The sequence below is a fragment of the Flavobacterium sp. FG68 genome (genome assembly GCF_057808895.1).
The window spans coordinates 1-56,506 of the sequence record NZ_JBMDIY010000036.1 but is presented as its reverse complement, the minus strand read 5'-3'; the positions used below and the strand labels follow the sequence as shown (position 1 = coordinate 56,506).

Here is a 56,506-nt window from a genome sequence, read left to right as displayed (position 1 = left end):
TTTTACATCAAATTGATTAATACCTTTTTGGCTTCGTGGAATCTGGTTTTGAATGTGGCCAAAACTTACCTGAGCATTAACAGCAAACGTGCTGACTAATGTTATACATAGGATATAAATTTTTTTCATGGCGTTTATAAATTAAAGTTTAAATTGAATTTTATGGTTAAATCCTGTCCTGTTCTAATAGTTCCAAGCATGGCAGTTGGCGCTTTCATTCCAAACTCCGCAAAAGTGATTTTGTTAGACCCCTGCATATTTAAACCATCTTTTGTAACAGTTGTTTTTACAGTCGTTTTATAAACTTTACTGACTCCTGCTATGGTGTAAGTTCCTGTCAATTCCCAAGTGGTTTCATTTACTTTTTCGGCAGATTTTAAAACATATTTGATGTTTTTGTTTTTATCTGTTTTTAAAGCTTCGTAAGCCACTTTATCCATGCTTTTTTTCTCGCTTTTCACACTTTCTGCCAATAGAGTAACCGATAGGGATTCTATTTCAGTTAGCTTTGAATTAGCTATTGAAAAGTTGGCTGTTCCGGTTCCAGAAGCTGATTTCATTTCCCAATCGTGCAGCGTTGAAGTTCCTGCAACTGAAAAGGAAGCTTTGTCATCTAAAGAATATGATTTTTGTGCTGTAGCAATTGAAGTAATTCCGAAAAGGGCAATTACAAATGCGAATAATTTTATTTTATTGGTTTTCATTTTTTGTCATGTTTTTATTGTGAAAAATAAGTTAACAAATCGTCCGATTTCTTTTAGTACTAAGAATGCTGTTTTAACTTGTATCAAAGATCTGCCTATATTTCACGGAGATACATGATAAAAATCATTGTTAAAATTTTATTAAAATGGTATTTAAAAACTACAACGTTTTCATTTTTTTGCAAAGCATATTTATAACCCAAAAATGTGATTCAGGATTTTATCAAACACTAATTTTTTAAAAATGTAATTGTGGTTTACAGATCAGAAATCTGATTTATCTGGCTTAACATGATATTGAAAATCACAGTTAAATCTTTACCTGTTTTAACAACACCAAGAGCCGCTTTTGGAGGCGTCATTTCAAAATCTCCAAAAGTAACTTGGTTAGAACCCTGTAGAATAAAAGTTTCATTATCAGCCGTTATTTTTACCTGAGTTTTGTATTCTTTGCTTACACCGGCAATAGTATAAGTCCCGGTTAGAATCCAGGTTGATTCATTTATTTTTTCAGCAGATTTTAAAGCGTATTCAATAGTTTTATGTGTTTCAGTATCTAAGGCTTCATAAGCAACCTGATCCATACTTGATTTGCTGCTTTTTAAACTTTCTGCTAATAAGGTAATTGTAAGGCTGTTTATCGCTGTAAGTTTAGAATCTTTTACCGTTAAGTTGGCGATACCAGTTCCTTCTGTAGATCTCATGGTCCAATCGTGAACTGTAGAAGTTCCCGCAACTTCAAAAGTTGATTTAGTATCTACAACCGTATAAGTTCTTTGCGCGTTTAGCTGTATTGATATTGTTGTGAAAATTGCTGTTAATAGGATTGATTTAATTGTTTTCATCTTGATAGGTATTTGTTAATTTTAATCAGGAGAGTTCTGTAAGTGGTTGTGAACTGACCTTATTTCTTAGATCAAAATTATCAAGCAGACAGTCGAAATTAAATGATAAAAATCATAGCCAAACTTTAATTAAATCATTATAGTAAGGGTTTAAGAGCTAAATTGAGTTGGGATTTTGCATAAAATTCAAGAAAGTATAAACGAAGAATGCATCTAAAAATCGAAAAAAAGGACAAAAGTGATTAACTTTGCAGCATGCAAATCGAGAAAAAAGACATAAGAGCCTTATCAAAAGATCAGTTACGAGATTTTTTTGTCGCAAATAATGACAAAGCTTTCCGTGGAAATCAAGTGTATGAATGGCTTTGGAGCAAAGGAGCACACAGTTTTGAGGATATGACGAATGTTGCCAAAACAACACGTTCTATGCTCGAAGAAAATTTTGTTATCAATCATATTAAGGTTGATACCATGCAGAGAAGCAGCGACGGAACAGTAAAAAATGCGGTCCGCCTGCACGACGGATTAGTAGTAGAATCTGTTTTAATTCCAACAGAAACCAGAACAACAGCTTGTGTTTCAAGTCAGGTTGGGTGTAGTTTAGATTGTAATTTCTGTGCAACTGCACGTTTAAAAAGAATGCGAAACCTGGAGCCAGGAGAAATCTACGATCAGATTTTAGCAATTGATAAAGAAAGCCGTTTGTATCACAATCATCCGCTTTCGAATATTGTTTTTATGGGAATGGGCGAACCTTTAATGAATTATAATAATGTCATTAAGGCGATCGATATGGTTACATCTCCGGAAGGATTAGGAATGTCTCCAAAGCGTATTATGCTTTCGACATCAGGAATTCCGAAGATGATCAAGAAAATGGCCGATGACGATGTAAAGTTCAAACTGGCAGTTTCACTTCATTCGGCAATTGATGAAATTCGCGCTAAGATTATGCCTTTCAGCAAAAACTTTCCTTTGAAAGATTTACGAGAAGCATTAGAATATTGGTACAGAAAAACCAAAAGCAAAATTTCATACGAATATGTAGTTTGGAAAGGAATCAACGATGATAAAGCTTCGGTTGATGCCTTGGTAAAATTCTGTAAATATGTGCCATGTAAAGTCAATTTAATTGAATATAATCCAATTGACGACGGAGAATTTCAACAAGCTTCAGAAGAATCTATTTTGGCGTATATAAAAGCATTAGAAAATATTGGAGTTGTTGTAAAAGTACGTCGCAGCCGTGGAAAAGATATTGATGCTGCCTGTGGACAATTAGCAAATAAAGAAGCGGATGCCGTATAGTCCCTACGGGACAAAAGCGATATCGCGTAAATGTTGCCTACCGATATATAATCTCTCCGAGATATACTCCGTTAAGAGTTGCAAATAGGTAGCTAGTCCCTACGGGACAAAAGCAATATCGGGCAATGTTTTGTCTGCCGATATTTAATCTCTCCGAGATATTCCAATAGAGTTGGTAAAGATATACTCCGTTAGGAGTTACAGATCGGTAGAAAAATTATGATTAAAATGTAGAGAATGTCCCGTAGGGACTACATGTAAATGTAAAGTTTATGATGTTAAAAAAAGCATTAAAAACGAGGGTGAATCTTGTTTTTAATGCTTTTTTTGTGGGCAAAAAGGGATCTTATTTTTTCAAATCAATTTCTTCTGTTACGCCGTCTTTTGTTACAGAAGCCAGAGTATCGCAATCTCCATTGCCATAATCAATGGTAGCCAAAGCTCCATTTTTAGTAATTTCAACAACTCCTTTTACAGCAAATGGTTTTCTGCATGAAGCTTTAAATTCCAGAGGAGTCGTAATTTCTGCAGCGTAAGTATCTCCGTTTGGTAAAGTTGTGGTACCGCTTCCGGTCACGACAAAAACATTATCTTCCCAATTGAACCAAGTGTTATAACCCGCGGTCATTTCTTTTACTAAAGAACCTTTTCTGATATAAACCTTTCCGTCATCAAAAGTAATAGTCAAATCAATTGCCGCGGTCAAAACCGGATGCGCTTCTGCCATTAAATCAGTTGATTTTACAGTTCTAATAATGCTTTTGCTTCCCTGAAGTAGTTTACCATTATGATAAAATCCTTCAAACGTATAACTGATCGTTTGTGTAGAAGCAGAAAAATCATTAGAAAACGAAACCACCATTTTTCCTTTTACCGTATTTCCGTTATCAAGCGTACAGCCGTCAACGCCAAAGTCTATTGTTTTTGTAAAAGTATTATTCGTTAAAACTGTTGTAATAACAGCACATTCAGGTAAAAAGTGTTTTATGTTTCCAGAAGGTTTGCTGTTAATGTTTACCTGAGAGATAAACTGATCTTCAGCAATATTCGTAACATCTTCAATAGAGGCGTCTATTTTAGAATTTGCAATTATCTCGTCGTTAGTAATAGCCTTGCTAGTTCCGTCATTTGTGTTTTCATCAGAATTACAACTTGTAAATAATGATAAAGCGATACAGGTTCCAATTAATAAAAATTTTGTTTTCATAATAAATAGTTTTTTTGGTTTTACTTTTCAATGAATTCAAATTAGTTATTAGATTGAGGTGTTTTTGGATTGCTTTTTTTAAATTAGTGCATATTTATAGATATACTAACATAAAATAGACAACGTTTTTTTATTTAAAATAGTATATTTGAAATCGAAATGAATATTACTTCACAAATAAAACAGCCTATTATTACCGAGATGGAACTTTTTGAAAAAAAGTTTCACGAATCGATGACTTCAAAGGTTGCGTTACTAAACAGAATCACCTATTATATTGTAAACCGAAAAGGAAAACAAATGCGTCCGATGTTTGTTTTTCTGACTGCAAAAATGGTTTCCGGCGGAATCGTAAACGAAAGAACCTATCGAGGCGCTTCGGTTATTGAATTAATTCATACGGCAACTTTGGTTCATGATGATGTGGTGGACGACAGTAATCGCCGCCGCGGATTTTTCTCTATAAATGCACTTTGGAAAAATAAAATAGCCGTTTTAGTTGGAGATTATTTACTTTCAAAAGGATTACTGCTTTCTATCGATAACGGAGATTTTGATTTACTTCGAATCATTTCTGTAGCCGTTCGCGAAATGAGCGAAGGTGAATTACTTCAAATAGAAAAAGCCCGCAGACTCGATATCACCGAAGATGTTTATTACGAAATTATCCGAAAAAAGACTGCAACACTTATTGCGGCTTGTTGTGCACTTGGTGCAAAATCGGTAATTGAAGATGATATTCAGGTGGAGAATATGCGAAAGTTTGGAGAGCTTATTGGAATGGCATTTCAAATTAAAGACGACTTATTCGATTACAGTGAAGAAGCCATCGGAAAACCAACCGGAATCGATATTAAAGAGCAAAAAATGACTTTGCCTTTAATTCATGTTTTAAATACTTGTACTCCGCAAGAAAAAAAGTGGTTGATAAACTCCATCAAGAACCACAACAAAGACAAAAAACGCGTAAAAGAAGTTATTGCCTTTGTAAAAGATAATAATGGTTTGGCTTACGCCGAAAACAAAATGGTACAATTTCAGCAGGAAGCACTTTCCCTTTTAGACAATTACCCGGATTCTGAATTCAAAGCGGCACTTACCTTAATGGTAAATTACGTTATTGAGAGAAAGAAATAGTTTCTTTAATTAGATAATCAGAAAATTTATCAATTAGATAATTGGTTTACTTTGTTGTAAATCAGTTGTGTATTTCTGCGTGTTTGGAATTTGGAATTTAAAAATTGATTTTTTTTTACCTCCCATGCAACCATTTCAAATCCACATGCGTCTATGCTAATAGAAGTCTGTTTCTAAAACCAAAAACCGAAAAGCTTATTAATGAAAATTATTCATTTACATCAAGAAGAAACTAAAATCATAAAACTTGCTGTCGAAAATAATCGACAAGCACAGCAGCAGATTTACAGTAAGTTTTCTTCGAAAATGTTAAGTGTCTGCCGACAATATATAAAAGATATTCAACTGGCAGAAGATGTAATGATAACAGCTTTCATGAAAGTATTTACGAATCTAAAAAACTTTGAACATAAAGGAAGTTTTGAAGGTTGGATTCGCCGAATTATGGTTAACGAATGTATTTCTTATTTAAGAGTTCAGAAAAAAGTAAAATTTGCCGAAGATGAATTTTTTGTCGAAGAAAGTTTCAACGAAATCGACAGTCAGTTTACAGTTGATCAAATTCAGTTTTTAATTGATGCTCTGCCGGATGGTTATAAAATGATTTTCAATTTATATGCCATCGAAGGATATAAACATAATGAAATTGCCAAGATGTTAGGAATTAATGAAGGAACATCGAAATCGCAATTATCGCACGCCAGGAAAATGCTGCAAACACAAATTACTATTCTAAAAAAACAAGATAATGGAACCGAATAATTTTGAAAAGGATTTCCGTGAAAAACTAAATCAACGCAAAATTGAGCCAAGCGAAAAAGCCTGGGACCGATTAGATGCGATGTTGAGTGTTGCAGAAGAAACTAAAAAACCAAAGAAATATAGAAAATGGTTGTATATCGCTGCCAGTATTGTTGGGTTTTTGCTGGTTGGGACTTTCTTTTTCAATCAAAAGAAAGACACAATTGAAACACCTAAAACTGTTGTAATCGAAGAAAATACTAAAAAAGATTCTGCGATTAAACCAATTATAAACAAAGTTGAATCCGTTCAAACTGAAACTGTAATTGCCGAAAAATCTCCAACAGAAACTCTAACACAAAAAGCAAATAAACAAGAAAATAACTTTAATCAAACACCAAATAAAACCATTAAAAATGAATCAAATCAAATAGCGGAGTCTTCAGTCATCATCAAAGACAATCAAGAAAAACAATCAAATACAAACTCGGTCGTAGTTACCGAAAATCCTAAAAAAGAGAATACAGATCAATTACTAGAAACGGCAGAAAAAACCGTTTTAGCTCAAAGTTCAGTAAAAAAATCAAAAGTAAAAATCAATGCTTCTGATTTACTGAATCAGGTCGATGGCGAATTAGAACTTTCGTTTAGAGAAAAAGTAATTACAAAAGTCAATAAAAACTACCAAACAGTAAAAGTGGCTTTAGCAAATAGAAATCAACAGGAGAAAGAATAAAGAGTATAGAATAAAGAGCATAGAATAAAGAATAAAGAAGCAAGAATAAAGAAGCAAGAATAAAGATTTTCAGTTCCGGAGGAACGATTCATATTGTAGCGTCGGGTTTCAACCCGATGGAGAATAAAAATCAAATCATTAACAATCAACAATTAATAATCATCATCAATCAATCATGAAAAATTTTACCATTTACCTCGTAATCCTCGTTTTCTTATTCGTAAGCAAAGTTCTGGGACAAGAAACCTTTGAATCAAGAGCAAAGCAAATTGCCAATAAAATTGAAAAGATTACCAAAGAAGAAAAAGAAACTTTAAAACAAGAAATTGAAGCAGTAAATGTTCAATTATCAGAAGGAAAAATTACGCAAGAGCAAGCTGATAAGCGCAAAAGAGAATTAGCAGAAGCCCGTGCCGTAATTATAGAAGAAAAAGTGACTTTGGCACAAAACGAACTAAACGATTTGGTTCAGCAAAAAGTCGATGGAAAAATCAAAGAAGATTCTTCTAAAGTCTACATGATTCGATGGAAGTCTAACAGACATGACAAAGATTCTATTCACGGTGAAAAAAGAACAACATCACAGTTTGTATTTGCAATGGGTTTAAACAACACCATGGTCGACGGAAAGCTACAGGATTCAAATTATCGTTTTATGGGTTCACATTTTTACGAATGGGGTTTTACGTATAACTCAAGATTAATGAAAAATGATAATCTGCTTCATGCAAAATACGGACTTTCGTTAATGTATAATAATATTCGTCCAACAGATAACAGAAGCTTTGTGGTAGACGGAGATCAAACCAATTTGGTAGAAAATCCGGTTCATTTAACAGAATCTCGTTTTAGAAACGTGTATTTAGTGGCTCCGGTTCACTTAGAATTTGATTTTACAAAAGCAGGTGAAAACAACGGAAAAAAATATTTCAAAACCCACAAAAGTTTCCGTTTTGGAGTAGGAGGTTACGCCGGAATCAACGTAAAATCAAAACAAATTTTAAAATTTGAAGAAGACGATTTGAAGTATAAAACAACAATTAAAGGCGATTATAATGTAAATAATTTTATTTATGGTTTGAGTTCTTACATTGGTTACAGAGAATTGAGTTTGTATTTTAAATATGATTTAAATCCCATATTTCAGGATAATTTAACCAAAGAAAATAATGTTTCTTTAGGATTGCGTCTTGATTTGAATTGAGAATAAAGTTTGAGTTTAGTTAGTAGAAAAAGTGCTTCGAAGAGGCACTTTTTTTATTTTAAATTCTAAAAATTCAAGATTGATTTATGTACTTTTACAAGCTATAATTTTTAAAAAATAAATTACGTTTTGATTTCACAAAGTACAATAGATTCTGTTTTTGAAACTGCTCGCGTTGAGGAGGTTATTGGTGATTTTGTCAATTTAAAGCGAGCAGGAAGTAACTATAAAGGTTTGAGTCCGTTTTCAGACGAGCGCTCGCCTTCGTTTATGGTTTCGCCTGCAAAAGGAATCTGGAAAGATTTTAGTTCCGGAAAAGGCGGAAATTCAGTTGCTTTTTTGATGGAACACTCGCATTTTACCTATCCTGAAGCCATTCGGTATTTAGCCAAAAAATATAATATTGAAATCGAAGAAACCGAACAAACAGATGCTGAAAAGGCAATGACGGATGTTCGTGAAAGTATGTATCTGGTTTCAGAATTTGCTGCAAAGTATTTTGAAGATGTTATGGTTAATACCGAAGAAGGAAAAGCCATTGGTTTATCTTATTTTAAAGAAAGAGGATTTACTGCCGAAACAATCAAAAAATTTAATTTAGGATATTCACCGGAAACCTGGGATGCATTGACTAAAGAAGCACTAGGAAAAGGCTATAAATTAGAATTTCTGGAAAGTACAGGTTTGACAATTGCCAGAGAAGACCGTCCTTTTGACCGTTTTAAAGGTCGTGTAATGTTCCCGATTCACAGTATGTCGGGGCGTGTTTTAGGTTTTGGAGGACGTATTTTAACCAACGATAAAAAAGCAGCAAAATACCTGAATTCGCCCGAAAGTGATATTTACCATAAAAGTAAAGTCCTATACGGAATTTATCAGGCAAAGCAGTCAATTGCAAAACTAAATAATTGTTATTTGGTAGAAGGTTATACGGATGTTATTCAGTTTAATCAAGCAGGAATTGAAAATGTTGTAGCTTCTTCAGGAACAGCTTTAACGCCAGATCAAATCCGATTAGTGAATCGTTTGACGAAAAATATTACGGTACTTTTTGACGGCGATGCTGCCGGATTACGAGCTTCTATTCGAGGAATCGATTTGATTTTGGAAGAAGGCATGAATGTCAGGGTTTGTACTTTTCCTGATGGAGATGATCCTGATAGTTTTGCCCGCAAAAACTCCCACGACGCTTTAGTTGCTTATTTAGAAGAAAACAGTAAAGATTTTATACAGTTTAAAGCTTCCATCCTGATGAATGAAGCGAAAAACGACCCAATCAAAAAAGCAGACTTGATTCGTGATATGGTCACTAGTATTTCTAAAATACCAGACCGTATTCAGCGTGAAGTATACATTCAGGAATGTGCCCGAATCATGGATATCTCGGAGCAGGTTTTGGTAAGTACGCTGGCGCAGTTAATTCAAAAAGATCTTGCAGACGCTAATAAAAAACAAAAGCAGGAACAAAAACCTTTTGATGTTGTTAGAAATCAGCCTTCAAAAAATGCCAATTATTCTGGAGGAGATCCAGAAGATCCAAGAAACGGACCGCCGGATGATTATCCGGGCGATTTTGGGTATCCGGCAGAACAGGAGAAAGTAGATATTTTATACGGTTTTGAAAGAAAAATTATTGAAATATTATTGCTTTACGGAAGTGTAGAAGAAGATTTTGAAGATGTTTTCCTGAAAGCAGATGAAGAAGGAAATGTTAAAGAAATTAGTGAAAAAAGAAGGTATAGAGTTTACGAAAAAGTTTATTTGAGTCTTCAGGAAGATGAGGTAGAACTTTCAAACACATTATTTCAAAATATTTACACTAATATTATTGAATTCTATAATCAAAATGAGGCTTTTAGTCTTGATAAATATTTGATGCACTTACAACCTGATTTTGCGCAGGAAGTGACCAATATTTTAATGGAAGATGAAAAAGTAAACATTCACAATTGGGAAGGACAGAATATTTTTCCGAAACATAAAAACGAAACCATCGAACAAAACGTTTCAGAAACTATATTTTCTATGAGATGGTTTTTGGTTTCAAAACTTATTCATGAATTAAAAAATTCACTTATTTCTGATCCGCAGGAAGATAATTCAGAATTGTTGATGATGGTAGTAGATTATTCTAAATTATTGAATAATTTTTCTAAAAAGCTGGGAAGGGTAGTAGTTCCATACCATGGTGGATAAAAATCAAAAAGCTCTATAGTGATAAACAATATAGAGCTTTTTTTATGGTCGATGATTCTGGCCTAAGCGAATCAGGATACCATCAAATTAAATAATTTCTAAAGTCTTAGCCTTGTTTACTAAGTCTACTAAATTAGTAACGTTTAATTTAGTTAATAATCTTAGTTTGTAAGTACTGATCGTTTTCTCGTTCAGATTTAAGATTTTAGAAATCTCATTGTTTTTCTTACCATCACTTAAATAACGTAAAACCTCGATTTCACGGTTAGAAAGTTTTCTGTACAAACGTTCGCTCTTGCTTTGTTTAGCAATAAGGGCCATGTTTTTGCGAACTGTTTCGTTGATGATAATTTTTCCTTCATGTACTTTAATAATAGAAAGACCTAAAGTTTCAAGTTTTTCTGTTTTGTGTACATACCCGGATACTCCTGCTTTAATAGCATTTGGAGCATACATTTGCTCAGCTAGGTCACTGAAAATTACAATTTTTGTCTTCGGGAAATTTTTCAAGATTGATTTAACTTCGAAGATACTTGAAAGTCCTTCTAATTCTAGATCTAAGATTAGGATGTCGATTTCCTTCGTTTGAAGAATATCTCTAACCATTGAAAAATTGCCTACGTTGGCAACAATTGAAATTTGATCGTGGTCTTTGAAATAAGACTTAACGCCAAAGTGAGTCACAGGATGATTGTCTGCAAGACATACTTTAATCATAATTTTACCTTTTTAGAATTGTTATCATGTTTTTGGAATTGTAAAATTAATAAATAAATTCTGTAATTAATTGTTGACAAATGTTAAAAATTTTATTTTAACGTTTTTGGGATCAAACAAACTGGTATTGCATCCATTTTATGCTTGTTGCTGGTGTTTAATCTTTTATAAATTTCAAAGACAGATTTTTCTCTCCCATTGAAGTCATCTGCCGATTTTCCTGACTCCGCGGCGATCATCGCCCATTCCAGTTCATCATAACTTGCTCCTAATTGATCTTCATCTGTTCTGTTATCTCCAAAAAGTCCATCAGTTGGAGCAGCTGTTAAAATTGAATTTGGAATAGTTAAAAATTCACCTAAAGCATAAACATCTGACTTCATTAAGTCAGCAATTGGGCTTAGGTCAACACCACCGTCACCATACTTTGTGTAGAATCCTACACCAAAATCTTCTACCTTATTCCCTGTTCCGGCCACTAAAAGCCCGTGAATACCAGCTAAATAGTATAAAGAAGTCATTCTTAAACGCGCTCTTGTGTTGGCTAATGATAAATTAACTTTTGTTGAATCTTTTGAAGTTGGTACAGACGCCTTAAACGCCTCAAAAGTGTCAGTTAAATCTGTTTTTACACTCGAAACGTTTGGAAAACGTTTTTTTAACTGATCAATATGTTCTCTTCCTCTTGATACCTGACTTTCAGCCTGATGAATCGGCATTTCTACGCATAAAACTTGCAAACCGGTCTGCGCACATAGCGTAGAGGTCACTGCAGAGTCAACTCCGCCTGAGATTCCGATTACAAATCCGTTGACTTTTGCATTAGCAGCATAATTTTTTAACCATTCAACAATATGGGTATTTACTTTTTCTGTTTGAATTGTGCTTTTTTTAGCCATAATAGTTCAAGTTTTAAGATGGAGGGATGTATATTTGCAGAATTATTTTTTAAGTAGAAAAGTACTTAAAATCCAGCAACACAAATCTAAATAAAATAAAATGAAAATTTATCGCTTTGTAGTGGTTCTGTGCTTGTTTTTTTTGTCTTGTGACCAAAAAACAAAGGTTGAAAAAGAGGTCGAAGAAATTCCGGTAGATATAAAAGTAGAACGTTTTGATAAAGCGTTTTTTGAAACTAAACCAGAGGATCTTGCCAAACTAAAAAAACAATATCCATACTTTTTTCCCGGGAACGATGATAACGTCTGGCTTCAAAAAATGAAAGAGCCAATTTGGAGAGAAGTTTACGAAGAGGTACAAAAAAAATACAGCAATTTTGAACCTGTCCGCGAAGAATTCAATGAGCTTTTTAAACATGTAAAATATTATTTCCCTAAAACCAAAACGCCAAAAGTTGTTACTGTAATAGGTGAAATGGATTATAATGCAAAAGCAATTTATGCAGACAGCTTAGTTGTGGTTGCTTTAGAACTTTATTTAGGTAAGGATCATAAATTTTATGAGTTTCCGGCCTATTTAAAATACAATTTTGAAGAAAAGCAAATTATGCCCGATGTAGTTTCGAGTTTTACCTACCGAAACATTCCGGCTTATCCTGATAAAAATTTAGTTTCTCAAATGATTTTTGAAGGGAAACAATTGTATGCAAAAGATTTGCTTCTGCCTAATTATACAGATGCAGAAAAAATGGGTTACACAGCCGAACAAATAAAATGGTGTGAAGAAAATGAAAGCTATATGTGGCGTTATTTTCTTGAAAGCGAAATGTTGTACAGTTTAGATCCTAAATTAACAACACGATTTATAGCACCGGCTCCATTTTCTAAATTCTATTTAGAAATTGACAATGATTCTCCGGGAAGAGTCGGAGCGTGGATAGGCTGGCAGATTGTTCGTTCCTATATGAAAAACAACAATGTGTCGCTATCAGAATTATTAAAAGTGAATGCAAAAGAAATTTTCGAAAAGTCAAAATATAAACCTAAGAAATAATGTCAAATACAATACAATCAGAAATTAAATTCAACGTCGAGTTAGACGAAAACCGTGTTCCGGAAAAATTAACCTGGAGCGCACAAGACGGCGGTGTTCAAGCCGAAGAAGCAAAAGCAATAATGTTGTCAATTTGGGACAGTAAAGCAAAAGAAACAATGCGTATTGACCTATGGACAAAAGATATGCCGGTAGATGAAATGAAAATTTTCTTTCACCAGACTTTAGTAGCAATGGCAGATACTTTTAAACGCGCCACAGACGACGAAAAAATGTCAGATACAATGAAAGATTTCTGTGATTACTTTGCAGAGAAACTGGAATTGACAAAGTAGTTTTAAATTCCAATAAAAAAATCCCAAATCCCAAATTCCAATTTTACAGGTTAGAGTTTGGGATTTTTTATATTTTAAAATTTAATCTTTTTATTGGGATTTGGAATTTAAAAAATTGGAATTTAATTTTTTAAATCGAATCTAAAAATCCACTATTGCTTTTAAAGACCTCCTGATTTACTTCATCTATATAAGTCAAAAGTTCTTCTTTCCCAATAGATTCTGTAGATGAGGTAACGAAATAATGCGGCATTTCGGCCCAATTGTTAGCATACATTTGTTTTTTGTAAGCCGCAATATGTGAATCAATTTTTACTTTACTGATTTTATCGGCTTTGGTGAAAATAATGCAAAACGGAATTTCGCTTTCTCCCATGTAAGACATAAATTCAATGTCAATTTTTTGAGCTTCATGACGAATATCAATCAAAACAAATGCACAGACTAACTGCTCTCTGTTTTCAAAATAATCCGTAATAAACTGCTGGAAAATTGATTTTGTTTTTTTTGAAACTTTAGCATAACCATAACCCGGTAAATCGACTAAAAACCAATTGTTATTGATTTTAAAGTGATTTATCAGCTGTGTTTTTCCTGGTCGTCCAGATGTCTTTGCTAAATTTTTATGATTGGTAATCATGTTAATCAAAGATGATTTACCAACGTTTGATCTGCCTATAAATGCATATTCCGGCAGAAAATCTTTCGGGCATTTTGATGCATCAGAATTACTGATGATAAATTCGGCGGTATTAATTTTCATATTCTTGTTTTTTAAAACCTCCTTAAAATCGAAAGTTAGAGGCTATAATTTCTGCTCAGTAAGCCATTTTTCAAGAATTTCATTAAATTCCTGAGGATGTTCCATCATAGCTGCGTGTCCACATTTGTCAATCCAATATAAAGTTGAATTTGGCAATAATTTATCAAATTCTTCGGCAACATTTGGCGGCGTTACAGAGTCATTTTTACCCCAAATAATACAGGTTTCAACTGTCATTTTTGGTAAATCTTTAGCCATATTATGACGAATAGCGCTCTTTGCAATCGTTAAAGTTTTAATCAGTTTGATACGATCGTTAGCCGTTGCATATACTTCATCAATAAGTTCAGGAGTAGCAATTTTTGGGTCATAAAATACATCTTCAGCTTTCTTCTTGATGTATTCATAATCACCTCTTCTAGGATAACTGTCTCCCATTGCACTTTCGTAAAGTCCAGAACTTCCGGTAATTACAAGTCCGGCTACTTTTTCAGGATATAATTTTGTGTGGTAGAGTGCAATATGACCTCCCAATGAATTTCCTAATAAAATAACCTTGTCAAAACCTTTAAAAGTGATGAAATCCTTAACGTATTTAGCAAAGCTTTTTACATTCGTTTTTAAAATGCTTTGTGTGTATATTGGCAAATCAGGGATAACAACTTTGTATCCTTTTGTTGGGAAATATTCTGCTACACCATCAAAGTTACTAAGGCCTCCCATTAACCCGTGTAAAATTACAATAGGGGTTCCTTCGCCAGCTTCAAAATAGCTGTATTTGCCTTCTTTTTTGTAGTTTTTGTCCATCTAGTTTAATGCCAATTTCAATTTCGACAAATATAGGGTTTAATAAATAAAAATGAATTTTTGCTGCCATTTTTTAACTACATAATTTTAGTCGAATATATAAGTGTTTAAAAATCAGCTTTTAGACTGTGTTTCGTGATATTACGGAATTGTTAAAATCATTGCATTATAATTACTTTTTTAAGAGAAAGACTATTTATTTTTTTTAATTGTTAAAAGATTCAATTCTTAAACTGATTAATATCTAAAGTGTTGATTTGATAATAATTAAGTGAAGTGGTAGAAATGTGGTTAAACTTATTAACAAAGTGGTATTTAGTGGTAATATGTGGTAATTTTTTTTATATTTTTGCTGTATAACATGTTAAGTGGATTTTCTTGAACACAATTGTAGGAACATATGAGTGTAAAGTCGATGCTAAAGGGAGGTTAATGATACCTGCACCTTTAAAAAAGCAATTGGCTTCTTCTCTTCAGGACGGTTTTGTCTTGAAGCGCTCTGTTTTTCAGCAATGTTTGGAGTTGTATCCAATGGATGAGTGGAATTTGATGATGGCGAAAATTAACAAGTTGAATCGTTTCGTGAAAAAGAACAATGATTTCATTCGCAGATTTACTGCCGGTGTAAAAGTGGTAGAGATTGATGCATTAGGAAGATTGTTAGTCCCAAAAGATTTGGTGACTTTTTCTGGTATTGCTAAAGATGTTGTTTTTTCATCTGCGGTTAATATTGTGGAGATTTGGGATAAAGATTTATACGAAAAATCAATAAGCGGCGAAGATATGGATTTTGCAGATTTAGCCGAAGAAGTAATGGGAAATATTAATGACGACGACAATGGAATATCATAATCCGGTTTTACTTCATCCAACAGTTGATGGTTTAAATATTAAGCCAGACGGCATTTACGTAGATGTAACGTTTGGGGGCGGAGGTCACTCAAAAGAAATTTTGAGACGTTTAGGGCCAAACGGAAAGCTATTCGCCTTTGATCAGGATGAAGATGCTTTAGCAAATGCCCTGCCGGACGAAAGATTTACTTTAATTAATGAGAATTTCAGATTTATAAAAAGATTTCTTCGTTTTCATGGTGTTAAAAGTGTAGATGGAATTTTAGCAGATTTAGGAGTTTCATCACATCAGTTTGATGTTCCGGAAAGAGGTTTTTCAACCCGATTTGATGCCGAACTGGATATGCGGATGAGTCAGAAAAATGATTTAAATGCTTACCGAGTGGTTAACGAATATGAAGAACAGGATTTACGTCGTGTTTTTTTTGATTATGGGGAGTTGAAAAACGCACCGGTTTTAGCAAGAACTATTGTAGAAGCAAGAAGAGATTATCCAATCAAAACGACAGACGAATTAAAAGATGTTTTGAAGAAATTTTTACCTGAGAAAGTTCGAAACAAAATATTGGCTCAGATTTATCAGGCTATTCGAATTGAAGTAAATCAGGAAATGGACGTTCTAAAAGAATTTATTGAGCAATCGTTAGAGATTTTGAATCCGGGTGGGAGACTTTCAGTAATCTCATACCATTCTTTAGAAGACAGACTGGTAAAAAGATTTATTAAAAACGGAATGTTTGAAGGAGAACCGGAAAGAGATTTTTTCGGAAATTTTTCAGTACCGTTTAAAACAATAGGAAAACTGATTGTTCCGGATGATGAAGAAATCAAAATCAACAACAGAGCAAGAAGTGCAAAATTGAGAATTGCTGAAAAGATATAATATATATAGGTAGAAAAAATGAAAGGTGGAGTATTCAGCATATTAAAAGCAAGGTTTCTGATAAACGATGACGCAGTAAAAAACTGGAGGTTCATAGTTTTTATAATTCTGCTGGCCATTTTGATGATTGCAAATACACAGCGATACGAACAAAAGGTTTTTGAAATCGCAAAACTAAATAATGAAGTAAAAGAATTGAGATCTGAATTTGTAGATCGACGTTCAGAACTGATGAAGTTAAAAATGGAATCGACGATATCAGATAAAATGCTTGAAAAGCAAATTTATCCATCAACAGTTCCTCCAACAAAAATAGAAGTTAAAAAAGAAGAAGAAAAAAGTTTCTTTAAAAGAATATGGCAGTAGACGATAAACATATATCCTACAGAATTTACCTCGTAGCAGTTTTCATCTTTTTGATGGCAATTGCTATTGTTGTTAAATTAACCAATATTCAATGGGTTGAAGGAGATTATTACAGAAAACTGGCTAAACAGCGTACGGTTAGAAATTTTGTAATTCCGGCAAACAAAGGAAATATTTATTCTGCTGACGGAAGTTTACTGGCAACATCAATCCCGAATTATGAAATTCGTTTTGATGCCAAAGCGCCAAAAACAGAAACTTTTGAAAAACATGTAAAAGCATTATCAGATTCTTTAGAAACGATCCTGGATAGGCCATCAGGGTATTATGAAAAAGAATTAAGAAAAGCGAGAGCAAACAAAAACCGTTATTATTTAATTGCCCGCAATTTAAGTTATACCGAATATGTGAAAATTAAAGGTTTTCCATTATTCAATTTAGGCGCTTTTAAAGGCGGAATTATTGTTGAACAGGAAACTGTTAGAAAACATCCGATAGGAAAAATTGCAGAAAGAACAATTGGTTACGATCGTATTGATCCTGCAACCGGAGTTGAAGTTGGAAAAGGGATCGAATGGGCTTTTAAAAGTTATTTGAACGGAAAAGACGGGAAAATCCTAAAACAAAAAATTGCAAAAGGCCAATGGAAACCAATTCGTGATTTAAACGAAGTAGACCCAATTGATGGTTACGATGTGATTTCGACAATAGATGTTTTTATTCAGGATATTGCGCATCACGCATTACTAAAACAACTGGAAGATTATGAAGCAGATCATGGTTGTGTGGTAGTGATGGAAACAGAAACCGGACACGTAAAAGCAATTTCAAATTTAGGAAGAGCAGAAGACGGATCGTATTACGAAACAACAAATTACGCAATTGCAGAATCTCATGAACCGGGATCGACTTTTAAATTAGTTGATTTAATGGCAATTTTAGAAGATAAAGTAGCCGATACAAGTACAGTTTTTGATAGTCACGGAGGTCAGGTTAAATATTACGGACGAGCTGTTAATGATTCGCATAAAGGGGGTTATGGAAAAGTTTCATTAGCACGCGGATTTGAACTTTCGTCAAATACAGTTATGGTTCAGGCGGTTTATGAAAATTACAAAAGTAATCCGTCTAAGTTTGTGAATCATATCAATAGTTACGGATTAAATAAGACATTAGGATTGCATTTTAAAGGAGAAGGAAGACCATATATTCCACAGCCAGGTGACAAACATTGGTCAGGAACTACGCTTCCGTGGATGGCTTTTGGATATAATGTTTCGGTTACGCCAATGCAGACTTTGGCATATTATAATTCAGTTGCCAATAATGGTGTAATGGTAAAACCGCAATTTGTTTCTGAAATTAAAGAATGGAACAAAACCATCAAAAAGTTTGATGTTGAAGTAATAAACCCAAGAGTTTGTTCGCCTGAGACTATTAAAAAACTGAAAGCAGTATTGCTGAATGTGGTTAAAAAAGGAACAGGTTCTAAGTTGTATTCGAAAGATTTTTCGATGGCAGGAAAAACAGGAACGGCTCAGATGAATTATGGAGGAAAAGAAGGAAAATCAGCATTGTATTATGCCTCTTCTTTCGTTGGATATTTTCCGGCAGATCATCCTAAATATTCTTGTATTGTAGTAGTTCATAAACCAAATACATCAAAAAATAATTATTACGGAGCAGATGTTGCAGGGCCGGTTTTTAAAAGAATTGCCCAAAAAATATTTACAGACGCGCCATCAACAAATAAAATTAAACAACTTGATTCTAAAATTGCAAAACAAGAAAGCAGTTACGAGAAGTACGATGTAGAATCAAGAAAAAAATCAAATGCAATTCCTAATTTAAAAGGAATGCCGGGAATGGATGCAGTTGCTTTGCTTGAAAATCTTAACGTAAAAGTTAAAGTAAAAGTAATAGGAGTAGGAAAGGTGAAAAAGCAGTCTATTCAGGCAGGAGAAACTATAAATAAAAATACAACTATAGTATTAGAATTATCGTGAAAATACTAAAAGACATATTATACAAAGTAGCTATCGAATCTGTTGCAGGTTCGACAGAAGTCGGCATCCAGAAAATTGAATTTGATTCCCGAAAAGTAGAATCAAATGATGTTTTTGTTGCCATTCGCGGTTCATTATCTGACGGGCACGATTATATCGAAAAAGCGGTTCAGTTAGGTGCAAAAGCTATTATTTGTGACACACTTCCTCAAAATATTGAGAAAGAAGTAACCTATATTCAGGTAAAAGACACTAATGCAGCATTGGCTTTTATTGCAGCTAATTATTTTGAAGATCCATCTTCAAAACTAAAATTAGTCGGCGTAACAGGAACAAACGGAAAAACAACAATTGCATCATTATTATTTCAATTGTTTCAAAAAGCAGGATTTAAAGTTGGTTTATTATCAACCGTAAAAATCATGGTTGATGATACGGAATATCCTGCAACGCATACAACACCAGATTCAATTACAATCAATCATTATTTAAATGAAATGATCGAAGCTGGAGTAACGCATTGTTTTATGGAAGTAAGTTCACACGGAATCCATCAAAAACGTACAGAAGCTTTGCATTTTGTGGGTGGGATTTTTACGAACCTTTCGCACGATCATTTAGATTATCACGCAACATTTGCTGAATACAGAGATGTAAAAAAATCATTTTTTGATTCACTGCCAAAAACAGCTTTCGCATTATCAAACATTGATGATAAAAACGGAACTGTAATGCTGCAAAATACGGTTGCGAGAAAGTTTACATACGCCCTAAAATCATATGCTGATTTTAAAGCAACAATTTTAGAAAGCCAATTATCTGGTTTATTATTAAAAGTAAACGACAATGAAGTTTGGGTAAAACTAATAGGAACTTTTAATGCATACAATGTTCTGGCGATTTACGGAACTGCAGTTGAGTTAGGTTTGGATAGTTTGGAAGCATTGCGTTTACTGTCTGATTTAGAAAGTGTTTCAGGTCGTTTTCAATACATTGTTACCGATTCAAAAATTACAGCAATTGTAGATTACGCACACACGCCGGATGCTTTAGAAAATGTTCTAAAAACGGTTGATGACATCCGTACAAAAAACGAACAATTGATTACAGTTGTAGGCTGCGGCGGAAACAGAGATAAAACAAAAAGACCAATTATGGCAAAAATTGCGACAGATCTTAGTGATAAAGCAATTTTAACATCAGACAATCCAAGAAACGAAGATCCTGAAGTGATTTTGAATGAAATGGAACAAGGTGTAGAAGCTCATAATTATAAAAAAATATTGAGAATTACGGATAGAAAACAAGCCATTAAAACCGCTTGTCAATTGGCACAGCCAAATGATATTATTCTGATTGCCGGAAAAGGGCATGAAACCTATCAGGAAATAAATGGTGTTCGCCATCATTTTGACGATATGGAAACTGTAAAAGAAATTTTAGACCAACTAGGAAAATAACAAAATGAAAATTCCAAATTCCAAAATCCAATATAACGTTGGAATTTGGGATTTAAAAATTGGAATTTCATTCAAAATTGGAATTTAAAAAATAGAAAAATATGCTGTACTATTTATTTGAATATTTTGACAAAACATTAGATTTACCAGGAACAGGAGTATTCCAGTACATCACTTTTAGATCGGCTTTAGCATTTATGCTTTCATTGCTTTTGTCAACTATTTATGGTAAAAGGGTGATTAACTTTTTGCGCCGCCAGCAAGTTGGGGAAACAGTTCGTGAACTTGGTTTAGCAGGTCAAAACGAGAAAGCTGGTACGCCAACAATGGGAGGATTAATCATCATTTTTGCCACATTAATTCCGGTTTTTCTATTTGCAAGGCTTCATAATATCTATATCGTATTGCTTATTGTAACTACATTATGGATGGGAACTATTGGTTTTGTTGACGATTATATCAAAATATTCAAAAAAGACAAACAAGGGCTAAAAGGAATTTTCAAAGTAATTGGTCAGGTTGGTCTTGGGATAATAGTTGGAGCAGTTCTATATTTTAATCCAGCCGTGACAGTAAGAACAGATACAGGTCGTACAGATGTTTTTAAATCAAATGTGAGTACAACGGTAGTTTTGCCTGCACCAGTTGAAGAAAAATCGACAGCAACCACAATTCCTTTCGTAAAAAATAATGAATTTGATTATGCCGAAGTCCTGTCATTTATGGGAGACGGGTATGAAAAATGGGCTTGGCTGGTATTTATTCCGGTTGTAATTTTTATTATCACAGCAGTTTCAAACGGAGCAAATTTAACAGATGGAATCGATGGTCTCGCAGCCGGAACTTCCGCAGTCTCGGTACTCGCACTAGGAATATTTACATTCGTTTCAGGAAATATCATTTTCTCCAACTATCTAAATATAATGTACATACCCAATTCGGGAGAAATGACCGTCTTTATATCTGCTTTTGTTGGAGCTTTAATTGGATTTCTTTGGTACAATTCATTTCCGGCATCCGTATTTATGGGAGATACAGGAAGTTTGACCATTGGAGGAATCATTGCCGTTTTAGCTATTGCAGTTCGTAAAGAAATATTGATTGTTTTATTCTGCGGAATTTTCCTTGCCGAAAGTGCTTCAGTAATTATTCAGGTGACTTATTTTAAATATACGAAGAAACGCTTTGGCGAAGGCCGAAGAATTTTCCTGATGTCGCCATTGCACCATCATTATCAGAAAAAAGGATATCACGAAAGTAAAATTGTGACCCGTTTCTGGATTGTTGCTGTAATGTTAGCCATATTATCAATCGTTACTTTAAAATTAAGATAAATGAGATTAGTGGTATTAGGAGGAGGAGAAAGTGGGGTTGGAACCGCCATTCTCGGAAAGAAACAAGGTTACGATGTTTTTGTATCTGATTTTGGAAAGATAAAAGAAAGCTATAAAGAAGTTCTTATCATTAATAAAATTGCTTGGGAAGAAGAACAGCATACGGAAGATTTGATTCTAAATGCTGATGTGGTGATGAAAAGCCCCGGAATTCCAGATAAATCTCCAATAGTTAAAAAGTTGATTGAAAAAGGAGTAAAAGTAATTTCGGAAATCGAATTTGCCGTCCCTTATACAGAAGCAATGACAATTGGAATTACCGGAAGTAATGGTAAAACAACAACAACAATGCTCACGTATCATTTGCTTAAATCGGCCGGACTCAATGTAGGTTTGGGAGGAAATATAGGAAAGAGTTTCGCCTGGCAGGTAGCCGAAAATAAATTCGATGCATACGTTCTTGAATTAAGCAGTTTTCAGTTAGACGGAATAATAGAATATAGGCCGGATATAGCGATAATAACAAACATCAGTCCGGATCATTTAGATCGATACGAATATAAATATCAAAATTATATCAATTCGAAGTTCCGAATAACAATGAACCAAACCGAAAGCGATTATCTCATTTACGATGCAGACGACGAGGCAAGCGCAGAATGGTTAAAAAATAACAAAACAAAAGCAAAATTAATTCCTTTTTCTCTGACAAAAAGTTTTGACGAAGGAGCTTCTATAAATAACAACAAAATGGAAATAAAGATCAACCAAGAAGAGTTTACAATGGAAACAGAATACATTGCGTTAGAAGGAAAACATAATATGAAAAACGCAATGGCAGCAAGCTCTGTAGCAAAATTGATGCAAATTAGAAATGCAACAATTCGTGAAAGTTTATCTAATTTTCAAGGTGTTGAACACCGTTTAGAAAAAGTATTAAAAATCCAGAATGTACAATACATCAACGATTCTAAAGCAACAAACGTAAACGCTACTTTCTTTGCTTTAGACAGTATGAATGTTCCAACTGTTTGGATTGTAGGTGGAGTTGATAAAGGAAACGATTACAACGAATTAATGCCATTGGTTCGTGAAAAAGTAAAAGCCATTATCTGTCTTGGAGTTGATAACCATAAAATTATTAGCGCTTTTGGTGATGTTGTTGATATTATGGTTGAAGTGAATAATATGAACGACGCTGTAAAAACAGCTCAAAAATTAACTGAAAAAGGTGACGCTGTTTTATTGTCTCCAGCCTGCGCAAGTTTCGATTTATTCGAAAACTACGAAGATCGTGGAAAACAATTCAAGCAAGCAGTGCATAACTTGTAGAAAATAGTTTAAAGTTTCATGTTTCATGTTTCAAGTTCGAAGATGAAACATGAAACCTGAAACAAAAGAAACCTGAAACAAAACAACAATGAAGGAGCTAGTTAACAAACTAAAAGGAGATAGGGTAATATGGTCATTCGTGGCCTTATTGGCGTTGTTTTCGTTTATGCCTGTTTTTAGTGCGAGTAGTAATCTGGCGTATATCGGTCATGGAACCGGAAATACATTGGGTTATCTGGTAAAACATTTGGCACACGTTTGCATCGGTTTCATGATTATTTACTGGGTTCACAAAGTACCGTATCATTATTTTAGAGCGATTTCAAAAATTGCACTTCCTGTTGTTTGGCTGTTGTTATTGTATACTTTGTTGAAAGGAACTGTAATTGCAGGAGCAAATGCAAGTCGATGGATTCAGGTACCGTTCATTGGAATTACGTTTCAAACATCAACATTAGCGGCAAGCGTATTATTTATTTATGTAGCCCGTTATTTGTCAAAAACCAAAGAAGAAAATGAGCCGTTTCAAACCTCATTTGTTCAGCTTTGGGTTCCGGTATTTATCACTTTGGCATTGATATTACCAGCCAACTTTTCGACCACCGCGTTGATTTTTGCGATGGTAATGATGCTGACATTTATTGGTAAATATCCATTAAAATATATTGCTTTTATCATTGGGTCAGGAGTTGCGATGTTAGCCTTTTTCTTATTGGTAGCAAAAGCATTTCCAGAATCAAGATTCTTTAGCAGGGTATCAACTTGGGAAAGTCGTATTATGAACTTTACCACAGATAAACCGGATGAAGATGACTATCAAATTGAAAAAGCAAAAATTGCAATTGCATCTGGAAGATTAGGCGGATTAGGGCCGGGAAAAAGCGTTCAGAAGAATTTTTTACCACAATCATCTTCCGATTTTATTTATGCCATTGTAGTTGAAGAATATGGTTTAGTCGGCGGAGTTTCAATATTAGTTCTCTATTTATTGTTATTGTTCCGATTTGTAATCGCCTCACATAAAGCCAATACATTATTCGGAAAATTAGTCGTTGTCGGCCTCGGATTTCCGATGATATTTCAGGCCATGATTAATATGGCTGTTGCAGTAGAATTGCTGCCGGTAACAGGACAGACACTTCCGCTGATAAGTTCTGGAGGAAGTTCCATCTGGATGACTTGTTTCTCACTTGGAATTATCATTAGTGTAACCAAGAAAGACGAAGAAATCGCCGAAGAACAAGAAGAAAAAGAAAGAAGAAAAGAAGCACTTCAAAGATTAATAGATAAAGAATTGGCAGAAGAAGATCTGCCGGTTGATGAAAGAGAAGAAATTTACGAAGAAGAAGCGATGTATTCAATTCAGGATAATTCAAGAAATCCGATGAATGCAGTTTTAAACAAATAATAAAGGATAAATAGTTTAACGATAACTATTACGAGATATGACAAAGTATAAATTCATACTAAGCGGAGGCGGAACAGGTGGGCATATCTATCCTGCAATTGCTATTGCAAATGAATTAAAATTACAATTTCCTGACGCTGAATTTCTTTTTGTAGGTGCCAAAGATAAAATGGAAATGCAGAAAGTACCTCAGGCAGGTTACGAAATAAAAGGTCTTTGGATTGCTGGTTTACAAAGAAAATTAACCTTGCAAAATATGATGTTTCCTCTAAAATTAGCAACAAGTTTGTTAGAATCAAGAAGAATCATCAAACAATTTAAACCAAATGTTGTAATAGGAACGGGAGGTTTTGCCAGCGGACCATTATTACAGGCAGCAGGAGGAGCAGGGATTCCAACAGTAATTCAGGAACAGAACTCTTTTCCGGGAATCACAAACAAACTGCTAAGCAAAAAAGCAAATGCAATTTGTGTGGCCTATGAAAATTTAGAGCGATTTTTTCCTAAAGATAAAATCGTTTTGACAGGAAACCCGGTTCGTCAGGATTTAATAGATATTGATAATAAACGCGATGAAGCAATTGCTTTTTATGGTTTAGATCCAGATAAAAAGACATTGCTTGTTCTGGGCGGAAGTTTAGGCGCAAGAAGAATCAATCAGTTAATTGAAAAAGAATTGTCAAATTTTCTTTCGCAGGATGTTCAAATTATCTGGCAGTGCGGAAAATTATATTTTGAAGATTATAAAAAACACAATCAGCAAAACGTAAGAGTTGTTGATTTTATTGAAAGAATGGATTTTGTTTACGCTGCCGCAGATGTGATAATTTCAAGAGCAGGAGCATCATCAGTTTCAGAATTATGCATTGTAGGGAAACCGGTAATTTTTATTCCGTCACCAAATGTAGCTGAAGATCATCAAACAAAAAATGCACAGGCCATTGTAGAGGCTAAAGGTGCGATTTTGTTGAAAGAAACTGAACTAGACAGCGAGTTTAGCATTGTTTTTGAAGCGCTGCTGAAAGATGATGGAAAACAAAAACAATTGAGCGCAAATATTAAAAAACTGGCAAAACCAGATGCGACAAAAGTAATTGTAGAAGAAATTAAAAAGTTGTTATAATATAACTTTTTATAAAAATTATGAAACATTTGGAGAATTGCGCAACGTTATTTTAGGCAATTTGGTCAAATAAGAACAAGAAAAACACAAAGGCTTAATTACTAGTTTTTTATGGGATTAAAAGCAGTAGAAAAGTCTTAAAATAGAATTAAAGGAGAAAGTTTAAAGGCTTAGAGTCTAAAGCATAATGCTTAAAGCAAGAATCAAAATGAATTTAAATCAAATACAAAACGTTTATTTTATTGGCATCGGAGGAATCGGAATGAGTGCCTTGGCCCGTTATTTTAAATATATCGGGAAACAAGTTTCAGGTTACGATAAAACACCGTCAATGCTGACAAGTGAATTAATTGAAAGTGGTATTGATATTCATTTTGAAGACAATATTGGTTTAATTCCGTCTGATTATTATGTAGAAAATACGCTGGTGATTTTTACACCTGCAGTTCCAAAAACACATTCAGAATGGAATTATTTTATCGAAAGAAATTACGAAATTAAAAAGCGTGCCGAGGTTTTAGGGATTATCACTAAGGATACTTTTAGTTTCGCAGTTGCTGGAACACACGGTAAAACAACAACGTCAAGTATTTTAGGACATATTCTATACGAAAGCGGTTCAGATGTTACAGCATTTGTGGGCGGAATTGTAGAGAATTATAATTCTAATTTAATTGGAACCGGAAAAACGGTAACCGTTGTAGAAGCCGACGAATTTGACCGTTCGTTCCTGCATTTACACCCAAATATTGCCTGCGTAACCTCAATGGACGCTGATCATTTGGATATTTACGGAACAAGTGATGCTATTGAAGCTTCGTTTGTGGAGTTTGCTTCGAAAGTTGAAGATAAAAGCAAATTATTTATAACTAAAGAATTGCCTCTTGACGGAGTTCAATGTGCTATAAATGAAGATGCTGTATACAAAGCATATAATGTTCGAATTGAAGATGGAAGTTATGTTTTTGACGTGCAGACGCCATCAGAAATTATAAAAGACCTTCATTTTGGGCTGCCAGGAAAACACAATCTTATGAATGGTTTAATGGCTATTGCGATGGCAAAAACTTATGGTACCCCAACCGATGCCATCGCAAAAGCTATTGCCTCGTTTAATGGAATCAGAAGACGTTTTTCATATCAGATTAAATCTGAAAAATTAGTTTATATAGATGATTATGCACATCATCCAACAGAAATAAATGCTGTTCATCAAGCAGTTAGGGAATTATATCCGGGACGTAAAGTTTTGGCGATTTTCCAGCCGCATTTGTTCAGCAGAACAAGGGATTTTGCCGATGGATTTGCCGAAAGCTTATCTCAGTTTGACGAAGTGTTTTTAATGGATATTTATCCGGCACGCGAATTACCGATGGAAGGGATTACATCGGCGTGGCTGTTGGATAAAATGACCAATTCGAACAAAAAAATTGTTGCAAAAGAAGATTTATTAGCGCAGATTAAAGCCAGTGATGCGCCAATAATTGTAACAATAGGAGCTGGTGATATTGGTGAAATGGTACCGTCAATTAAAAAAATGCTGAATGAAAATATTTAATTGGACAAATATTCGATTAGTACTCATTTTAGGGCTTGTTCTTTTTTTATATTCTTTCGCACAACATCGAAATGGAGATAGAAAATTGAAAAAATCTATGGTTGTTTTTGTAGGAGAAAATACGCTTTTTGTAAAACCGGAAATAGTTAATAAATTGTTGATAGAAAATAAAAGGGACGCTTCCAGTATTAGAAAAGATGAAGTAGATTTGAATAAGATAGAAAAAAACCTTGATACGCAAGACATGATTGAGAAGTCAGATGTTTTTGTAAGTATCGACGGTGTTCTAAAAGCGGTAGTAAAACAGAAGACACCAATAGCGCGAGTTTATGATGGTGATCGCTCTTTTTATATTGACTATGAGGGAAATAAAATGCCCTTGTCAGATAATTTTACGGCGCGAGTTCCTCTTGTTTCAGGGGCAATAAATGAAAAAAATAACGAAGATTTAGCTACTTTATTTCGCACAATTTACGACGATGCGTTTTTGAAAAAAAACATCATTGCGATACAAATTATGCCTAATGGCAGCCTAAAAATGTTTAACCGAAACTATGATTACTTCATAGATTTTGGTCGTACAATGAATGTTGATAAAAAATTTAGAAACTATAAAGCGTTTTTTCAAAAAGCAGTTTTAGATAGTTCGTTATATAAATACAGCAAGATTGACCTTAGGTTTACGGAACAAGTAGTTTGCACAAAATAATAGAAAATGGAAAAAGATAACATTGCAGTAGGTCTAGATATTGGAACGACAAAAATAGTTGCCATGATAGGCAAGAAGAACGAATATGGCAAACTTGAAATTTTGGGTATTGGTAAATCCAAAAGTTTAGGTGTTGCGAGAGGTGTTGTAAACAACATTACGCAGACTATTCAATCGATTCAGCAAGCAATACTTGAAGCAGAAAACAATTCAGGTTACAAAATAAAAGATGTTGTAGTGGGTATCGCCGGACAGCACATCAGAAGTATTCAGCATACAGATTACATCAGCCGTAACAATCCGGAAGAAGTAATTGGCGAAAAAGATATTCAGCTTTTAATCGATCAGGTAAATAAACTGGCGATGTTACCGGGAGAAGAAATTATTCACGTTCTGCCGCAGGAATTTAAAATCGACGGACAGTCTGAAATAAAAGAACCAATCGGAATGTATGGCGGAAGATTAGAATCTAGTTTTCACGTTGTAGTTGGACAGGCTTCTTCAATCAGAAACGTTGGAAGATGTATTCAGAGTTCAGGAATCGAATTATCAGGATTGACATTAGAACCATTAGCTTCGGCAGATGCAGTTTTAAGTCAGGAAGAAAAAGAAGCTGGAGTTGCGCTTATCGATATTGGTGGTGGAACTACAGATTTAGCCATTTTTAAAGACGGAATTATTCGTCATACCGCTGTAATTCCTTTTGGAGGAAATGTAATTACAGATGATATTAAAGAAGGCTGTTCGATTATTGAAAAACAAGCAGAGCTTTTAAAAATAAAATTCGGATCAGCTTGGCCGGGAGAAAATAAAGACAACGAAATTGTTTCTATTCCTGGTTTAAGAGGCAGAGAGCCAAAAGAGATTTCGCTTAAAAACTTATCTAAAATTATTCACGCCCGTGTAGTGGAAATTGTAGAGCAGGTTTTTGCAGAAATCAAAGCTTACGGACACGAAGATCCCCGCAAAAAATTAATTGCAGGAATTGTTCTTACAGGTGGTGGAGCTCAGCTAAAACATATTAAACAATTAGTGGAATATATTACTGGGATGGATACCAGAATAGGATATCCAAACGAGCATTTAGCAGGAAACTCAAGCGAAGAAATTTCAAGTCCGTTATTTGCGACAGCAGTTGGATTAGTAATGAACAGCATCGAGAACAGCACACAAAGCGCGATTAGAATGGAAGTAGTAAACGAACAGCCAAAAGTTGTTTATAGAAACGTTCCTCCGCCGGTGCAGCGATACGAAGTTGAAGAAAACTACGTTGAACAAGTAGAAACTTTTGAAGAGCAAAGAGAAGTGAAAACGACAAAGGTTGCAGCAGAATCTACAGAAACAAAAATAAGAAGATCATTTTTTGATAGATACGTCGATAAAATCAAAGATTTTTTAGACAACGCTGAGTAAATATAAGCCGAATAAAAAGAGAAAAGGATTACTTTTTGCCCCAAGTCAAGAAGTAAAAAATGTACTAAATAAGAATTTCAAAAACCAAAAAGATGATGAGCAACTCAGAATTTGGAAGTATTTCATTTGATTTACCGAAAAATCAATCAAATGTAATCAAAGTAATAGGTGTAGGTGGAGGTGGTAGTAACGCGATTAACCACATGTTTAAGCAAGGCATTAAAGGTGTAGATTTTATCGTTTGTAATACCGATTCACAAGCATTGCAAAATAGTTCAGTACCTAACAAAATTCAGTTAGGTATGAATTTAACAGAAGGTTTAGGAGCAGGAGCAAATCCTGATGTAGGACAGCAGTCTGCTATTGAAAGTATCGCCGACATTGAAAAAATGTTAGACCGTGGTACTAAAATGGTATTTATTACTGCAGGTATGGGTGGAGGAACCGGTACAGGTGCCGCTCCCGTAATTGCACAATTAGCAAAAGAAAGAGAGATCCTTACAGTAGGTATCGTGACAATTCCGTTTCAGTTTGAAGGGAAAGTGCGTCAGGAGCAAGCTTTATTGGGAATCGAAAAATTACGTAAACAAGTTGACTCTTTAATTGTAATCAACAATAATAAATTAAGAGAAGTTTACGGAAATCTTGGTTTCAAAGCAGGGTTCTCAAAAGCGGATGAAGTTTTAGCAACAGCCTCTAGAGGTATTGCTGAAGTAATCACGCACCACTATACTCAAAATATCGATTTACGCGATGCTAAAACAGTTTTGGCAAACAGCGGAACGGCTATTATGGGATCTGCTGTGGCAGAAGGAGAAAACAGAGCAAAAGATGCGATTGTATCTGCATTAGATTCTCCATTATTAAATGACAATAAAATTACAGGAGCCAAAAACGTATTGTTGCTTATCGTTTCTGGATCTAACGAAATAACGCTTGACGAAATCGGAGAAATCAATGATCACATTCAGGCAGAAGCAGGTTACAACGCAAATATTATCATGGGAGTTGGTGAAGACGAAACTCTTGGTGAAGCTATTGCTGTAACTATTATTGCGACTGGTTTTGACGTTGAACAACAAAACGAAATCGTTAATACGGAGCCTAAAAAAATCATTCACACTTTAGAAGATGAGCAAAGATCTGTTCATAATTTAACAAACAGACCACTTACTTCTTTTGATTTAAATGCAGAGACACCAATTGCAAAAACAGAAGACAAAGTAGTTTTTGATTTAATGGAAGATACGGTTGCTCCCGTAATTCAAACTCCAGTTGCGCCGGTAACAACGCCAACAATTAATCAGGAAGAATTGGTAGTGATGTCTGAGTTTATTAAAAACCTTGACGTGACTTTTGAAATCGTTTCGCCAATTACAGATATTGATTTTAAAATTTCAACTCCGGCAGCAGTTGTTCAGGAAGTAAAACCTGTACAACAGCAAAGAACTTTTGAGAGAGAAGAACAAACTACTTTTTCATTTGATTTACCACTTTTCAAATCTGAGCCAGAAGTGAGAAGAGAGCCAGCTGCAGAGCAGGAAAATAAAATCATGTTTGAGTTAACAAACGAAACTCGTAATATTAAAGTAAACGATCCAGTTTCATTTGTTCCGGTAACAGAACTTTCGGATAACGGAATTATCAAATATTCGTTAGAAGAATATATGGAAGTTGAAAACGAATTAACAGCTTCTAAACCAGTTGAAAAAGTGATCGAAGATACAGTTCCTGAGGAATTGAACATTACTTTAAAACCAAGAGTTGATTTTGCAAGTCAGCCTGATTTTACAACAACTTCAGAAGTTTCTCCAATGGAATTAACAATTGAGGAAACACTTCGTTTAAGAGCTGAAGAAAGAAGAAAGAAACTAAAAGAATTTAATTATAAATTCCACAATAACGTTTCAAGAATCGATGAGTTGGAAAAAGAGCCGGCTTATAAAAGATTAGGAATCGATTTATCGAATTCTCAATCAAACAATACAAATTCAAGAATTTCGGTTGGAACAGATAGTAACAACGATTTGCAATTGCGTTCAAACAATTCATTTTTGCACGACAACGTAGATTAATTTTACAATCATAATATTAGGATAGCCCGAAAATTGGATTTAATTTTCGGGTTATTTTTTTTATCTTCGCACAGAATTTAGAAATTTGACTTAAAAAGTAATAAATAAAATCAATATTGTCATCCTGAGCGAAGTCGAAGGGTTTTTTATCGGAAAGGGCTTCGACTTCGCTCAGCCTGACAAAAGTTTATTATTATAAAAAGTGAGAGCGATTTTCAATTGAAATATCAATTTATAAGCACTAGCTTATTCAAATAAAAAAATAAAAGATGAGTTTACAAACACAAATCATGGAAGAGATTAAAACTGCCATGAAAGCAAAAGATACAGTAGCATTAGAATCTTTAAGAGCAATTAAATCTGAATTATTATTAGCTTCAACAGCTTCTGGATCTAAAGAAGAATTATCAGAAGATGAAGAAATTAAATTACTTCAAAGATTAGTTAAAACTCGTAAAGAAAGTGCAAGAATCTTTACAGAACAAAACCGTCCTGATTTAGCTGAACCAGAATTGGCTCAGGTTGCGGTAATCGAGAAGTTTTTACCAGCACAGTTAAGTGAAGAAGAGGTAGAAGCTGTAGTTGCAAAAATTATCGCTGAAACCGGAGCTTCAGGAATTGCTTCAATGGGTAAAGTTATGGGATTAGCTTCTGCTCAATTAGGCGGAACTGCTGAAGGAAAAACAATTTCTACAATTGTGAAAAAATTACTTTCTTAGTAAATTCCAATATTTAAATTCCAAATTCCAAGTTTAAGATTGGAATTTGGGATTTAAAAAAAATTGAATTTTAAATATTTGACCGCGTAGTTCAACTGGATAGAATATCAGATTTCGGCTCTGAGGGTTGGGGGTTCGAACCCCTCCGCGGTCACTAAAAAAGCCTGCAAAATATATATTTTGCAGGCTTTTTTATGTTTCGAAAATCCTGTAGTGATTTTTTACTTTTATAAAGGTGTAACAGCTACGGTTGCTTTAATCTGTTACAATAAAAAAACTGTAATCATTCTTAAGAATGCTATTTTCAGATAATGAATTATTTGTTAGGTTTAATTTTAAAAGTTTATAGGTGGGAATTCCATTATTATAAATGATTTTCTTTCCAATTATTTGATTTGTTTGTGGGTAATAAGTTAGATTACTTATATGTTCGTCAGTAATACTTTTTAAAGTTTTGATTTCTGTACCAGTAGCAGGATTAAGTTCAACTATTCTTTTAGTTGCTCTAAAGGCATATAATTTTCCATTAGTTGCAGGAATTAATTCGTCATAGCCGTAATAAATATTTTCAGTTACTGAATTGTCAGAAAGCTTTATCTTGCAAAGTTTATGGTTACCGTTTAGTAGATCTTTATCTCCTATTATTTCATCTGTTTGAGGGTTGTAAATGAACCCATAAATTTGATCACTTCCTGTATTTATTAAGCTTCCAATTTCAGAACCTGTATTTGGATTTAATTCAATAATGCCTTTATATAATATGTACCCATATAATTTTCCTGTTGTTGTTACTATCAATTGGTCATAACCTTTGTAAGTAATTTCTTTTATCGTTTTGTCTGCAAGTTTTACTTTAAAAAAAATGTATTTATTACTCCCATTATTTGAAGCAAATCCTTGTCCAATAATTTCATTTGTTGGAGCAAAATATTCTAATTGAGTAAAATAATCAGATCCTGTAGCATATAATAAGGCTTTTGTTTCTACACCTGTAGTAGAATTTAATTCAACAATTTCTCCACGTTCTTTGTATGCGAATAGACGATTTTGACCAATTATAGAAATATAACCTGCATTAACTTTTACACCATTTGCATTTAATAGAAGTTGGCCAGAAGTTGTACCAGCTGGAACTATAACACTTATTGTACTTGAGGTAATTTGAGTAATTTGACCATTCATACCATTAAATGTAACAGTATAAGTTGAATTTGGGTCGAAATTTTGTCCATTAATTATAATAGTATCACCTATATTGGCTGAATTAGTAGAAGTGCTTTGAATTGTTGGATCTGGAATTTGAACTTCTTCCGTATTAGGACTTGAACAGCTAATTAAAATAAATAGTGCTATAATTGAAAAAAAATGTTTCATTCGGTATGTTTGGTTTTTAATTGTTGATTTTTTTCGGAAGGTATAAAATATTATTGCAAAGTGGTTGGTTCAACGTTGCTAAATATCGCTTCAATAGCACTAAAACTTCCTAATTAATACACATCTCATAGGTTTTCGCTAGTTTGATGAATTGACGGGGACGCGGTTCTAATCAATAGTGATATTAAATTTAAAATAGCAAAATAGACATCATTAAAATCCTGTATAATATAAATTTTGCAGGCTTTTTTTATTGGTTTAAGAAAAACTTTGTAATATTGAAAGTTGAGATCAATAACAAAAAACAATAATATTTATGATGACACTAATTGCAATATTTTTTCCGTCCCTTTCTTTTTTATTGAGGGGAAAAATTTTTACTGCTATTATCTGTTTAATTCTGCAGATAACTTTGATTGGCTGGATTCCCGCTGCGATTTGGGCTGTGATTTCTTTACAAAATTCAAGAGCAGATAAACGCAATGAGAAATTGATAAAAGCGACGAGAGCCAGGTAAACAAACTTTTACTTTCAAAGTTTTTCTTTTGAACGGAACGTGAAAATCTTAAAGCTTAGTTACTTCTCAGATCGTTTTTTTCTAAAGGCTTTAATCAAAACAATAATTGAAAACACAAAAACAATACTATAAACAATAGCCAGCGCCGGTTTTTCAAATTTTAGTGTTTCAAAGTCAAATTGCTTATACAGCGCCACGCCTAAAATGATGGCTACAATACTAAAAGTAAATACTGGTACATTGTTTTTGTTCTCCATGGTTTTGATATTTTGGTTTATAAAAGGTTAATTATTTAATAGTTTTTCCGGCATTTCCTGTTTTCACTTCTCCGGCACGTTTATAGCTGGCTAAAATAACTCCGGTTGTAGTAACAGTACTTTCTGTTAAAGTAAATCCTGACGGATGCGCAGTATTGTCAAACAGCCTTTTCCCTTTGCCAAGCAATAAGGGATGAATTTTTAATTTAAGTTCATCAACCAAATCATTCTTTAAAAGTAAATGAATAAGCTCACTGCTTCCCCAAACCTGAATGTCTAAACCTTCTGAAGCTTTTAGTTTCTTTATATCGGCCAGACTTTTGATGAAATTAGAATTTTTCCAATCTGATTTTTTTCTGGTTTTAGAGAAAACATATTTATTACCTTCATTAATTCCCGGCCAAAATTCTGTGTTTTTAGGCCAGTACTCTTCCCAGATTTCAAAAGTTTTTCTGCCCAAAAGATAATCGGCAGGTTTTATTTCATTTGCTACAGCTTTACTATAAACTTCATCGCCAAATGGTGCTGTCCATCCGCCAAATTTAAATCCGTCTGATTTATCTTCTTTTGGTCCGCCCGGAGCCTGCATAACTCCATCTAGCGAAATCATTGACAAAACAATTATTTTTCTCATAATATATTGATTTTGTGGATATACAAATTTAATTAACTACACAGAAATATTGATAAACTAAGGAAAATAATCGTAAAAAGCTTTTCGATTTGGTCTTTATTAAAGTTAACAGAAGTAAATAATCTTAAGTTTGAATAATCAGAAACCAATATTCAGTCCAGCTTCCTGAAGATTTTTCGTATTTTTAATGCCAGACAAAAACAGCTTTAACAATGGGATTTTACATCAACAAAGAACATTTGATTCATGATATTGAATATCCTGCGAGATATCAATCAAAAAACCTGCTTAAAAGCGTTACGATTGTTTTTGCTCTAATATTAATGTTTCTTTTATTATTCAGGCCTTTTGGGGTCTATGATCCGGAAATGAGAATGCATTATTTTTTTATTTGTTTTCTTCACGCCTTATCACCCGCATTAATCCTGTTCGTTTATTTTGAGGGACTTAATTATATCAGAAAAAGAAAAAACGAAACCGAAAATTGGACTTTACTCAAAGAATATTCTCATATTGGAGCAGTGCTGGTTTTAGCAGGTTTATCGAGTTTTTTCATGCGGGATTTGATTTACAATAATGCCGGCAATTGGTCATGGCTTTATTTATGGGAAGAAATCAGAAATTGTTTTGTTGCAGGTGTATTTTTCTATCTTTTCCTAAGATTATCCAGCTTTTATTTTGAATCAAAAAAAGGCTCTCCGTTTGTACTCCAATTTACAAAGCTAGATATTGAATCAAAAACCACAGACCTTCAATCAAAACTTTATGTCAATACTCAGGTTAAGCAAGACGATTTCAGTCTGGACATAGACGAATTATTGTTTGTAAAAGCGGATGGGAATTATATCGAATTAACAAAATCAAACGGGTCTGAGATTACTACAGAATTAAAACGAATTTCTCTAACCCAATTTGAAACCCAAATAACCGCTTATCCTCATTTTTTTAGATGCCATAGAACCTATTTAGTCAATATGTTTAAGATCGAAAAAATAGCAGGAAATTCTCAAGGATACTTATTATCGTTTAATGAAACAAATGTAAAAGTTCCCGTTTCCAGAAAACAAATCGATAGTTTTAACAGCTGTTACGAACAACTTCGAAGCAAATATACTGCCTAAGCTTGTTGTTCGTCACAAAAGCTAGTTACTGATAACATGTACGCTCACAGCTGTTTTTTCTTGTTGTAGGTTTGCCCTCAGTAACACTAAATCTATTTATTATGTCATCTTCATCAATCGCTTTGAATCAGGATTCTGGTTCGTCAAACAAATTAGTATACATAGAGAATATTAAAATTTTATTGACAATATTAGTTGTGCTTCATCACACAGTTATTGCCTATAGTTCTTCAGAAGGCTGGTATTATACAGAACAAACTGCCCTTATGGGAGCACGTATTCCTATGACAATGTTTGTAAGCCTCAATCAGTCTTTTTTTATGGGATTTTTTTTTCCTGCTGGCAGCATACTTTACAAGTTCTTCTTATGCTAGAAAAGGAGCATCAAAATTTATTAAAGACCGTCTTGTACGATTAGGAATTCCCATATTATTCTATTCCTTTATACTTTCCCCATTCATCAGCTATTTGGTATATTATTTTGCAAAAGGACATCACATTACTTATTTTCAATATTTAAGCGGATTTGACAGCTGGATCGATTTAGGCGTTACATGGTTTGTAGCGGCATTATTGCTTTTTACATTGATTTATGCAGGAGCAAAAAAAATATTTAAAGTTAGTTTCAAAAAAACTGTAGAAGTACCAAAAACCTGTACCATATTGTGGTTTGCAGTACTACTGGGAATCATCAGCTTTTTAGTTAGAATTATTTTTCCTGTGGGATGGGTTCTTGAACCAGTCGGATTTCAATTAGGACATTTTCCGCAGTATATCGCCTTATTTATTGTTGGATTACTGGCCGCCAAAAACAACTGGTTAGATAAACTCTCTGATAAAACGTATAGAGGTTTAAAAAGAGCAACACGGATATGTTTGCTTCTTTTTCCAGTATTTTTTATCATCAAATTTAATCTTAATACACCTTCTTCCTGGTTTTCCGGAGGTTTTCATTGGGAGGCATTATTATATGCCGTTTGGGAACAATGTATAGGCATTTCTATACTAACAACATTATTAATTAAAGGAAAAAAAAGATGGAATGAATCTTCTGTATTGTTAACTAAATTATCACGCAGCAGTTTTGCCGTCTATATTTTTCACCCATTAGTAATTGTTGGTTTTACGCTCGCGGTAAGAAACTGGACAATTGAACCTGTAATAAAACTTTTGGTTACAGCACCATTAATAGTTATAGGCAGTTTTATATTTGGGTCACTTATTTTATTAATTCCTGGAGTTAAGAAAATTATTTAATATAGTTATTCGTGTTTTTTAGAAAATAAAAAAACACGAATTCCAGTAAATTTGAATTTCTTGCCGTGATTCCCGAGCATTTTTTTGAAACTTCGGAAATCTTTAAAAAAGAATTTCCGAAGTTATATGAACATGTAAAAGCTATGATTAACTTTAAGAAGAAGCTTAAATATCTTCTTAATTTTTAGAAGCTAATCCAGCCATCCACTGTATCTTTTGTGGTCTCGTAAAAAAACGAGACCACAAAAGGATGCCGTTTCTGTCTGGGCTAGGACACCTGTTTTCAAAAGAAATTTTCGGAAATCTATTTCGTGTTCTGTAAAAAATTATCGATGTAATTTACTACCAGTGGAATATTTTGATGCTGAGGAGCATGCCCTGTTTGCGGCAGAACAATTAACTGTGATGTTGGAAGCTGTTTGGTCAGCGGATACCAATTTTCTACAGCAAAACTAGTGTCGTGATCTCCGGAAATTATTAAAATTGGTGTTTTTGTCGTTTTTAATTTATCTCTAAAATTGTCTTTATCTTCGGCAGCACCTTCGCCTCCTGCAAAATACAATTGAAAAGTTTCCATAGTCGAAGGAATTTTAGAAACATCAATTCTTTGAGCAATTCGGTCGTGAGAAGCTTTTGCAGCCTTTCTGCTTTCTTCAGATTCTGGTTCGAAGAAAAGTATCACTTCATCTTCAAAATCATTTATTGGTTTTAAAGCATGATCCAGAAAAGATTGTTCCAGCGGAACAACTCTTTTTCCTATTGGGCCAGTTCCTAACAATATGGTATGTGTCGCTAATTCTGGATATTGATGTGTTGCAGCTTGTGTAACCAATCCGCCATACGACCAGCCCATTAAAATGGCGCTTTTGATTTTTAAAAAATCAGCCAGATCTTTTACATCTTTAGCAACTTCTTTAATATCCGTAGGAAGTGTTCCTGTTGAATAGCCAATTCCCGAATAATCAAAAGTAACAACCTGATGTTTTTCTGCCAGAAGATCCAAAAATAACGGATCCCAGGTATCTAGAGTTCCTCTAAAACGATTAATTAAAATAATTGGATTTCCCTCGCCAATTGATCTGTAAGCGATTGTTCGGCCTGAAAGTTCGGCAAACTGAGTTTCTGAATTTGAAGCGTTTATTTTTGTGCTCATTGCTTTAAGTTTTTGGTTAATAATGAATTACTAAACAATTTTAATGCCTTTGAAGATTTTATTTACAAATCAAACCTTTACAGGATTTGAGTCATTATTTTCTGTTTTTATTTCGCTAAAAAATGATGTTTTTACGAAATATAGAAAATATTATATCTCGATTGTATCGCCAATTTTAGGTAAATAAAGATGGAGATTTGCGTTTTTAAAATCACTTAAAGCTTTTTCATGATCCATTTTAATGAAGCCAAAAGTATCATAATGAACGCCTAAAATTTTATCAACTTCAACCAGTTTTGAAGCTTCAATCGCTTCTTCAATTCCCATTGTTAATCCGTCGCCAATTGGGAAAACGGCGAAATCAAGTTTAGTAAACTTCGGAATCAGTTTCATGTCTAAAGTCAACGCTGTGTCGCCGCTGTAATAGAAATTTCCATCAACGGTTGTGAGTACAAAACCAGTTGCAATTCCGCCATAAGTTCCATCAATAAAACTGCTTGGATGCTGTGCAATCACACATTTTACGGTTCCAAAATCAAAGCTGAATTTTCCGCCCGGATTAATTGGGTGCGCATTTTCAATTCCGTTTTTTAAAAGCCAGTTGTAAATTTCAAAATTTCCCAAAACCTTTGCTCCGGTGTTTTTTGCAATTCTTTCCACATCCAGAATATGATCGTAATGCGCATGCGAAATAAAAATATAATCGGCCTTTATTTCGTCGACATTAATGTGTTTTGCCAATTCATTTGGCGTAATAAAAGGGTCGAAGAGAAGATGTTTTCCATTTGCAAAAACAGAAAAACAAGAATGTCCGTAATAAGTGAGTTTCATGATATATAGATTTTAGAATTGATAACAGTTAAGTTGATTAATATCCAAAAAATATACCAGCAGAATTTACCTTAGATATGCCATTATTCTTCGAATACTTTTTCGGTATCAACAGGATTGTTTTCCTGATACAATTTTTGCCCAATTTTACCCTTATCACCTAATGCGCGCCCTTTTATAAGCCATGCAGTTCCAAATGCAAAAAGAGCCAGCGCTTCAAGGGCCAGAGTAGAATAAGTAAAAAGTTTTAAACTCTCTGAAACAGGGACCAAAACAATAGAAATCAAAATAATATAACCACAGGTTCTGTAAATATTATTTTCGTTTAAAATGCTTTTAGGTGTTTCGATATATTTTTCCTGAGTAATTGTAAAAACATTAATAGCAAGCAAAGCCAATATCAAAAACAGCACTGCAGCAAAACCATAATGGAGCCAGCCGAGCCATTTCTCTGTTAATGGAATAATGGTATAGATTTTTTGTGAAATGCTTTCGGGATTTGTGGGAACCAGTGCCACACCAATTGCCATAATTCCGGCAATATTGGTCAGTAAATTATCATTTTTGAAAATTGATTTATTTCCGTGCCCTTTATACCGAATCAAAATAAACCTACAGCACACAAAGTTCCGGTAAAAATTTCCCTTAAATTGGTATAGTAATAATCGCTGACAGAAGGCTGGATTTTGGTTTGAAAAAAAGGAATTAAAGAAAAACTAACCAAAAATACAGGCAGCAAAAATCCCAAATAACCAATTGCCCGTCTGATTCTTCGGTACGTGAAAATATCATAATTTTCAATCTTTATTTCTTTGGTATCTATTATCATAATTTGTAAACAAGAATCAATCAACTATTATTTTCAGCTCTGGTTTCATCAAATCCTGCCGGCCACACTCCATATCTGTTTTTAAATTCTAAAGGAGTTTCCGGCTGTCCCATATTTCCGTAAAATTTATTTACTTCCTGCTCTTTTATCAGCCTTTCCCATGTTTCATCGTCTATTGGTTTTTTTTTGAAAAGAAGCTAGTTTTTCTGATTCCGGATAATGTTTTCTTTCAATATTTCTGTTAATTCTGATTTTTTGTTCAGATGTCAGCCTGACTGCAATTTGTTTCCATATTTCACCAATAGGATTTTTAATTGCTAATTCAGTCAGATTTTGAATTTCTTCTTCACTTAAATTTTTAGGAAAATCATCCAGATTAAAATCTTTCATATAACAAAATTGAATTGTTTGGATCTTTTACAATTGGAAATAAAAATAAATTACTTTCTCGAAAACAAATTCTCTACAACCCAGGCCGGGCCAATTAATAAAAACTGAAGATCTTTTAAAAATGAAGGTTTTTTGCCTTCAATATTATGCCCGTAGAACTGACCAATCCAAGCGATTACAAAAACACCAATAGAGAATGCCCATAACGGAAAAACCTGCCCGATATAATAATTAACAACTAAACAAATTCCTGAAAAAATGGCAATTTTTACGGCCATCGCAATCGATAATCTAATGTAGAAAACAAGGACAAAAAGCAAAACCACAAAAGCCCAATTTTCGATAATTGGTGCATTTAGTTTTAAAATATTCGCAATAATTCCACTAGGAATACTCATTAATAATCCAACGATAGAAAAGTAAATTGCCGGAACACAAATATAATGTATGGCTTTGTTTTTTGGGTTTTGGTGACTTACGGCATATTCTGCAAACCATTTATCTAGTGTTCTCATTTTTGTGGTTTTAAGGTTAGTTAACGTAAATCTAGTAAAATTTCTTTTAGGTTTTACCGTGCTGTATTTTCATAATTTCATCTACGATAGAAACGGCTTTTTGAAATGTTATTCCCTTTTCCTGATCAATTGTCAAAGGATGGTTTTCTTCGATCATTTTTATTTCCGGAATCAATCCTAACCCTTGCTCAATAGCAATACTTTTTAGTGAAATTGTTTTGCCATAAGTTGGCACATCAGTCTGCATCCATCCAAAATATGGTTCCTGATTAACTCTATTTGGATCTTCCCATAAATCCATTCGCAGGCAAAAATTATCTTCGCTTATGGTTGTCCAAACATTAAAAACTAAATTTTCATGATAATCGATTATCGGAATCGTTAACCTGCCGCGATGAAAAAAATGTTCTTCATCGACATAACACCAACTGCCGCCATATTCAATTCTCTGTTCTCTTTCTTCGGATGGAATGGCAAAATAGTAAGCCGGAAATTCATTGCCAAAACATAATGGCATTTCGTCAAAAGTTTCTCCGCAGCAAGAACATTTGTAGTGGTACATTTTAGTTTTTTATTAGATAAAAATAATGTAAAGTTTATTTCTGATTGTAATCAAAAACATTATCCCATAATTCATCGATTGTAACAAGCGCCTTATTTAGCGGAATAACTTCCCATTTTCCGTTGGTTTCTATTCCTAAACCAATGCTTTTTAGCTTTAGTAAAGCATCGTTTACATCAAAATCTAATTCAGTATTTAATTGAGAGGCAAACCAAGACTCAATTTGAGAATCAAGTTCTTGGGCAGTTAACGGATTTTGGCTTTTATTTAAAAAAGTATACGCTAAAATGGTTTCTTTTAAGGCTTCTTCTTCAGATGAGTTTAAAAGAGAATAAAAAGCACCGCTGTTGTTTCCGACATTTTTAAAATACAAACTGTCTGAAAGCATTTTAGAATATCTGATTTTCTTGTTTATGAAATTATTGTATTGTCGAAAGCAGTAAGCAGATAAAATTCCTAAAGCAATTAAACCTTGATTTAAAGAAGTTTTGCTGTTTAGTAAATCGATAGTTTCTCCGGTTTCATAAGCATTGTACATGTTTATTAAGGCGGGAATTACTTTAGCGCTTAATAATGAAATACCTCCAAAAACTCCCGGAACCCAAAGTAACAGTTTGTCTTTTAAAGACATTTTTGGAATTGCATTTGGAAAAATCGTTTCAAGATCATTTTTAGGAACGCGTTTAAAAATCTTTAAAGCAATAGATCCCGGATCAATTGGCATTTTTCCCAATTTGACTTTCTTTTGGGTCAAATAATCGGCGTCGCTGTAATTGAGGTAAATAAGGACACGATCATAATATTCGATTTCAACTTCTTTTTTCCAGAAATAATATTTCTTAACCGTTTCTTTTGCTTTATGATGACCGCGAACATATAATTCGTAATCTTTAAAAGCATGAAAATCAATGGCAAGGTTTAAGCCTATTAAATCAGATTCTGTAAAAGCTTCTTTTAAAGTTTCCTGATCGATTCTGTAATAATTGCCGCGCTCTAAAACAGTACGCAGCGTTTCTTTAAAAACAGAAAAATCGCTTTTACCAATAAAAACTTCGCGTTCTTTTTCGCTCAAATCCGGATCATAAAGCGCGTAGTTTTGCTTTAAATTTCGGTTAAGGTTAAAAGATTCATAATGATAATAATGCTCGATAATATCGAATAACTTTTTAAAATCATCAACTTTTTGTCTGTCATCGGCGAAAGCTGCAATTTGCTGTTCGAGTAAAAATTCTTTATTAAACGGAATATAATGTTCTCGAGTCATATCGATTCAGGGCTTTAATTTGTTTTTTGGCGTGGAATCGCAAAGGTACAAAGGTTGTAAAAAAATCAACGATTGATTATTACTAAAAGATTTATAAAATTAGAATGCTTCGATATGCAGATTTACAGACATTTTACAGGTTTGGTTATTTTGATAAAACAAAAGCCGCAAAGATATTTCTTTACGGCTTAGCTCCTTAGGGGAATACATTAGATTATGCGAGGATCAGCTGCATAACTAAATTGTTTATCTATTTCACGAATAGATGTTTGGCCCATTACATACACTTTGATATAGAAAATCCGGATTTTTCTAACTCTAAGCTTTTGTTTGCTCCTGGAGAAAAAAGCTGGACCGCTCTTTTTGGTAATATTGATCCAAATTGTTTAATGCATAATTATTTACTGCCTATTTCTTTTTTTAATCTATTGGCCTGACTCTCTCTCACGATCTTATATTCGTTGTCAAGCCTCTTATATTCTGCCTTTATTAGATCGCAAATAATGCCTGCACGATCCCCTCGAATTGATTTGCGAATGTAGTCGTAAGAAAAACCGTGTTTTTCTTTAATAATCTTTAACACATCTTGGTTGTAACTTGGCTTAGATTTTATATTTTTGCTCATTGCTTAATTTGTATTAAAAGTAAGACAAATATAGTAAGATATTTCTTAAGAATGAGTATAAATTAGATTATTTCTATAAATAAAAATGAAGCATTATGGCAGAAAATACTATAAACAGGATCAAACAGTATTTAGATTACAGAGGTATTAGAGTGGGTGCCTTTGAAAAAGTGGTGGGTATGTCTAACGGTTCTTTTGCGAGCCAGTTAAAACATAATAAAACGATAGGCGTAGATAAGTTAGAAAATATCTTAAAAAAATATACAGATATTGATATAGATATAGAATGGCTTTTAACCGGCGAGGGAGACATGATTAAACTGAATGTTTTACGTGAAAAGGGAGAGGTTTATAAAAAAACAGAAAAGCTTAATGAACACGAAATTAACTACAAGGATCTGGCTGAAGCCAGAAAGGAAACAATTGAAAGTCTAAAAAAGATTATTCAGCATCAGGATGAACAGATTGCTGCTTTTAAACAAAACAATCAATAGCGTAAAGTACTAAAAAGAAAAAGTGAGATTTCTAATCGTTACCAGCGATACGAAATCTCACTTTCTTGTTCCAAAAAAATTGACAAAATTTACAAGTTTTCCTTTCGGAAGACTATATTCTAAAAGAAAAAATTATTCCCTGCAATTTTACCACTTATTAAAATTCTGGCAATACGTATTTATACCTGTTTTTAGGTTTTTTTTTCAAGGTTCAAAGTTACAGAGGTTCAAAGGGACAAAGATTTCCTTAATTGAGGTCTGATTTTTTTAACTCGATTATCTGCTGAATGTATTGTATTAAGTTTTCTCTTTCTATCGAAAATTGAGCATTTTCACTTTCGGTGCGAAGGTATAAATCTGCAATAGTTTCGGCATCCATGTTTTTATTTAGATAATGATCCTGTGCATATTGTATAAGATTTTCTAAAAAAAGTTCTTTTTGTCTTCCTTTTTCCAGCGTTTCTTCGTCGCCATTTTTTATTTTTTCAATTTCAGACTCCGGTAAATCAATAGTAAGGTACGTTATATCTACGGGAACTTTAGAAAGCATTTCGGGAGTAGTTTTTCCAGAACCATTGCAGTAGGCGCAGGGAGCCGGAACCCATTTTAATAGTTTGTTTAAACGCCTGATATCATCCCAATCAACAAAACCTTTCCCAAGACATCTGGGACATTGTAAATCTGATTTTTTAAATAGGAAATTAAAAATGGACATTTTCTAACAAATTATATTAACATTTCTTAGTACGCTAAGGTAATTATTTATGTAAGAAAATTATTTTGAATGTGTATTTTTTTTTGCAGAATAAGATTTCCTGAAATGAATTCATACTTTTTGAACTTTTGAAATAACTCTTTTGTATGCAAAATTGAATTTTAAACATGGATATTAGATAACCTATAAATAAAAAATGTAGAAAACGGTTTTGGGCTTAATGTTATAAATTTGAATAAAGATTTTAAGAGACTATAACATAAAGTATACAATACAGATGGAAAATATGCACACAACCAAAATCCAAAATTTCTTTAGAGTTCTATTAGGGCTTTTTATGATTACGGCAGCAATAGGACATTTTACTTTTCAAAGAGCCGATTTTCAGGGACAGGTTCCAAATTGGGTTCCGCTGGACAAAGATCTTGTTGTAATTCTTTCCGGAGTTGTTGAAATAGCTTTAGGACTTAGTATGCTGTTTCTAACAAAATATAAAGTATTCGTAGGGATTGCACTAGCGGTGTTTTATGTATTGGTTTTCCCAGGTAACATCGCCCAATATTTAAACCAAACTCCCGCCTTTGGACTCGACACAGATCAAGCGCGTTTAATAAGATTGTTTTTTCAGCCTGTTTTGATTTTCCTGGCTTTGTGGTCGACTGGGGCGATTGGGTATTTTAGAAAAGAAATTATTCAACAATAGAAATGCCGTATTTAATATTGCTGTCTGCAAATATTGATTTTAGCATATCGTACTTTTCATTGCAATATTCGCCAATGCTAAATCTTTTATCGCTCGATTTGTAGTTATTACAGCCAAAACAAATTTCGAGGTAAGCGACAATTCGATTATTTGAATCGAGAAACATAATAGCATTTCTTGGCATATAACACATCACTTCTGCATCTTCGTGAGGAAGTCTTGTATACGTGAAATTAAAAATAATATCAGATAATTTATTTATTTGCTCTGCACTCAATACAGCAGTTTCATTGTATAATTCAGATCTAAAAACATCTTTTCCCAATACAATTGAATTGATGTGTTTTATTAAACTTTGTCCGGGATATTCATCGGGTTTACCTTTAAAAGACACGATTTTAATTTGCTGAGATTCAGAAAAAGGAAAACGGAGTAATCTTTCTTTTTCTGAAATATTTTTTGTTCTAATACATTTCCCATTATCATAAGTAGATTGCGAAAAAGAATTTTGAACCAGTAAAAGTATTAGAAACAAAAAATTCCTCATTTTTTTTAAATGTTTTTAAAACGAAAATAAAACTTATAAATGTAACTTTTGAGGTTTTTAAAGAATTTAAAAAACGGGGACAAATAAGTTTTTCATCTCTGGCTTTGCATTTATTGAAATTTTTCTAATTCAATTGCTTCGTCAAAATATGGTTTAAACTTATCAGACAGATTTTTATCTTTAAATTTTATTATAGTGTAAGAGCTGTCAAAAGCGATAATTTCAATTATAGAATTTTCAATTTGAAAGTTTCCATTCTCCCAAATCAAATCATTTCCGTCTGCAAAAGGCAGATTATTTTCATCAAAAGATATTAGTTCATTTTCTGAAAAACCAGACACGACACCCCAAATTAATTGTGTATTAGAATTCAGGATTTCGTGAAATTCCTTACTCTTTAAAACAAAAAAATCTTGTTCGTGATGTATTGGGAGTATTTTATCTGATATAAATTCGAAATCACTTATAACCAGTTAAAGGATTCTATTTCTGATGAAATTGGTTTTAATAATTCTGCTAAGTTAGTGTGGAAATCTAGTTTATCTGTGTGTTGAATTATCCAATTCATTTGTTAATTATTTAGCTTGAAAAGGCAACATATAAGAACTTCTTACGATTCTGTTATTTTGTTTTGCAGGTGCCCATTTCATAGCTTTAAGTGCTTTGGTAAACTCTTTTGTTAATTCAGGACTGTTACTTCTTAGAATTTGTATATCACTTAAGCGTCCGTTTTTTTCAATTATAAACTGAGCAAATACTTTTTGAGAACCTTGTTGTTCGAGTATTTCTTTATTGATTTTAATTTTCTTTTCAAGAAAAGCAAAAATAGCTTTTTCACCACCCGGATATTCAGGGTTTACTTCAACTTTTCCGGCAATAAATACATCTTTATCATAATCAATTACGACTTGATCTATTTTTTCAAAGTCGTCAACGGTTTTGGTTTCTTCGCGATTTTCCTGGTTTTCGGTTTGGGCAAATGAAATTGTGGTGATTAGTAGTGTGAATAATAAGATTAGGTTTTTCATTTTTTTTGGAATTTGGGGTTGTTTTTTGGTAATGCTAATGTAAGGATTTTGTGTTTTTGTAGAGAAGTTAAGGGATTAAAAAAGCTGCTAGAGTTTTTGGTTCTGCAGCTTTTTGTGTATTTTCTTTTAAGTTTTTAATATATTCTCTTGCTGGTCCGAACGTTTCGCTCGTACAGTCAAGTAGACATACTTGTTCACGAGCGAGACGTTCGTGCCAGCAGGTGAGACTTTCCAAAAGCCTCTTTTTATTTAATATTTTTTTCTGGGATTATTTCAATGTAATTATTGTAACCATCTCTAAGAGCTAATTTGTTTAATGTGTAAATGAATCTGTCAAATTCTCTGTTAAGTATAAGATCATAATCATCAGACATTGCATTAAATTCATTAGGTAAAAGATTTGAAATGGCATAATTTACTCCTGCAAGAACAGTAGGAAAATCAATTATATACAAATTTCCATTTGTAATTATTGTTTCAACCTCAATATTTCTTGGCCTGCCAAGATATTCAAAGGAAAGTTTGCGAGTTTTAAACTTATTTTTTATTGCCTGGAATTGACTATTTACATCAGAAGTTAACCTTTCTGGTATTATTATTTTGATTTTACACTTTTCATGTTTGGTACCATCTTCATCACTAATCCCATTATTTTGAATTAAGTGTAAACATGTAGGTTTGATGAAATTTTCGAAATAAACGGCTGCTAGGGTTGAAGAAGGGAAAAAATTTATTCCTGAATCGCTTTGATTTTTAAAAGCATCTTTTATTAAAGCTATTGCATCTGTAAAAGTTTTCATTTCTTTTCTATCAAATCTTGCCAACGAAATACCTTTAATATCAGATAATAATTTAATTTCTTTATCTATTAAAAATGCACAATTGTTTAAACCTAGTCTACCTATAAAAAGCCCCAGTTCAAAAAGAATATTATCCCTAGGCTGAAGTTCTTCTTTTCCCCTGTATTCAACCTTATCATCCTTAGTTCCTATTAGTATTCCAAAATCAAATTGTAATGTTGCTCTAATTAAATCATTAAGATAATTATTGTTTAATCTAAAAATTGCTTTCTCCCAGACGTCTTCGTTCCAGATAGTTACCTCAAAATCATTTTCTATTTCTAGTAAAGTTTTGGCGGCGTTTGCTAATGTCATTTCTTCAGATGATGATCCTATAAAAATTTTTTTCTTTCTCATTTTATGAATATATTAAATTACCTTTTTCAAAGTAGGTATTGTAAAGCTCTTTTTGTACATCTTCAATTAGTTGATCTAAATCTTCTTTTAAACGTTTCATGTCATTTACGCAATCGGAGTTTAATGGTCTTTCAGTTCCATTTGGACATTGGATAGACTCTCGATAAATTTGGTTATTAATTAATTTATAAAGGTGTAAGCTTGTAGATTTTGCAATACTTAGTTCGTTTCCTGTCTTATAAGTTATGTCTTCGTTTGAAATTGAATGAATAATAGTGGTAATTAAGAAACTATTTAGATTAATAGATTCATTATCTGCTTTTAGCGTTTTTAAAAGTCGGATAGCTTTTCTTGATCCATCATTTGTGTTGTCCCCCTTGTAATTAACAGCACTAATATGAGCAAAAGGATAATCTAATATCTTTTGTTCTTTTTGGAAATCAAATAAATAAATTCCTCTGTAATACTCATTGTTTGTTTCTTTGTATTTTTTTGTATTGTACCAAAAACAGAAAACTACATCTACTTTCCGATTAAGGTTTTTATTAAAAATATAAATACTCTTTTTGCCCTCAGTATTTACAATGTCATAAATATTTTTCAAAATCTTAATTGATTGCGTGCGTAATTCTTTAATGTCAGAATTTGGTACAGATGTTGTATATGGGGTATCATTGGGTAAATCAGGTGCTAAATAGTGATAGTCATCAATTATTGTCAATAAATCAAAATCACTATGAACTTTAATATTTGTAGAAGTCATAACAGAACCTTGAGTTCTATATGATCGATTAAAATTTAAATTAAAACCATTTTCTAAGTGATTTTGAACTTTTGACGCAGCCTCTTGAGTTTTTTGGTTATATCTTTTATCAATTTTTTGCATTGATTCCATTAAATATTTTATATTTTTTGGAATTTCATTTAAACTGAAGGATTTAGTGAGATTTGATTCGTGTAATTCTTCATCGTATCTCCTGTTTTGAAGATTTCTCAATCTGGTTTCATAGTCTAATGGCATAGTTTTTTGTTTTTGGTTAAAGAATTTATTTATTGAGTTTTTCTTTTTTTCAAATTTTATATTTTATTTTTGAGTTGAATTACGGATTTCCGTAATTCAATATATTTATTTTCAGACAATTATATCAATAAATAAAAAAACATCACCAAGTATTTTTACGCATTTTTTATATGCTAAAAACAAAAAAGCCCAACCTAAAAAAGTTGAGCTTTTCAAAAATTATCTAATATCAAAATTGACAAATTACCTAATAGAAAGATTGTCTATTAAAATCTGATATTTCCTTCCAACAGGAATAATTTCCCCATTAGACATAGTAAGATTTTTAAAAGTAACTTCAGAGATTTTGTTTACGTTTACAATAAAAGAGCGATGCACCTGAACAAAACTCGAACTATCAATTTCGGAAGCGATACTTGAAAGTGAACCATAAACAATATGCGGTAAATTAAGTTTCGTACAGTAAAGTTTCATATAGTTGCCAAGACTTTCGATATAAATAATATCACAAAGCGGCATATCTATTGTTTGTCCGTTTAGACGGTAAGAAAGGTTTTTTGTGCTGGTATTATTTTCTTTTTTCAGACTGTTGCCGGAAAAATAAGTTTTAGCTTTTTCGATTGCTTTCGCAAATTTATCAGGTGAAATAGGTTTAAGCAGATAATCGATTGCATCGTTTTGGTAAGCCGAAAGTGCAAAATCAGAATAAGCTGTTGTGACAATTGTAAGTGGTCGGTTAGGCTGGAGTTCCATTAATTCGACACCCGAAATTACAGGCATATTAATGTCCAGAAAAATAATATCATATTGATTGGCATTAAGAAGTTTTAGGGCTTCCATGCCGCTAAAAGCACTACCGGAATGTTCCAGTTCCTCAAACTTTGAAATATGCGAGGCAAGCGCTTTATGCGCCGGCGATTCGTCGTCGACTATAAGACAGCGGTAGGTAAGTGCCATATACTTAATTTTACAACAAACATATTTTTCTCTTTTTCACAGCTTAAATTGTGCCTTAAACGGTAAACTTCCAATCGTCTTTTTAAATTTTCAATTCCAATTCGGGTTCCCGAAAGCCGTGATCCGGATTCCAGATAATTGTTCTTAATGGTAAAAGTCAAATTTCGTGATTTTACTTTTAAATCTAATTCAATAAAAGGCATTGGAGTTTCGGCAGAAAATTTAACCGCATTTTCTACCAAAGGTAAAAAGAATAAAGGCGGAATCTCGATTTCATCAAAATCACCTTCAAAATTCTGAGTAATATTCAACCGATCATTCCTAAAAGAATAATATTCAATGTATTTTTTTACGAAAGCAATTTCTTCGGCAACTAAAACATAATCCTTTTTAGTAGCTTCAATTTGATAACGCAGTAAATCTGAAAGATTCAGGATTCTGTCTGGAACTTTATCCGGTTCAGATAATGCTTCTCCGTAAAGGTTATTCATGGCATTCAATAAAAAATGCGGATTAAGCTGTTGTTTTAAAAAGGAAAGTTCAGACTTGAAATTCATAATATCCTTATCAGCATCCATGATTTTTTTTGTAATTACAACATGAATAAAATAGAAAAACATTCCGTTGATAAGCAGCGATAATATCTGCAGTGTTTTAAAATTTCCGAAACCAACTAAAGGAAAAAACCAATTAATAAAAAAGTAAAAAGAAGTCCAATACGTTAAAAAAAGCAGAAAGAATATTTTGACCTTTTTTTTGAATAATAATCGTTTAATTATAAATAGATTAAAAACAGTAATCCAGAGAATACAAGGAAAATATCCTATTGCAATTTTAGTGATCATGTAACAAAAGTCATGACCAGCTAAACGAAGTTCATCATACACACAGGCAAAAATTACCATAAGTATGAAGGTATGCACGATGAGGTTTCTTAAGAAAAAGTTTTGGTAAATTTTGAGGATTTTCATGAAGGCAAAAATAGTGTAATATTATAGTTCATAGCTATTTGAGGATAATATTTTATACAAACGCCATTCGTATAAATGATACGCCGTTGGTATAAATATCCTATTATAATAGGTAACTCTAAAGTATTTTTGACTTCGAATTTAATTATCCTCCAAAACCAAAAAAGACATGGATTTTATTTTGTCACAGCATTTTTTATTTAAAAAGGAATTTAAAAACCGTAGAATTTCCTTAAGTAAAATCAAACACTGGAAGTTTTTACTCAAATTTAAAAGGCGTTTATGAGCTGAATCAGTCGGAATTTAAATCCGTGGCTGCCTACGATTATTGCTTTACGCCAGAATTAGAACATCTTATATCTTTTTCAACGAAATTAATCCCACAGTTTAAAAATTAAATTAATAATTATGGTTGTTGAAATTTTTAAAACAAACGTCTGTAAAGAATCAGACAAAAACTATGTAACCGCCGTTATCCAGACTCAGTTTCCGGATTATAAAATCAATTTTGACCTTGAAGACTGCGACAAAATACTGCGTGTAGAAGGCGTAGAATTGCATTGCGATAATATTATAGATTACGTTAATTGCCTCGGTTATACCTGTATTCGTTTAGATTAACATTTTATTAAACAAAACAGGTAGAAATACGCAGCTAAATATATCAGTTTATAGATAGTTTTGCATAATATTTCATTCTAAAAATCAAAAAAATCAAATGATAAGTTTTATACTTTCGGTTTTCGTTTTTCTTTTAAAACAGTTTTGTTAGATAATTGTACGGTTTCTTGTAAATACTTTTTCCACTAGAGAAGGTTAATTCTATTTGGGCATTATTTTCTACATTTGTGCCTTATGAAAAAAGCTTTCCAACTCTTCGATTTTACCCAAAAGGTCAATTATAAAAATGAAATTTTAGCTGGATTTACTGTCGCTATGACGATGATTCCAGAATCTTTGTCGTTTGCTATTTTGGCTGGTTTTCCACCTTTAGTTGGTTTATACGCTGCTTTTATTGCCGGATTAGTGACTGCGATTTTTGGCGGAAGACCCGGAATGATTTCGGGCGGAGCGGGAGCAACGGTAATCGTTTTGATTGCTTTAATGAAATCTCACGGAATCGAATATGTTTTTGCAGCCGTCGCACTTGGCGGTGTCGTGCAAATTTGCATTGGACTTTTTAAACTCGGAAAATTTATTCGTTTAGTGCCGCAGCCTGTTATGTTTGGTTTCGTAAATGGTTTGGCTGTTGTGATTTTTATGTCGCAGTTGGAGCAGTTTAAAACTGTAATTAACGGACAGGTTTCCTGGCTTCAGGGAACGCCTTTGTATATTATGTTAGGCTTGGTTGCGCTTACGGTTGCGATTGTTTTGGTTTTTCCTAAAATCACAAAAACAGTTCCTGCATCTTTGGTTGCCATTATGATTGTTTTTGCTTTGGTAATTGTATTTAATATCGAAACCAAAACAGTCGAAGATATTGCTTCGGTTCAAGGCGGATTTCCACCATTTCATATTCCAAATATTCCAATTTCTTTTGAAACTTTAAAAATAATATTTCCGTATTCTGTTATTGTTGCGGCTGTTGGTCTGACCGAAGGTTTGCTTACGCTGAATTTAGTTGACGAAATTACCGGAACGCGTGGAAACAGTAATCGTGAATGTATTGCGCAAGGAAGTTCGAATATTTTAAACGGTTTTTTCTACGGAATGGGAGGCTGCCCAATGATTGCGCAGACTTTGGTAAATCTTGGTGCTGGTTCAAGAGCAAGACTTTCTGGGATTATTGCGTCTTTGACGATTTTAATAATCATACTTTTTGGAGCGCCTGTAATTGGAAAATTACCAATGGCGGCTTTAGTCGGCGTTATGATGATGGTGGCGATTACCACTTTTGAATGGGCAAGTTTCAGGATTATCAACAAAATGCCAAAACACGATATTTTCGTTGGAATTTTGGTTGCCTTAATTACAATTGTATTGCACAATCTGGCTTTGGCGGTTTTAATTGGCGTGATCATTTCAGCTTTGGTTTTTGCCTGGGAAAGTGCTAAAAGAATTCGTGCCAGACATTTTATTGATGAAAACGGAGTCAAACATTACGAAATTTACGGCCCTTTATTCTTTGGTTCTATAACTGCTTTTTTGGAAAAATTCGATGCGCAAAATGATCCAAATCATGTAATTATAGATTTTAAAGAAAGCCGTGTTTCAGATATGTCGGCGATTGAAGCTTTGAATAATCTGACCAGAAAATACAATCAGGAAAATAAAACCATAGAATTACAGCATTTAAGCCCAGACTGCAGGCAATTACTTAAAAATGCCGATGCCGTTATTAATGTCAATGTAATTGAAGATCCTACATACAAAGTAGTGTCTTAATAATGGTGAATTGTTAATTATTAATTGTGAATTAATTTATCCGTCCCAATTTTCTGTAGAGACGCACAGCAGTGCGTCTCACGCAACGTAACCACAATGTTTGATATACGAAACGTAGACGCACTGTTGTGCGCCTCTACAGATATGCATTGTGTAAATCATTATCTAATTATCAAAAATTATCTAAAGATTGTCAGGCTGAGCGAAGTCGAAGCCCACGTGCTAATTGGAACGCCGTTCGACTTCGCTCAGGGTGACAATCTGTTCGTAATATAATTAATTATGAAAGATGGCAATTCAAAAATTCCAATTTTCTGTAGAGACGCACTGCTGTGCGTCTCACGCAACGTAACCACAATATTTGATATACGAAACAGAGACGCACTGCTGTGCGCCTCTACCAATATGCGTTATGTTAAACCATTATCTCATTTTCTAATTATTAAATTATCTAATTTGTTTGATTTTCGTAACTTTGCAAAATGAAACTGACAGAAACCTTAGAAGATTTTTACACGATCAAAGTAAATGGAATGCCTGAGAATCTTAAAAAAGAGATTGGACATTTTAATGTTTTTAAATTGGATGATTTTGTTGGAAGTATCTGTAAACCATTTCCGTATACTCGGAAAGACTTTTATAAAATCAGTTTGATCATCGGGAAAAACAAAGTACATTATGCCGATAAGATTTCGGTTATAGAAGATCAGGCTTTGTTTTTTGCTAATCCGCAAATTCCGTATAATTGGGAACAGGTTGATGAAAATCAAACCGGATTTTTCTGCATTTTTACCGATGCTTTTTTTAGTCAATATGGAAATTTAAAAGAATACCCTTTATTCCAACCGGGCGGAAATCCGATTGTTCCGATTTCTATGGAATTGGCCGAATCTTTAAAAACGGTTTATTTAAGAATGTTTGATGAAATCAATTCTGATTATGCATTTAAATATGATGTACTCCGAAATCTGGTTTTCGAAATTATTCATCTCGCACTTAAAACGCAGACTGTAACTACTTCATTATACAGTAAATCAAACGCCACAATCCGAATTTCTTCCTTGTTTTTGGAATTATTGGAGCGCCAGTTTCCGATAGAATCGATTACGCAGCAAGTTAATTTTCGCTCGCCTTCAGAATATGCAAGTCAGTTAAATGTGCATGTGAATCATTTGAATAAAGCATTAAAAGAAACTACCGGAAAAACAACATCGCAGATTATTTCAGAGAGAATTGTTCAGGAAGCGATGATTCTGCTCAAACAAACCAATTGGAATATTAATGAAATTGCATGGTGTTTAGGGTTCGAAGAATTGTCTCATTTTATCAATTTCTTCAAAAAAAATGTTCAGGTTTCACCTAAAAACTATCGTTTGGCCGAAATTGTTTGATTTTTGTAACTTCTTGCTTGATTACTTTAATTTTCCAGAAGTACTTCGCTTATACCTTTGTCCTGTAATTAAAACGTAAAAATTTAAAATCATGGGACATAACAAAGTTTGGTTTATCACAGGTGCTTCAAAAGGACTTGGATTAGAATTGGCTAAAAAATTATTGGCAGAAGGTTTCAAAGTTGCTGCAACATCAAGAAGTCAGGAAGCTTTAGTGAAAGTATTAGGAAATCCATCAGATAATTTTCTTCCTCTGGAAATGGATTTAGTTAATGAGAAAAGCGTTAAAAATGCAATTGAATTAGCTGTCAGCCATTTTAAAACAATTGATGTTTTAGTAAACAATGCAGGTTATGGTTTATTAGGAACATTAGAAGAATTAACTGATGCAGAATCAAGAAAAAATTACGAAGTAAATGTTTTCGGATTATTGAATGTGATCAGAAATACAATGCCGTATATGCGTGCTGCGAGATCTGGACATATTTTTAATATTTCTTCTGTTGGAGGTTATTACGGAGAATTTCCGGGATGGGGAATTTACTGTTCTACAAAGTTCGCTGTTGCTGGTTTAACAGAATCGTTATCGGCAGAAATAAAACCATTTGGAGTTCATGCAACGATTGTTTATCCTGGCTATTTTAGAACAGATTTCTTAAAAGACAGTTCTTTATTATTACCAGAAAATCCAATTGCGGAATACAAAAACGTAAGAGAATCTGAAAGCGCTCACAAAGACGATATCAACGGAAATCAGCCTGGAGATCCTGTAAAATTAGCAGAAGCATTAATTAAAGCGAGTCAGGATCAAAATCCACCGTTACATTTGTTTTTAGGAGAGGATGCCTACAATATGGCAAATCAAAAAATAGCAAGTGTTCAAAGTGAATTGGAACAATGGAAATCAGTTTCTGTTTCAACTGGGTTTTAAAAAAGGTTTTAACCCAGCATTTTTTGTCGGTGTAAAAGCCCCCAATAATGCAATTCGTTTAGAACATTTTCTAAAGATTTTCCATGCTCTGTAATAGAGTATTCAATAGTTGGCGGGAAAGTATCGTAAACTGTCCTTTTTATCAGTTGATTGCTTTCGAGGCTTTTCAGCTCTTTGGATAAGGTTTTGTCAGTTATTCCGGTAACAGCTTTAGATATTTCGTTGAAGCGTTTATTTTCTGTCGAAAGAGAAAACAGGATTAGCAATTTCCATCTTCCTTCCAGAGCTTCTAAAGCATCTTTGATTGAAAGTGCAGTTTTTGGACATCCGCCTTTAATTAGCATTTTAGTTTATTTTAGAATTATACCACTTTCACTTTGGATAGCACTTTCCAAAGTGGAAGTACTGTAAATAAGGAAGTAAATATAAATATTTTTGAGATCTTAATTTATAATTTATCTCAAATGGAAAAACTACCACATTCGAAAACAGTTCTTATTATGCTATGGACATCACAGATTATTTTATCTGTATGTTTTATTTGGGGAGGATCAATGAAATTATTTCTTTCAATAAAAGAATTATCTATGATGTGGCCTTGGGCAGGTGAAGTTCCTGTTGCATTGGTAAAAGGAACGGGAATAATTGATTTACTGGCCGGAATAGGGATTATAATTCCGTCATTTATTCAAAAACCCAGACTTGTATGGTTAACGGCTATTGGAATAATTGTTCTTATGTTTAGTGCCGGTATTTTTCATATCTGCAGAGGAGAAGCTTCTCAAATAGGTATTAATGTTTTTCTTGCTATTTTCGCAGCTTTTGTTGCTTGGGGAAGAAAATAATAAAAAAAAGCCTCATAGAAATTCTATGAGGCTTTTTTGTTTCAATTATGTCTTGTCCTGAAATAGCGATACAAAAAAAAAGATCGTTATGGAAAAACAAAC

The 56,506-nt window shown here is 33.3% G+C and carries 62 protein-coding genes, 1 tRNA gene and 1 pseudogene (1 of these 64 cut by a window edge); 35 read left to right on the top strand and 29 right to left on the bottom strand.

The genetic code is table 11. The features are described from left to right. From ACODSB_RS19945 to ACODSB_RS19935, 3 genes are all read right to left on the bottom strand, one after another. Positions 1-129, bottom strand: the start of a protein-coding gene (locus ACODSB_RS19945) for a hypothetical protein (protein ID WP_488938302.1). 1,263 nt of this gene lie to the left of the window's left edge; 129 of the gene's 1,392 nt are visible here — the first part of the coding sequence; the start codon lies at positions 127-129; its stop codon lies off the left edge, out of view. A 5-nt stretch (positions 130-134) separates the two neighbouring features. Further along, positions 135-704: a YceI family protein gene (locus tag ACODSB_RS19940; protein WP_488938301.1), complete on the bottom strand. Its 570-nt coding sequence runs from the start codon at positions 702-704 to the stop codon at positions 135-137. A gap of 257 nt (positions 705-961) precedes the next feature. After that, a complete protein-coding gene (locus tag ACODSB_RS19935) occupies positions 962-1,549 on the bottom strand; it encodes a YceI family protein (protein WP_488938300.1) in 588 nt (195 codons plus the stop codon). A 255-nt stretch (positions 1,550-1,804) separates the two neighbouring features. On the opposite strand from ACODSB_RS19935, the gene rlmN reads away from it, so the two are divergent. After that, positions 1,805-2,857 (top strand): dual-specificity RNA methyltransferase RlmN, encoded by a 1,053-nt coding sequence (gene rlmN, locus ACODSB_RS19930; protein ID WP_053472076.1) that lies wholly within the window; start codon positions 1,805-1,807, stop codon positions 2,855-2,857. Between the two features lie 346 nt (positions 2,858-3,203). Here rlmN and ACODSB_RS19925 read toward each other — a convergent pair whose 3' ends face one another. Continuing rightward, the gene (locus ACODSB_RS19925; RefSeq protein WP_488938299.1) at positions 3,204-4,064 is read right to left on the bottom strand and encodes a hypothetical protein; all 861 of its coding nucleotides are present in this window, start codon (positions 4,062-4,064) and stop codon (positions 3,204-3,206) included. Between the two features lie 159 nt (positions 4,065-4,223). On the opposite strand from ACODSB_RS19925, the gene ACODSB_RS19920 reads away from it, so the two are divergent. From ACODSB_RS19920 to dnaG, 5 genes are all read left to right on the top strand, one after another. Then, positions 4,224-5,201: a polyprenyl synthetase family protein gene (locus ACODSB_RS19920; RefSeq protein WP_180857437.1), complete on the top strand. Its 978-nt coding sequence runs from the start codon at positions 4,224-4,226 to the stop codon at positions 5,199-5,201. Positions 5,202-5,402: 201 nt separating this feature from the next. Next, the gene (locus ACODSB_RS19915) at positions 5,403-5,963 is read left to right on the top strand and encodes an RNA polymerase sigma factor (protein ID WP_180857435.1); all 561 of its coding nucleotides are present in this window, start codon (positions 5,403-5,405) and stop codon (positions 5,961-5,963) included. Beyond that, on the top strand, positions 5,950-6,678 hold the full coding sequence (locus ACODSB_RS19910) for a hypothetical protein (RefSeq protein WP_488938298.1): 729 nt from the start codon (positions 5,950-5,952) through the stop codon (positions 6,676-6,678). Before ACODSB_RS19915 ends, ACODSB_RS19910 begins: the two co-directional genes overlap by 14 nt. Before the next feature lie 175 nt (positions 6,679-6,853). Then, complete coding sequence (locus ACODSB_RS19905) at positions 6,854-7,882, top strand: F0F1 ATP synthase subunit B family protein (protein WP_488938297.1); 1,029 nt, start codon at positions 6,854-6,856, stop codon at positions 7,880-7,882. A gap of 129 nt (positions 7,883-8,011) precedes the next feature. Then, positions 8,012-10,078, top strand: a complete 2,067-nt coding sequence (gene dnaG, locus ACODSB_RS19900) for a DNA primase (RefSeq protein WP_180859909.1) — start codon at positions 8,012-8,014, stop codon at positions 10,076-10,078. 87 nt (positions 10,079-10,165) lie between these two features. Here dnaG and ACODSB_RS19895 read toward each other — a convergent pair whose 3' ends face one another. Both ACODSB_RS19895 and nadE read right to left on the bottom strand, forming a co-directional pair. Further along, the gene (locus tag ACODSB_RS19895) at positions 10,166-10,795 is read right to left on the bottom strand and encodes a response regulator transcription factor (protein ID WP_026730588.1); all 630 of its coding nucleotides are present in this window, start codon (positions 10,793-10,795) and stop codon (positions 10,166-10,168) included. 92 nt (positions 10,796-10,887) lie between these two features. Continuing rightward, positions 10,888-11,694 (bottom strand): NAD(+) synthase, encoded by an 807-nt coding sequence (gene nadE, locus ACODSB_RS19890; protein ID WP_488938296.1) that lies wholly within the window; start codon positions 11,692-11,694, stop codon positions 10,888-10,890. A gap of 100 nt (positions 11,695-11,794) precedes the next feature. Between nadE and gldB the strand changes: the two genes are divergently transcribed. Together gldB and gldC are read left to right on the top strand one after the other, a co-directional pair. Continuing rightward, entirely contained in the window at positions 11,795-12,748 is a 954-nt protein-coding gene (gldB, locus tag ACODSB_RS19885; RefSeq protein ID WP_256637022.1) for a gliding motility lipoprotein GldB, read from the top strand. Further along, positions 12,748-13,083 carry a gliding motility protein GldC gene (gldC, locus tag ACODSB_RS19880; protein WP_053472086.1) on the top strand — a complete coding sequence of 112 codons (336 nt, stop codon included), beginning with the start codon at positions 12,748-12,750 and terminating at the stop codon, positions 13,081-13,083. The genes gldB and gldC overlap by 1 nt, the downstream gene beginning before the upstream one ends. Positions 13,084-13,213: 130 nt before the next feature. On the opposite strand, the gene yihA is transcribed toward gldC, so the two are convergent. Continuing rightward, a complete protein-coding gene (gene yihA / locus ACODSB_RS19875) occupies positions 13,214-13,846 on the bottom strand; it encodes a ribosome biogenesis GTP-binding protein YihA/YsxC (RefSeq protein ID WP_053472087.1) in 633 nt (210 codons plus the stop codon). A gap of 42 nt (positions 13,847-13,888) precedes the next feature. Further along, entirely contained in the window at positions 13,889-14,653 is a 765-nt protein-coding gene (locus tag ACODSB_RS19870) for an alpha/beta fold hydrolase (protein ID WP_053472088.1), read from the bottom strand. Positions 14,654-15,031: 378 nt separating this feature from the next. Between ACODSB_RS19870 and ACODSB_RS19865 the strand changes: the two genes are divergently transcribed. From ACODSB_RS19865 to ACODSB_RS19795, 15 genes are all read left to right on the top strand, one after another. Then, positions 15,032-15,505, top strand: a complete 474-nt coding sequence (locus ACODSB_RS19865) for a division/cell wall cluster transcriptional repressor MraZ (protein WP_053472089.1) — start codon at positions 15,032-15,034, stop codon at positions 15,503-15,505. Next, entirely contained in the window at positions 15,480-16,388 is a 909-nt protein-coding gene (gene rsmH, locus ACODSB_RS19860) for a 16S rRNA (cytosine(1402)-N(4))-methyltransferase RsmH (protein WP_256637023.1), read from the top strand. The genes ACODSB_RS19865 and rsmH overlap by 26 nt, the downstream gene beginning before the upstream one ends. Before the next feature lie 18 nt (positions 16,389-16,406). Then, positions 16,407-16,754: an FtsL-like putative cell division protein gene (locus ACODSB_RS19855; RefSeq protein ID WP_053472090.1), complete on the top strand. Its 348-nt coding sequence runs from the start codon at positions 16,407-16,409 to the stop codon at positions 16,752-16,754. Beyond that, positions 16,745-18,760, top strand: coding sequence for a penicillin-binding transpeptidase domain-containing protein (locus tag ACODSB_RS19850; protein ID WP_488938295.1), 2,016 nt, complete (start codon positions 16,745-16,747; stop codon positions 18,758-18,760). Before ACODSB_RS19855 ends, ACODSB_RS19850 begins: the two co-directional genes overlap by 10 nt. Continuing rightward, positions 18,757-20,220: a UDP-N-acetylmuramoyl-L-alanyl-D-glutamate--2,6-diaminopimelate ligase gene (locus ACODSB_RS19845; RefSeq protein ID WP_488938294.1), complete on the top strand. Its 1,464-nt coding sequence runs from the start codon at positions 18,757-18,759 to the stop codon at positions 20,218-20,220. The genes ACODSB_RS19850 and ACODSB_RS19845 overlap by 4 nt, the downstream gene beginning before the upstream one ends. Positions 20,221-20,321: 101 nt before the next feature. Continuing rightward, positions 20,322-21,554, top strand: coding sequence for a phospho-N-acetylmuramoyl-pentapeptide-transferase (gene mraY / locus ACODSB_RS19840; protein ID WP_056204827.1), 1,233 nt, complete (start codon positions 20,322-20,324; stop codon positions 21,552-21,554). Continuing rightward, positions 21,555-22,886, top strand: coding sequence for a UDP-N-acetylmuramoyl-L-alanine--D-glutamate ligase (murD, locus tag ACODSB_RS19835; protein WP_256637025.1), 1,332 nt, complete (start codon positions 21,555-21,557; stop codon positions 22,884-22,886). A gap of 88 nt (positions 22,887-22,974) precedes the next feature. Next, positions 22,975-24,294 (top strand): FtsW/RodA/SpoVE family cell cycle protein, encoded by a 1,320-nt coding sequence (locus tag ACODSB_RS19830; RefSeq protein ID WP_488938293.1) that lies wholly within the window; start codon positions 22,975-22,977, stop codon positions 24,292-24,294. A gap of 37 nt (positions 24,295-24,331) precedes the next feature. Beyond that, positions 24,332-25,417: an undecaprenyldiphospho-muramoylpentapeptide beta-N-acetylglucosaminyltransferase gene (murG, locus tag ACODSB_RS19825; RefSeq protein WP_488938292.1), complete on the top strand. Its 1,086-nt coding sequence runs from the start codon at positions 24,332-24,334 to the stop codon at positions 25,415-25,417. Between the two features lie 208 nt (positions 25,418-25,625). Then, positions 25,626-26,975, top strand: coding sequence for a UDP-N-acetylmuramate--L-alanine ligase (gene murC, locus ACODSB_RS19820; protein ID WP_488938291.1), 1,350 nt, complete (start codon positions 25,626-25,628; stop codon positions 26,973-26,975). Beyond that, positions 26,962-27,684, top strand: coding sequence for a cell division protein FtsQ/DivIB (locus tag ACODSB_RS19815; protein WP_488938290.1), 723 nt, complete (start codon positions 26,962-26,964; stop codon positions 27,682-27,684). Before murC ends, ACODSB_RS19815 begins: the two co-directional genes overlap by 14 nt. 6 nt (positions 27,685-27,690) lie before the next feature. Next, positions 27,691-29,097: a cell division protein FtsA gene (gene ftsA / locus ACODSB_RS19810; protein ID WP_488938289.1), complete on the top strand. Its 1,407-nt coding sequence runs from the start codon at positions 27,691-27,693 to the stop codon at positions 29,095-29,097. A 92-nt stretch (positions 29,098-29,189) separates the two neighbouring features. Then, positions 29,190-31,172: a cell division protein FtsZ gene (gene ftsZ / locus ACODSB_RS19805; protein ID WP_180859928.1), complete on the top strand. Its 1,983-nt coding sequence runs from the start codon at positions 29,190-29,192 to the stop codon at positions 31,170-31,172. 269 nt (positions 31,173-31,441) lie between these two features. After that, entirely contained in the window at positions 31,442-31,891 is a 450-nt protein-coding gene (locus ACODSB_RS19800) for a GatB/YqeY domain-containing protein (RefSeq protein ID WP_053472100.1), read from the top strand. Positions 31,892-31,971: 80 nt separating this feature from the next. Next, positions 31,972-32,045: transfer RNA gene (locus ACODSB_RS19795), tRNA-Arg, on the top strand. A gap of 101 nt (positions 32,046-32,146) precedes the next feature. Here ACODSB_RS19795 and ACODSB_RS19790 read toward each other — a convergent pair. Next, positions 32,147-33,265, bottom strand: coding sequence for an IPT/TIG domain-containing protein (locus tag ACODSB_RS19790; RefSeq protein ID WP_488938288.1), 1,119 nt, complete (start codon positions 33,263-33,265; stop codon positions 32,147-32,149). Positions 33,266-33,581: 316 nt separating this feature from the next. On the opposite strand from ACODSB_RS19790, the gene ACODSB_RS19785 reads away from it, so the two are divergent. Continuing rightward, positions 33,582-33,782, top strand: a complete 201-nt coding sequence (locus ACODSB_RS19785; RefSeq protein ID WP_205720334.1) for a YqaE/Pmp3 family membrane protein — start codon at positions 33,582-33,584, stop codon at positions 33,780-33,782. Between the two features lie 59 nt (positions 33,783-33,841). On the opposite strand, the gene ACODSB_RS19780 is transcribed toward ACODSB_RS19785, so the two are convergent. After that, a complete protein-coding gene (locus tag ACODSB_RS19780; RefSeq protein ID WP_488938287.1) occupies positions 33,842-34,039 on the bottom strand; it encodes a hypothetical protein in 198 nt (65 codons plus the stop codon). A 31-nt stretch (positions 34,040-34,070) separates the two neighbouring features. After that, positions 34,071-34,673 carry a dihydrofolate reductase family protein gene (locus ACODSB_RS19775; protein ID WP_488938286.1) on the bottom strand — a complete coding sequence of 201 codons (603 nt, stop codon included), beginning with the start codon at positions 34,671-34,673 and terminating at the stop codon, positions 34,071-34,073. Between the two features lie 212 nt (positions 34,674-34,885). Between ACODSB_RS19775 and ACODSB_RS19770 the strand changes: the two genes are divergently transcribed. The 4 genes and pseudogenes from ACODSB_RS19770 to ACODSB_RS19755 form a co-directional block, all read left to right on the top strand. Then, positions 34,886-35,794 (top strand): LytR/AlgR family response regulator transcription factor, encoded by a 909-nt coding sequence (locus tag ACODSB_RS19770; protein WP_488938285.1) that lies wholly within the window; start codon positions 34,886-34,888, stop codon positions 35,792-35,794. Positions 35,795-35,895: 101 nt separating this feature from the next. After that, positions 35,896-36,168 (top strand): hypothetical protein, encoded by a 273-nt coding sequence (locus ACODSB_RS19765; RefSeq protein WP_488938284.1) that lies wholly within the window; start codon positions 35,896-35,898, stop codon positions 36,166-36,168. Then, a complete protein-coding gene (locus tag ACODSB_RS19760; RefSeq protein WP_488938311.1) occupies positions 36,101-37,051 on the top strand; it encodes an acyltransferase family protein in 951 nt (316 codons plus the stop codon). The genes ACODSB_RS19765 and ACODSB_RS19760 overlap by 68 nt, the downstream gene beginning before the upstream one ends. 56 nt (positions 37,052-37,107) lie before the next feature. Further along, positions 37,108-37,239, top strand: a pseudogene (locus ACODSB_RS19755) (hypothetical protein); the annotation flags it as partial. A gap of 116 nt (positions 37,240-37,355) precedes the next feature. Here the strand turns inward: ACODSB_RS19755 and ACODSB_RS19750 are convergent. The 9 genes from ACODSB_RS19750 to ACODSB_RS19710 form a co-directional block, all read right to left on the bottom strand. Further along, a complete protein-coding gene (locus ACODSB_RS19750; RefSeq protein WP_488938283.1) occupies positions 37,356-38,204 on the bottom strand; it encodes an alpha/beta fold hydrolase in 849 nt (282 codons plus the stop codon). 150 nt (positions 38,205-38,354) lie between these two features. Further along, entirely contained in the window at positions 38,355-39,035 is a 681-nt protein-coding gene (locus ACODSB_RS19745) for a metal-dependent hydrolase (protein WP_488938282.1), read from the bottom strand. A gap of 83 nt (positions 39,036-39,118) precedes the next feature. Further along, positions 39,119-39,640 (bottom strand): hypothetical protein, encoded by a 522-nt coding sequence (locus ACODSB_RS19740; RefSeq protein WP_488938281.1) that lies wholly within the window; start codon positions 39,638-39,640, stop codon positions 39,119-39,121. Further along, positions 39,637-39,864: a hypothetical protein gene (locus tag ACODSB_RS19735; RefSeq protein WP_488938280.1), complete on the bottom strand. Its 228-nt coding sequence runs from the start codon at positions 39,862-39,864 to the stop codon at positions 39,637-39,639. The genes ACODSB_RS19740 and ACODSB_RS19735 overlap by 4 nt, the downstream gene beginning before the upstream one ends. Positions 39,865-40,029: 165 nt before the next feature. Further along, positions 40,030-40,254 (bottom strand): hypothetical protein, encoded by a 225-nt coding sequence (locus ACODSB_RS19730; protein ID WP_488938279.1) that lies wholly within the window; start codon positions 40,252-40,254, stop codon positions 40,030-40,032. Positions 40,255-40,304: 50 nt separating this feature from the next. Next, positions 40,305-40,769, bottom strand: a complete 465-nt coding sequence (locus tag ACODSB_RS19725; protein WP_488938278.1) for an Mpo1 family 2-hydroxy fatty acid dioxygenase — start codon at positions 40,767-40,769, stop codon at positions 40,305-40,307. A gap of 46 nt (positions 40,770-40,815) precedes the next feature. Further along, a complete protein-coding gene (locus ACODSB_RS19720) occupies positions 40,816-41,331 on the bottom strand; it encodes a DUF2199 domain-containing protein (RefSeq protein WP_488938277.1) in 516 nt (171 codons plus the stop codon). 34 nt (positions 41,332-41,365) lie between these two features. Continuing rightward, positions 41,366-42,595 (bottom strand): TMEM143 family protein, encoded by a 1,230-nt coding sequence (locus ACODSB_RS19715; RefSeq protein WP_488938276.1) that lies wholly within the window; start codon positions 42,593-42,595, stop codon positions 41,366-41,368. Between the two features lie 397 nt (positions 42,596-42,992). Then, a complete protein-coding gene (locus ACODSB_RS19710; RefSeq protein ID WP_053472115.1) occupies positions 42,993-43,220 on the bottom strand; it encodes a hypothetical protein in 228 nt (75 codons plus the stop codon). A gap of 95 nt (positions 43,221-43,315) precedes the next feature. Here ACODSB_RS19710 and ACODSB_RS19705 point away from each other — a divergent pair, with 95 nt between their 5' ends. After that, positions 43,316-43,714, top strand: a complete 399-nt coding sequence (locus ACODSB_RS19705) for a hypothetical protein (protein WP_488938275.1) — start codon at positions 43,316-43,318, stop codon at positions 43,712-43,714. A gap of 247 nt (positions 43,715-43,961) precedes the next feature. Here the strand turns inward: ACODSB_RS19705 and ACODSB_RS19700 are convergent, their stop codons facing one another. Beyond that, entirely contained in the window at positions 43,962-44,429 is a 468-nt protein-coding gene (locus ACODSB_RS19700) for a hypothetical protein (RefSeq protein WP_053472117.1), read from the bottom strand. Between the two features lie 286 nt (positions 44,430-44,715). Here ACODSB_RS19700 and ACODSB_RS19695 point away from each other — a divergent pair, with 286 nt between their 5' ends. Then, positions 44,716-45,132 (top strand): DoxX family protein, encoded by a 417-nt coding sequence (locus ACODSB_RS19695; protein WP_488938310.1) that lies wholly within the window; start codon positions 44,716-44,718, stop codon positions 45,130-45,132. Here ACODSB_RS19695 and ACODSB_RS19690 read toward each other — a convergent pair. From ACODSB_RS19690 to ACODSB_RS19660, 7 genes are all read right to left on the bottom strand, one after another. Beyond that, positions 45,119-45,679 (bottom strand): Mov34/MPN/PAD-1 family protein, encoded by a 561-nt coding sequence (locus tag ACODSB_RS19690; protein ID WP_256637043.1) that lies wholly within the window; start codon positions 45,677-45,679, stop codon positions 45,119-45,121. The two genes, ACODSB_RS19695 and ACODSB_RS19690, sit on opposite strands and share 14 nt — an antisense overlap. Before the next feature lie 110 nt (positions 45,680-45,789). After that, positions 45,790-46,020 (bottom strand): hypothetical protein, encoded by a 231-nt coding sequence (locus tag ACODSB_RS19685; protein ID WP_488938274.1) that lies wholly within the window; start codon positions 46,018-46,020, stop codon positions 45,790-45,792. 234 nt (positions 46,021-46,254) lie between these two features. Further along, the gene (locus tag ACODSB_RS19680; RefSeq protein ID WP_488938273.1) at positions 46,255-46,707 is read right to left on the bottom strand and encodes an energy transducer TonB; all 453 of its coding nucleotides are present in this window, start codon (positions 46,705-46,707) and stop codon (positions 46,255-46,257) included. A gap of 245 nt (positions 46,708-46,952) precedes the next feature. Further along, positions 46,953-47,903 (bottom strand): CBASS system CD-NTase-associated NAD(+) hydrolase Cap12, encoded by a 951-nt coding sequence (gene cap12, locus ACODSB_RS19675; protein WP_488938272.1) that lies wholly within the window; start codon positions 47,901-47,903, stop codon positions 46,953-46,955. Between the two features lies 1 nt (position 47,904). Beyond that, positions 47,905-48,924 carry a hypothetical protein gene (locus ACODSB_RS19670; RefSeq protein WP_488938271.1) on the bottom strand — a complete coding sequence of 340 codons (1,020 nt, stop codon included), beginning with the start codon at positions 48,922-48,924 and terminating at the stop codon, positions 47,905-47,907. Positions 48,925-49,167: 243 nt separating this feature from the next. Then, a complete protein-coding gene (locus ACODSB_RS19665) occupies positions 49,168-49,881 on the bottom strand; it encodes a LytR/AlgR family response regulator transcription factor (RefSeq protein WP_488938270.1) in 714 nt (237 codons plus the stop codon). Beyond that, a complete protein-coding gene (locus ACODSB_RS19660) occupies positions 49,854-50,786 on the bottom strand; it encodes a sensor histidine kinase (RefSeq protein ID WP_235992098.1) in 933 nt (310 codons plus the stop codon). The genes ACODSB_RS19665 and ACODSB_RS19660 overlap by 28 nt, the downstream gene beginning before the upstream one ends. Before the next feature lie 474 nt (positions 50,787-51,260). Between ACODSB_RS19660 and ACODSB_RS19655 the strand changes: the two genes are divergently transcribed. From ACODSB_RS19655 to ACODSB_RS19640, 4 genes are all read left to right on the top strand, one after another. After that, complete coding sequence (locus ACODSB_RS19655; protein WP_053472125.1) at positions 51,261-51,473, top strand: hypothetical protein; 213 nt, start codon at positions 51,261-51,263, stop codon at positions 51,471-51,473. Between the two features lie 234 nt (positions 51,474-51,707). After that, positions 51,708-53,237: a SulP family inorganic anion transporter gene (locus ACODSB_RS19650; protein ID WP_488938269.1), complete on the top strand. Its 1,530-nt coding sequence runs from the start codon at positions 51,708-51,710 to the stop codon at positions 53,235-53,237. Positions 53,238-53,719: 482 nt separating this feature from the next. Beyond that, positions 53,720-54,628, top strand: a complete 909-nt coding sequence (locus tag ACODSB_RS19645; protein WP_073488828.1) for a helix-turn-helix domain-containing protein — start codon at positions 53,720-53,722, stop codon at positions 54,626-54,628. Positions 54,629-54,719: 91 nt separating this feature from the next. Next, positions 54,720-55,559 (top strand): oxidoreductase, encoded by an 840-nt coding sequence (locus ACODSB_RS19640; protein ID WP_488938268.1) that lies wholly within the window; start codon positions 54,720-54,722, stop codon positions 55,557-55,559. An 8-nt stretch (positions 55,560-55,567) separates the two neighbouring features. Here ACODSB_RS19640 and ACODSB_RS19635 read toward each other — a convergent pair whose 3' ends face one another. Then, positions 55,568-55,903 (bottom strand): winged helix-turn-helix transcriptional regulator, encoded by a 336-nt coding sequence (locus ACODSB_RS19635; RefSeq protein WP_256637050.1) that lies wholly within the window; start codon positions 55,901-55,903, stop codon positions 55,568-55,570. Between the two features lie 120 nt (positions 55,904-56,023). On the opposite strand from ACODSB_RS19635, the gene ACODSB_RS19630 reads away from it, so the two are divergent. After that, positions 56,024-56,404: a DoxX family protein gene (locus ACODSB_RS19630; RefSeq protein ID WP_488938267.1), complete on the top strand. Its 381-nt coding sequence runs from the start codon at positions 56,024-56,026 to the stop codon at positions 56,402-56,404. Positions 56,405-56,506: the final 102 nt, after the last annotated feature.

What these genes read in the sequence shown, in the direction of transcription:
- rsmH (WP_256637023.1), top strand. Translation starts at nt 15,480, where the DNA reads ATGACGACGACAATGGAATATCATAATCCGGTTTTACTTCATCCAACA.
- ACODSB_RS19920 (WP_180857437.1), top strand. Translation starts at nt 4,224, where the DNA reads ATGAATATTACTTCACAAATAAAACAGCCTATTATTACCGAGATGGAA.
- ACODSB_RS19895 (WP_026730588.1), bottom strand. Translation starts at nt 10,795, where the DNA reads ATGATTAAAGTATGTCTTGCAGACAATCATCCTGTGACTCACTTTGGC.
- ACODSB_RS19700 (WP_053472117.1), bottom strand. Translation starts at nt 44,429, where the DNA reads ATGTCCATTTTTAATTTCCTATTTAAAAAATCAGATTTACAATGTCCC.
- ACODSB_RS19850 (WP_488938295.1), top strand. Translation starts at nt 16,745, where the DNA reads ATGGCAGTAGACGATAAACATATATCCTACAGAATTTACCTCGTAGCA.
- ACODSB_RS19775 (WP_488938286.1), bottom strand. Translation starts at nt 34,673, where the DNA reads ATGAGAAAAATAATTGTTTTGTCAATGATTTCGCTAGATGGAGTTATG.
- ACODSB_RS19905 (WP_488938297.1), top strand. Translation starts at nt 6,854, where the DNA reads ATGAAAAATTTTACCATTTACCTCGTAATCCTCGTTTTCTTATTCGTA.
- ACODSB_RS19750 (WP_488938283.1), bottom strand. Translation starts at nt 38,204, where the DNA reads ATGAGCACAAAAATAAACGCTTCAAATTCAGAAACTCAGTTTGCCGAA.
- ACODSB_RS19715 (WP_488938276.1), bottom strand. Translation starts at nt 42,595, where the DNA reads ATGACTCGAGAACATTATATTCCGTTTAATAAAGAATTTTTACTCGAA.
- ACODSB_RS19815 (WP_488938290.1), top strand. Translation starts at nt 26,962, where the DNA reads ATGAAAATATTTAATTGGACAAATATTCGATTAGTACTCATTTTAGGG.
- ACODSB_RS19725 (WP_488938278.1), bottom strand. Translation starts at nt 40,769, where the DNA reads ATGAGAACACTAGATAAATGGTTTGCAGAATATGCCGTAAGTCACCAA.
- ACODSB_RS19660 (WP_235992098.1), bottom strand. Translation starts at nt 50,786, where the DNA reads ATGGTAATTTTTGCCTGTGTGTATGATGAACTTCGTTTAGCTGGTCAT.
- ACODSB_RS19925 (WP_488938299.1), bottom strand. Translation starts at nt 4,064, where the DNA reads ATGAAAACAAAATTTTTATTAATTGGAACCTGTATCGCTTTATCATTA.
- ACODSB_RS19910 (WP_488938298.1), top strand. Translation starts at nt 5,950, where the DNA reads ATGGAACCGAATAATTTTGAAAAGGATTTCCGTGAAAAACTAAATCAA.
- mraY (WP_056204827.1), top strand. Translation starts at nt 20,322, where the DNA reads ATGCTGTACTATTTATTTGAATATTTTGACAAAACATTAGATTTACCA.
- yihA (WP_053472087.1), bottom strand. Translation starts at nt 13,846, where the DNA reads ATGAAAATTAATACCGCCGAATTTATCATCAGTAATTCTGATGCATCA.
- ACODSB_RS19645 (WP_073488828.1), top strand. Translation starts at nt 53,720, where the DNA reads ATGAAACTGACAGAAACCTTAGAAGATTTTTACACGATCAAAGTAAAT.
- ACODSB_RS19745 (WP_488938282.1), bottom strand. Translation starts at nt 39,035, where the DNA reads ATGAAACTCACTTATTACGGACATTCTTGTTTTTCTGTTTTTGCAAAT.
- murD (WP_256637025.1), top strand. Translation starts at nt 21,555, where the DNA reads ATGAGATTAGTGGTATTAGGAGGAGGAGAAAGTGGGGTTGGAACCGCC.
- cap12 (WP_488938272.1), bottom strand. Translation starts at nt 47,903, where the DNA reads ATGAGAAAGAAAAAAATTTTTATAGGATCATCATCTGAAGAAATGACA.
- nadE (WP_488938296.1), bottom strand. Translation starts at nt 11,694, where the DNA reads ATGGCTAAAAAAAGCACAATTCAAACAGAAAAAGTAAATACCCATATT.
- ftsA (WP_488938289.1), top strand. Translation starts at nt 27,691, where the DNA reads ATGGAAAAAGATAACATTGCAGTAGGTCTAGATATTGGAACGACAAAA.
- ACODSB_RS19635 (WP_256637050.1), bottom strand. Translation starts at nt 55,903, where the DNA reads ATGCTAATTAAAGGCGGATGTCCAAAAACTGCACTTTCAATCAAAGAT.
- murG (WP_488938292.1), top strand. Translation starts at nt 24,332, where the DNA reads ATGACAAAGTATAAATTCATACTAAGCGGAGGCGGAACAGGTGGGCAT.
- ACODSB_RS19695 (WP_488938310.1), top strand. Translation starts at nt 44,716, where the DNA reads ATGCACACAACCAAAATCCAAAATTTCTTTAGAGTTCTATTAGGGCTT.
- ACODSB_RS19710 (WP_053472115.1), bottom strand. Translation starts at nt 43,220, where the DNA reads ATGAGCAAAAATATAAAATCTAAGCCAAGTTACAACCAAGATGTGTTA.
- ACODSB_RS19680 (WP_488938273.1), bottom strand. Translation starts at nt 46,707, where the DNA reads ATGAAAAACCTAATCTTATTATTCACACTACTAATCACCACAATTTCA.
- ACODSB_RS19855 (WP_053472090.1), top strand. Translation starts at nt 16,407, where the DNA reads ATGAAAGGTGGAGTATTCAGCATATTAAAAGCAAGGTTTCTGATAAAC.
- ACODSB_RS19830 (WP_488938293.1), top strand. Translation starts at nt 22,975, where the DNA reads ATGAAGGAGCTAGTTAACAAACTAAAAGGAGATAGGGTAATATGGTCA.
- ACODSB_RS19935 (WP_488938300.1), bottom strand. Translation starts at nt 1,549, where the DNA reads ATGAAAACAATTAAATCAATCCTATTAACAGCAATTTTCACAACAATA.
- ACODSB_RS19690 (WP_256637043.1), bottom strand. Translation starts at nt 45,679, where the DNA reads ATGAGGAATTTTTTGTTTCTAATACTTTTACTGGTTCAAAATTCTTTT.
- ACODSB_RS19630 (WP_488938267.1), top strand. Translation starts at nt 56,024, where the DNA reads ATGGAAAAACTACCACATTCGAAAACAGTTCTTATTATGCTATGGACA.
- ACODSB_RS19770 (WP_488938285.1), top strand. Translation starts at nt 34,886, where the DNA reads ATGGGATTTTACATCAACAAAGAACATTTGATTCATGATATTGAATAT.
- ftsZ (WP_180859928.1), top strand. Translation starts at nt 29,190, where the DNA reads ATGATGAGCAACTCAGAATTTGGAAGTATTTCATTTGATTTACCGAAA.
- ACODSB_RS19915 (WP_180857435.1), top strand. Translation starts at nt 5,403, where the DNA reads ATGAAAATTATTCATTTACATCAAGAAGAAACTAAAATCATAAAACTT.
- ACODSB_RS19665 (WP_488938270.1), bottom strand. Translation starts at nt 49,881, where the DNA reads ATGGCACTTACCTACCGCTGTCTTATAGTCGACGACGAATCGCCGGCG.
- ACODSB_RS19870 (WP_053472088.1), bottom strand. Translation starts at nt 14,653, where the DNA reads ATGGACAAAAACTACAAAAAAGAAGGCAAATACAGCTATTTTGAAGCT.
- ACODSB_RS19735 (WP_488938280.1), bottom strand. Translation starts at nt 39,864, where the DNA reads ATGATAATAGATACCAAAGAAATAAAGATTGAAAATTATGATATTTTC.
- ACODSB_RS19785 (WP_205720334.1), top strand. Translation starts at nt 33,582, where the DNA reads ATGATGACACTAATTGCAATATTTTTTCCGTCCCTTTCTTTTTTATTG.
- gldC (WP_053472086.1), top strand. Translation starts at nt 12,748, where the DNA reads ATGTCAAATACAATACAATCAGAAATTAAATTCAACGTCGAGTTAGAC.
- ACODSB_RS19705 (WP_488938275.1), top strand. Translation starts at nt 43,316, where the DNA reads ATGGCAGAAAATACTATAAACAGGATCAAACAGTATTTAGATTACAGA.
- ACODSB_RS19650 (WP_488938269.1), top strand. Translation starts at nt 51,708, where the DNA reads ATGAAAAAAGCTTTCCAACTCTTCGATTTTACCCAAAAGGTCAATTAT.
- ACODSB_RS19940 (WP_488938301.1), bottom strand. Translation starts at nt 704, where the DNA reads ATGAAAACCAATAAAATAAAATTATTCGCATTTGTAATTGCCCTTTTC.
- ACODSB_RS19780 (WP_488938287.1), bottom strand. Translation starts at nt 34,039, where the DNA reads ATGGAGAACAAAAACAATGTACCAGTATTTACTTTTAGTATTGTAGCC.
- ACODSB_RS19765 (WP_488938284.1), top strand. Translation starts at nt 35,896, where the DNA reads ATGTCATCTTCATCAATCGCTTTGAATCAGGATTCTGGTTCGTCAAAC.
- ACODSB_RS19670 (WP_488938271.1), bottom strand. Translation starts at nt 48,924, where the DNA reads ATGCCATTAGACTATGAAACCAGATTGAGAAATCTTCAAAACAGGAGA.
- ACODSB_RS19720 (WP_488938277.1), bottom strand. Translation starts at nt 41,331, where the DNA reads ATGTACCACTACAAATGTTCTTGCTGCGGAGAAACTTTTGACGAAATG.
- ACODSB_RS19790 (WP_488938288.1), bottom strand. Translation starts at nt 33,265, where the DNA reads ATGAAACATTTTTTTTCAATTATAGCACTATTTATTTTAATTAGCTGT.
- ACODSB_RS19730 (WP_488938279.1), bottom strand. Translation starts at nt 40,254, where the DNA reads ATGAAAGATTTTAATCTGGATGATTTTCCTAAAAATTTAAGTGAAGAA.
- rlmN (WP_053472076.1), top strand. Translation starts at nt 1,805, where the DNA reads ATGCAAATCGAGAAAAAAGACATAAGAGCCTTATCAAAAGATCAGTTA.
- ACODSB_RS19640 (WP_488938268.1), top strand. Translation starts at nt 54,720, where the DNA reads ATGGGACATAACAAAGTTTGGTTTATCACAGGTGCTTCAAAAGGACTT.
- ACODSB_RS19800 (WP_053472100.1), top strand. Translation starts at nt 31,442, where the DNA reads ATGAGTTTACAAACACAAATCATGGAAGAGATTAAAACTGCCATGAAA.
- gldB (WP_256637022.1), top strand. Translation starts at nt 11,795, where the DNA reads ATGAAAATTTATCGCTTTGTAGTGGTTCTGTGCTTGTTTTTTTTGTCT.
- murC (WP_488938291.1), top strand. Translation starts at nt 25,626, where the DNA reads ATGAATTTAAATCAAATACAAAACGTTTATTTTATTGGCATCGGAGGA.
- ACODSB_RS19655 (WP_053472125.1), top strand. Translation starts at nt 51,261, where the DNA reads ATGGTTGTTGAAATTTTTAAAACAAACGTCTGTAAAGAATCAGACAAA.